General features: G+C 33.3%; 53 protein-coding genes, 1 tRNA gene and 1 pseudogene (1 of these 55 running past the window's edge). 24 read left to right on the top strand and 31 right to left on the bottom strand.

The annotated features are described in order from the left end of the window. Positions 1–1,773: the 3' portion of an AMP-dependent synthetase/ligase gene (locus H510_RS0106880; protein WP_026903652.1), read on the top strand. Its footprint begins 141 nt before the window's first position; 1,773 of the gene's 1,914 nt are visible here — the last part of the coding sequence; its start codon lies beyond the left edge, outside the window; it ends in the stop codon at positions 1,771–1,773. Positions 1,774–1,796: 23 nt separating this feature from the next. Here H510_RS0106880 and gldC read toward each other — a convergent pair whose 3' ends face one another. The 3 genes from gldC to H510_RS0106865 are packed head-to-tail and all read right to left on the bottom strand — an operon-like array spanning position 1,797 to position 3,723. Further along, entirely contained in the window at positions 1,797–2,129 is a 333-nt protein-coding gene (gldC, locus tag H510_RS0106875) for a gliding motility protein GldC (protein ID WP_026903651.1), read from the bottom strand. After that, positions 2,126–2,395 carry a hypothetical protein gene (locus H510_RS0106870; RefSeq protein WP_036692184.1) on the bottom strand — a complete coding sequence of 90 codons (270 nt, stop codon included), beginning with the start codon at positions 2,393–2,395 and terminating at the stop codon, positions 2,126–2,128. The genes gldC and H510_RS0106870 overlap by 4 nt, the downstream gene beginning before the upstream one ends. Further along, on the bottom strand, positions 2,392–3,723 hold the full coding sequence (locus H510_RS0106865; RefSeq protein ID WP_026903649.1) for a DEAD/DEAH box helicase: 1,332 nt from the start codon (positions 3,721–3,723) through the stop codon (positions 2,392–2,394). Before H510_RS0106865 ends, H510_RS0106870 begins: the two co-directional genes overlap by 4 nt. Positions 3,724–3,798: 75 nt before the next feature. Here H510_RS0106865 and H510_RS0106860 point away from each other — a divergent pair, with 75 nt between their 5' ends. Both H510_RS0106860 and hscA read left to right on the top strand, forming a co-directional pair. Beyond that, positions 3,799–5,136 carry a dihydroorotase gene (locus H510_RS0106860; RefSeq protein ID WP_026903648.1) on the top strand — a complete coding sequence of 446 codons (1,338 nt, stop codon included), beginning with the start codon at positions 3,799–3,801 and terminating at the stop codon, positions 5,134–5,136. Positions 5,137–5,263: 127 nt separating this feature from the next. Then, entirely contained in the window at positions 5,264–7,102 is a 1,839-nt protein-coding gene (gene hscA / locus H510_RS0106855; RefSeq protein WP_026903647.1) for a Fe-S protein assembly chaperone HscA, read from the top strand. A 177-nt stretch (positions 7,103–7,279) separates the two neighbouring features. Here the strand turns inward: hscA and H510_RS0106850 are convergent, their stop codons facing one another. The 4 genes from H510_RS0106850 to H510_RS0106835 form a co-directional block, all read right to left on the bottom strand. Beyond that, positions 7,280–7,546 carry a hypothetical protein gene (locus H510_RS0106850; RefSeq protein ID WP_342662620.1) on the bottom strand — a complete coding sequence of 89 codons (267 nt, stop codon included), beginning with the start codon at positions 7,544–7,546 and terminating at the stop codon, positions 7,280–7,282. 92 nt (positions 7,547–7,638) lie between these two features. Further along, positions 7,639–8,103 (bottom strand): DUF4268 domain-containing protein, encoded by a 465-nt coding sequence (locus tag H510_RS0106845; RefSeq protein ID WP_026903645.1) that lies wholly within the window; start codon positions 8,101–8,103, stop codon positions 7,639–7,641. A 17-nt stretch (positions 8,104–8,120) separates the two neighbouring features. Further along, positions 8,121–9,200: a lipase family protein gene (locus tag H510_RS0106840; RefSeq protein ID WP_026903644.1), complete on the bottom strand. Its 1,080-nt coding sequence runs from the start codon at positions 9,198–9,200 to the stop codon at positions 8,121–8,123. 49 nt (positions 9,201–9,249) lie between these two features. Then, positions 9,250–10,197, bottom strand: coding sequence for a Smr/MutS family protein (locus tag H510_RS0106835; protein ID WP_026903643.1), 948 nt, complete (start codon positions 10,195–10,197; stop codon positions 9,250–9,252). A gap of 91 nt (positions 10,198–10,288) precedes the next feature. Between H510_RS0106835 and H510_RS0106830 the strand changes: the two genes are divergently transcribed. From H510_RS0106830 to H510_RS0106805, 6 genes are all read left to right on the top strand, one after another. Next, positions 10,289–11,143, top strand: coding sequence for an SDR family oxidoreductase (locus tag H510_RS0106830; RefSeq protein ID WP_026903642.1), 855 nt, complete (start codon positions 10,289–10,291; stop codon positions 11,141–11,143). A gap of 1 nt (position 11,144) precedes the next feature. Beyond that, positions 11,145–11,756, top strand: a complete 612-nt coding sequence (locus tag H510_RS0106825) for a hypothetical protein (RefSeq protein ID WP_155977876.1) — start codon at positions 11,145–11,147, stop codon at positions 11,754–11,756. A gap of 138 nt (positions 11,757–11,894) precedes the next feature. Further along, positions 11,895–13,187, top strand: coding sequence for a DEAD/DEAH box helicase (locus H510_RS0106820; RefSeq protein ID WP_026903640.1), 1,293 nt, complete (start codon positions 11,895–11,897; stop codon positions 13,185–13,187). Positions 13,188–13,242: 55 nt separating this feature from the next. Next, on the top strand, positions 13,243–13,437 hold the full coding sequence (locus H510_RS0106815) for a DUF4287 domain-containing protein (RefSeq protein WP_026903639.1): 195 nt from the start codon (positions 13,243–13,245) through the stop codon (positions 13,435–13,437). Positions 13,438–13,542: 105 nt separating this feature from the next. Then, entirely contained in the window at positions 13,543–15,261 is a 1,719-nt protein-coding gene (gene lysS / locus H510_RS0106810) for a lysine--tRNA ligase (protein WP_026903638.1), read from the top strand. Positions 15,262–15,346: 85 nt separating this feature from the next. Continuing rightward, positions 15,347–15,553 carry a hypothetical protein gene (locus tag H510_RS0106805; protein WP_026903637.1) on the top strand — a complete coding sequence of 69 codons (207 nt, stop codon included), beginning with the start codon at positions 15,347–15,349 and terminating at the stop codon, positions 15,551–15,553. A 1-nt stretch (position 15,554) separates the two neighbouring features. Here the strand turns inward: H510_RS0106805 and H510_RS0106800 are convergent, their stop codons facing one another. Further along, complete coding sequence (locus H510_RS0106800; protein ID WP_026903636.1) at positions 15,555–15,767, bottom strand: DUF3820 family protein; 213 nt, start codon at positions 15,765–15,767, stop codon at positions 15,555–15,557. Between the two features lie 57 nt (positions 15,768–15,824). On the opposite strand from H510_RS0106800, the gene H510_RS0106795 reads away from it, so the two are divergent. Further along, entirely contained in the window at positions 15,825–16,517 is a 693-nt protein-coding gene (locus H510_RS0106795; protein ID WP_026903635.1) for a class I SAM-dependent methyltransferase, read from the top strand. Positions 16,518–16,613: 96 nt separating this feature from the next. Further along, entirely contained in the window at positions 16,614–17,084 is a 471-nt protein-coding gene (locus H510_RS0106790; RefSeq protein WP_026903634.1) for a hypothetical protein, read from the top strand. Positions 17,085–17,234: 150 nt separating this feature from the next. Here H510_RS0106790 and H510_RS0106785 read toward each other — a convergent pair whose 3' ends face one another. The 4 genes and pseudogenes from H510_RS0106785 to H510_RS0106770 form a co-directional block, all read right to left on the bottom strand. After that, a complete protein-coding gene (locus H510_RS0106785) occupies positions 17,235–18,623 on the bottom strand; it encodes an MORN repeat-containing protein (RefSeq protein ID WP_026903633.1) in 1,389 nt (462 codons plus the stop codon). 835 nt (positions 18,624–19,458) lie between these two features. Next, a pseudogene (locus tag H510_RS18405) lies at positions 19,459–19,728 on the bottom strand (type II toxin-antitoxin system PemK/MazF family toxin); the annotation flags it as partial. Between the two features lie 54 nt (positions 19,729–19,782). Continuing rightward, the gene (locus tag H510_RS0106775; protein WP_026903632.1) at positions 19,783–20,013 is read right to left on the bottom strand and encodes a hypothetical protein; all 231 of its coding nucleotides are present in this window, start codon (positions 20,011–20,013) and stop codon (positions 19,783–19,785) included. A gap of 147 nt (positions 20,014–20,160) precedes the next feature. Continuing rightward, positions 20,161–21,360, bottom strand: coding sequence for a BaiN/RdsA family NAD(P)/FAD-dependent oxidoreductase (locus tag H510_RS0106770; RefSeq protein WP_026903631.1), 1,200 nt, complete (start codon positions 21,358–21,360; stop codon positions 20,161–20,163). A 94-nt stretch (positions 21,361–21,454) separates the two neighbouring features. Here H510_RS0106770 and H510_RS0106765 point away from each other — a divergent pair, with 94 nt between their 5' ends. The 4 genes from H510_RS0106765 to purE are packed head-to-tail and all read left to right on the top strand — an operon-like array spanning position 21,455 to position 24,203. Next, positions 21,455–22,039 (top strand): NADH-quinone oxidoreductase subunit A, encoded by a 585-nt coding sequence (locus H510_RS0106765; protein ID WP_026903630.1) that lies wholly within the window; start codon positions 21,455–21,457, stop codon positions 22,037–22,039. Further along, the gene (locus H510_RS0106760) at positions 22,036–22,518 is read left to right on the top strand and encodes an NADH-quinone oxidoreductase subunit B (protein WP_026903629.1); all 483 of its coding nucleotides are present in this window, start codon (positions 22,036–22,038) and stop codon (positions 22,516–22,518) included. The genes H510_RS0106765 and H510_RS0106760 overlap by 4 nt, the downstream gene beginning before the upstream one ends. A 33-nt stretch (positions 22,519–22,551) precedes the next feature. After that, complete coding sequence (locus H510_RS0106755) at positions 22,552–23,691, top strand: 5-(carboxyamino)imidazole ribonucleotide synthase (RefSeq protein WP_026903628.1); 1,140 nt, start codon at positions 22,552–22,554, stop codon at positions 23,689–23,691. Further along, complete coding sequence (gene purE / locus H510_RS0106750) at positions 23,691–24,203, top strand: 5-(carboxyamino)imidazole ribonucleotide mutase (RefSeq protein ID WP_026903627.1); 513 nt, start codon at positions 23,691–23,693, stop codon at positions 24,201–24,203. Before H510_RS0106755 ends, purE begins: the two co-directional genes overlap by 1 nt. Here purE and H510_RS0106745 read toward each other — a convergent pair. Beyond that, positions 24,200–24,763, bottom strand: coding sequence for a YqgE/AlgH family protein (locus H510_RS0106745; protein ID WP_026903626.1), 564 nt, complete (start codon positions 24,761–24,763; stop codon positions 24,200–24,202). The two genes, purE and H510_RS0106745, sit on opposite strands and share 4 nt — an antisense overlap. Before the next feature lie 116 nt (positions 24,764–24,879). Here H510_RS0106745 and pdxH point away from each other — a divergent pair, with 116 nt between their 5' ends. The 3 genes from pdxH to H510_RS0106730 all read left to right on the top strand — a co-directional run bounded on the left by pdxH (position 24,880) and on the right by H510_RS0106730 (position 27,222). Then, positions 24,880–25,536, top strand: coding sequence for a pyridoxamine 5'-phosphate oxidase (pdxH, locus tag H510_RS0106740; protein ID WP_026903625.1), 657 nt, complete (start codon positions 24,880–24,882; stop codon positions 25,534–25,536). After that, complete coding sequence (locus H510_RS0106735; protein WP_026903624.1) at positions 25,533–26,033, top strand: NADH-quinone oxidoreductase subunit C; 501 nt, start codon at positions 25,533–25,535, stop codon at positions 26,031–26,033. Before pdxH ends, H510_RS0106735 begins: the two co-directional genes overlap by 4 nt. Positions 26,034–26,097: 64 nt before the next feature. Next, entirely contained in the window at positions 26,098–27,222 is a 1,125-nt protein-coding gene (locus H510_RS0106730; RefSeq protein WP_245584801.1) for an NADH-quinone oxidoreductase subunit D, read from the top strand. A gap of 71 nt (positions 27,223–27,293) precedes the next feature. Here the strand turns inward: H510_RS0106730 and H510_RS0106725 are convergent, their stop codons facing one another. Together H510_RS0106725 and H510_RS0106720 are read right to left on the bottom strand one after the other, a co-directional pair. Then, the gene (locus H510_RS0106725; RefSeq protein WP_026903622.1) at positions 27,294–28,391 is read right to left on the bottom strand and encodes a S1C family serine protease; all 1,098 of its coding nucleotides are present in this window, start codon (positions 28,389–28,391) and stop codon (positions 27,294–27,296) included. Continuing rightward, on the bottom strand, positions 28,388–28,966 hold the full coding sequence (locus H510_RS0106720; RefSeq protein ID WP_026903621.1) for an RNA polymerase sigma factor: 579 nt from the start codon (positions 28,964–28,966) through the stop codon (positions 28,388–28,390). Before H510_RS0106720 ends, H510_RS0106725 begins: the two co-directional genes overlap by 4 nt. 340 nt (positions 28,967–29,306) lie before the next feature. Between H510_RS0106720 and H510_RS0106715 the strand changes: the two genes are divergently transcribed. Further along, positions 29,307–29,495 (top strand): hypothetical protein, encoded by a 189-nt coding sequence (locus H510_RS0106715; protein WP_026903620.1) that lies wholly within the window; start codon positions 29,307–29,309, stop codon positions 29,493–29,495. 132 nt (positions 29,496–29,627) lie between these two features. Here the strand turns inward: H510_RS0106715 and H510_RS0106710 are convergent. Continuing rightward, positions 29,628–29,701 (bottom strand) — tRNA-His (locus H510_RS0106710). A gap of 145 nt (positions 29,702–29,846) precedes the next feature. On the opposite strand from H510_RS0106710, the gene rnhA reads away from it, so the two are divergent. Continuing rightward, a complete protein-coding gene (gene rnhA / locus H510_RS0106700; RefSeq protein WP_026903619.1) occupies positions 29,847–30,320 on the top strand; it encodes a ribonuclease HI in 474 nt (157 codons plus the stop codon). 22 nt (positions 30,321–30,342) lie between these two features. Here rnhA and fbp read toward each other — a convergent pair whose 3' ends face one another. The 4 genes from fbp to purL all read right to left on the bottom strand — a co-directional run bounded on the left by fbp (position 30,343) and on the right by purL (position 34,934). Then, positions 30,343–31,362 (bottom strand): class 1 fructose-bisphosphatase, encoded by a 1,020-nt coding sequence (fbp, locus tag H510_RS0106695; RefSeq protein ID WP_026903618.1) that lies wholly within the window; start codon positions 31,360–31,362, stop codon positions 30,343–30,345. Positions 31,363–31,386: 24 nt separating this feature from the next. Further along, positions 31,387–31,881 (bottom strand): metallophosphoesterase family protein, encoded by a 495-nt coding sequence (locus H510_RS0106690; RefSeq protein WP_026903617.1) that lies wholly within the window; start codon positions 31,879–31,881, stop codon positions 31,387–31,389. Between the two features lie 8 nt (positions 31,882–31,889). Continuing rightward, a complete protein-coding gene (locus tag H510_RS0106685) occupies positions 31,890–32,603 on the bottom strand; it encodes a tRNA1(Val) (adenine(37)-N6)-methyltransferase (protein WP_026903616.1) in 714 nt (237 codons plus the stop codon). A gap of 108 nt (positions 32,604–32,711) precedes the next feature. Next, complete coding sequence (gene purL, locus H510_RS0106680) at positions 32,712–34,934, bottom strand: phosphoribosylformylglycinamidine synthase subunit PurL (RefSeq protein ID WP_026903615.1); 2,223 nt, start codon at positions 34,932–34,934, stop codon at positions 32,712–32,714. An 88-nt stretch (positions 34,935–35,022) separates the two neighbouring features. Between purL and porU2 the strand changes: the two genes are divergently transcribed. Beyond that, positions 35,023–39,906 carry a putative type IX secretion system sortase PorU2 gene (gene porU2, locus H510_RS0106675; protein WP_081659217.1) on the top strand — a complete coding sequence of 1,628 codons (4,884 nt, stop codon included), beginning with the start codon at positions 35,023–35,025 and terminating at the stop codon, positions 39,904–39,906. A gap of 3 nt (positions 39,907–39,909) precedes the next feature. Beyond that, complete coding sequence (locus H510_RS0106670; RefSeq protein ID WP_026903613.1) at positions 39,910–40,602, top strand: class I SAM-dependent methyltransferase; 693 nt, start codon at positions 39,910–39,912, stop codon at positions 40,600–40,602. Here the strand turns inward: H510_RS0106670 and H510_RS0106665 are convergent. The 7 genes from H510_RS0106665 to H510_RS0106635 all read right to left on the bottom strand — a co-directional run bounded on the left by H510_RS0106665 (position 40,549) and on the right by H510_RS0106635 (position 48,176). Continuing rightward, positions 40,549–41,997 carry an MATE family efflux transporter gene (locus tag H510_RS0106665; RefSeq protein ID WP_026903612.1) on the bottom strand — a complete coding sequence of 483 codons (1,449 nt, stop codon included), beginning with the start codon at positions 41,995–41,997 and terminating at the stop codon, positions 40,549–40,551. The two genes, H510_RS0106670 and H510_RS0106665, sit on opposite strands and share 54 nt — an antisense overlap. Continuing rightward, positions 41,981–42,841 carry a hypothetical protein gene (locus H510_RS0106660; protein ID WP_155977874.1) on the bottom strand — a complete coding sequence of 287 codons (861 nt, stop codon included), beginning with the start codon at positions 42,839–42,841 and terminating at the stop codon, positions 41,981–41,983. Before H510_RS0106660 ends, H510_RS0106665 begins: the two co-directional genes overlap by 17 nt. A gap of 92 nt (positions 42,842–42,933) precedes the next feature. After that, entirely contained in the window at positions 42,934–43,689 is a 756-nt protein-coding gene (locus tag H510_RS0106655) for a class I SAM-dependent methyltransferase (protein WP_245584799.1), read from the bottom strand. Positions 43,690–43,694: 5 nt separating this feature from the next. Beyond that, positions 43,695–44,696, bottom strand: a complete 1,002-nt coding sequence (locus H510_RS0106650; RefSeq protein WP_026903609.1) for a polysaccharide deacetylase family protein — start codon at positions 44,694–44,696, stop codon at positions 43,695–43,697. A 61-nt stretch (positions 44,697–44,757) separates the two neighbouring features. After that, a complete protein-coding gene (locus tag H510_RS0106645) occupies positions 44,758–45,603 on the bottom strand; it encodes an energy transducer TonB (protein WP_026903608.1) in 846 nt (281 codons plus the stop codon). Between the two features lie 117 nt (positions 45,604–45,720). After that, positions 45,721–46,767, bottom strand: a complete 1,047-nt coding sequence (locus tag H510_RS0106640) for an outer membrane beta-barrel protein (protein ID WP_026903607.1) — start codon at positions 46,765–46,767, stop codon at positions 45,721–45,723. 95 nt (positions 46,768–46,862) lie between these two features. Then, a complete protein-coding gene (locus tag H510_RS0106635) occupies positions 46,863–48,176 on the bottom strand; it encodes an ammonium transporter (protein ID WP_051291093.1) in 1,314 nt (437 codons plus the stop codon). 503 nt (positions 48,177–48,679) lie between these two features. Between H510_RS0106635 and H510_RS0106630 the strand changes: the two genes are divergently transcribed. Next, complete coding sequence (locus H510_RS0106630) at positions 48,680–50,854, top strand: glutamine synthetase III family protein (protein ID WP_026903605.1); 2,175 nt, start codon at positions 48,680–48,682, stop codon at positions 50,852–50,854. Between the two features lie 250 nt (positions 50,855–51,104). Beyond that, on the top strand, positions 51,105–52,283 hold the full coding sequence (locus tag H510_RS0106625) for an AIR synthase related protein (RefSeq protein WP_026903604.1): 1,179 nt from the start codon (positions 51,105–51,107) through the stop codon (positions 52,281–52,283). A 100-nt stretch (positions 52,284–52,383) separates the two neighbouring features. On the opposite strand, the gene H510_RS0106620 is transcribed toward H510_RS0106625, so the two are convergent. The 4 genes from H510_RS0106620 to H510_RS19860 all read right to left on the bottom strand — a co-directional run. Further along, a complete protein-coding gene (locus H510_RS0106620) occupies positions 52,384–53,091 on the bottom strand; it encodes a hypothetical protein (protein ID WP_026903603.1) in 708 nt (235 codons plus the stop codon). A 429-nt stretch (positions 53,092–53,520) separates the two neighbouring features. After that, positions 53,521–55,689, bottom strand: coding sequence for a S46 family peptidase (locus H510_RS0106615; protein ID WP_036692177.1), 2,169 nt, complete (start codon positions 55,687–55,689; stop codon positions 53,521–53,523). A gap of 127 nt (positions 55,690–55,816) precedes the next feature. Then, positions 55,817–57,337 (bottom strand): DUF4394 domain-containing protein, encoded by a 1,521-nt coding sequence (locus H510_RS0106610; RefSeq protein ID WP_026903601.1) that lies wholly within the window; start codon positions 57,335–57,337, stop codon positions 55,817–55,819. 223 nt (positions 57,338–57,560) lie between these two features. Continuing rightward, on the bottom strand, positions 57,561–57,671 hold a 111-nt coding region (locus tag H510_RS19860), incomplete at its 5' end, for a transposase (RefSeq protein ID WP_155977872.1).

The following is a 57,671-nucleotide window of genomic DNA, read 5'->3' as shown; positions in this document are numbered from 1 at the left end:
AATGCTGATGCAGTATCTTCTTACCTCTTAGAAATGGGAATTAAGAAGGGAGACAGGCTTGGCTTTATTCTAGAAAACTGCCCTGAATATGTATTTTTCGACCAAGGCTTACAACAACTAGGTGCTATAAATACCTCCATTTATCCTACGCTTACAGAACATGAAATAGAATATATTATTAATGATTCGGGTATAAAAACTCTCTTGGTAGGAACTCACTTCTTATTAAAGAAAATCATAAAAATTGCGAATAATTGCCCTTCCTTAATTAGAATCGTAGCCAACTTTGACGATTATCATAAAATTATTGAAAAAGCCGATTTACAAGCTGGTGTAATTAGTTTCGATGAACTTATACAGGAAGGACGCTTATCTGTAAATAAAAATCAAGCCGAAATAACTTTAGCCAGAGCAGCTGTTTTACCTAATGATTTATCTGCATTAATTTATACATCAGGTACAACTGGTACCCCTAAAGGCGTTATGCTTAGCCACGCTAACTTTGTTGAAAATGTTAAAGTTTGTTTAGAGCAAATTCCAGTTATAGATAAGAACGATTTATTTTTATCCTTCTTACCCCTATCTCATGTTTTTGAAAGAACAGCAACTTATCATGTTTGCTGTACGGTAGGTTGCCAAATAGCTTTTGCGCAAAGTCTAGAGCTTCTAGCCAGCAATATGGGAGAAGTAAAACCAACGGTAATGTCTTGCGTACCCAGACTACTGGAAAAAATACATGATAAAGCCATTAAAAGCGGAACAGCAGCCGGTGGCACAAAAGCTAAAATATTCTTATGGGCTTTGGAAGTTGGACAAGCACATCGTATGGTTTTAGAATCTGGTAAAACTCCAGGTTTCCTATTATCATTAAAACAAAATATTGCAGAAAAACTGGTTTTTAGTAAAATAAAAGAAAAAACTGGCGGACGATTAAAATTTATGATATCAGGCGGAGCTGCCTTACCTAAAAACGTAGGTGAGTTTTTCGGAAACCTAGGTATCAAAATTTTGGAAGGTTTTGGTTTAACAGAAACCTCGCCAGTAATGTCTGTTACAGAATACCAACGTCAGGTTTATGGCACCGTTGGTAGGGTAATTCCGGGGATAGAAGTTGGTATACAAGATGTAGAAACTAAAGAGTTTATAACTATTCAAACACATGACACCTTTAAAGAAGATTATACCAGCAAAGAAGGAGAAATTTGTGTAAGAGGACATTGTGTGATGCAGGGTTATTGGAACAAGCCTTTAGAAACTGCTTCTGTTATTGATATTGAAGGCTGGTTCCACACCGGAGATATAGGGAGATTTTACAAAGGCAACCTGCAAATTACAGATAGGTTAAAGAATATGCTGGTAAATGCTTTCGGTAAAAACATTTATCCAACACCAGTTGAAAATACCTATTTAAAAAGTCCTAAAATTGAAAGTGTTTTCCTCATTGGCGACAAAAAAGAATACGTTACAGCTATCATCACCCCTGCCAGAGAAACGATGCAAGAAACTTTCAATTTAAATAACAGTTTTTTTGAGCAAGCTGATCTATTTATTGAAGATGAAACTATTCATAAATGGATTGAAGATGATATTAAACGCTTCTCTAACGAATTAGCCAAGTTTGAGCGTATCAAAAACTTTAAAATTAAAAGAAACCCTTTTAGTATTGAAGAAGGTGAGATGACACCAACCATGAAAGCAAAGCGTAAAGTGATTGAGAAAAAATACGCTGAAGCTATTGAGGATATGTATTTAGAAAAAGCAGACATGGATTAATCCAGTCTGCTTTTTATTTTTGATTATTTCTCCATGATTTCCATTTTTTCTGCAAAATGGGCACAGTAATCTCTTAAATCTTCAACAATATTTTTTTCTCCTGTAGCTCTTAAAAAACTATCGGCCATGGTTTGTAAAGTCTCATAAAAGAATCTCTTCATTTCATCTACAGGCATATCTTTCGTCCACAAATCAATTCTTAAACTATTTTTAAAATTATGATCCCATAAGGCTAACATCATTGATTTTACTGCCAAAGCTTCTTTGTTTTCTGCATCACTAGATTCCCAAGTAATATTTTCAGGAACATTATTATCATCAAGCTCTATCGTTAGTTTTATTTCTGCTTTCTTCATATCGTTTGAAAAATTAAAATCATTAATATTATAAGTATGATAAAAGAGCCTTGTATCAACCAAAGCCATCTTTTATCAAGAACAAATCTTCTAAAAAGTAAATCGGTAAGCCAAAGAATAACGGCTAGTAATAGTGTAAAAAAAACTTTTGAATTTACTCCTATTCCTGCATTTTTAGAGGCATCAAAACCTAAAAGCATATAGCATGAGTAGGTGATACAGCAAGCAATGACTAAGGTTAAGGGTGTAAACTTCAAATTCTTCATCTTTTCCTTTTTTTGCTTGATGAAACAGGTCTTTTACCTGTAGCCTTAGCTCGTTGCGCTTTAAATTTAGCTTTTTGGTTTTGCGTTTTCTTCTCATGAAAAGCCCCTTTAAAATCTGGATTTTCACGTTTCTTTTGATCATCTATTTCCCTAGCTATGCTTTGGCGCTCCTCGTAAGGTGTTTCTTCAATATAAACCTTCTCTGGAATATCATAAACAGGTATGGTTTGCCGGATGAGGTTCTCCACCTTACGGATATAAAGCTCTTCTGCCGGATTGCAAAAGGTAACAGCTTTACCAACCTTTAACGCTCTGCCGGTTCTGCCTATACGGTGTACATAATCTTCTATAACCACGGGTACATCAAAGTTTATGACATGCGTAACATTACTAACATCGATACCTCGGGCAGCAACATCCGTAGCTACTAAAATTCTAACTTCTTCGTTTTTAAACGCATTAATAGAATTTATACGCGTATTTTGCCCTTTATTGGCATGTAGAACCTTTACATGGCTATCATTAAATCTTCTTAAAAGAAATTTATAAACATTTTCTGCATTAGCCCTGCTCTTACAAAAGATAATAAGCTTCTCTACACTAGGGTCGTCCTCTACAAAAACCTTTAATAAGTTAATTTTAGTTTTAAAATTAGGCACAAAGTAAAGTTCCTGTGTAACAGTTTCTGCTGGTGTTGCTTGTAAGCTTACTTCTACTTTTGTAGGCCATAGCAAAAAGTTTTCTGACAGTTTCTCAACTTTAGCACTCATGGTAGCAGAAAAAAGCAAATTTTGTCTTTTTTGAGGTACCACTTCTAAGATTTTATTGATTTGTGGCATAAAGCCCATATCCATCATCTTATCAGCTTCATCCAAAACTAATATTTGTAGCTTCTTTGTTGCAATATGCCCCTCTAGGTATAAATCTGTAAATCTTCCAGGTGTAGCAATTAAAATATCTAAACCTTTTGCCAGTTGCTCTATTTGTGTTTTAGGTCCTAAACCGCCATAAAGTGAAACAATTCTTAAATCGGTGTATTTAGCATAAAGTTTAACATTCTCTTCTATCTGTATTGCTAATTCTCTGGTTGGCGCAACAATTAAAGCTCTAACATCATTTCCTTGTGCATATTTTAATTTCATAATCATAGGCAAAACGTAAGCTGCGGTTTTCCCTGTCCCGGTTTGCGCTATTCCTAAAACATCTTGCCCATTTAAAATAGGCGGAATCGCTTTTATTTGAATGGGGGTTGGCGTTTCATAACCTGCATCAGCAATAGCGTTAAGAACCTGTTTATTGAAATTAAAATCCTCGAATGTTTTGGACATAGCGGCAAAGATACAAAATACAAATCTAGCTACGATTTTTAGAACACGATTTTAGATTTTATTTATATTCGCAACATGGCAAATTCAATCCTTATCAAAGCAGCAACGCTTGTAAACGAAGGCAAACAAACCGTTGCAGATGTTCTCATTAAAGATGGTAAAATAGCAAAAATTGGGAGTCAGCTGAGCGCTCCAGAAGCTAAAGAAATTAATGCCGAAGGTAAATATTTATTACCAGGCTGTATTGATGACCAAGTCCATTTTAGAGAACCTGGTTTAACCCATAAAGGAGAAATTTATACCGAAGCAAAAGCGGCTGTTGCTGGAGGTATTACTACTTACATGGAAATGCCAAACACTGTACCTAATGCTTTAACGCAAGAATTGTTAGCAGATAAATATCAAATTGCCCAGCAAAAATCATTAGCCAATTATTCTTTTTACATGGGTGCTGGCAATACCAATTTAGATGAAGTCTTAAAGACTGATCCTAAAAATGTATGCGGAATTAAAGTTTTCATGGGTTCTTCTACAGGAAACATGTTGGTAGACGATGAAAAAACTTTAGAAGGTATATTTAAAAACGCCCCTACGTTAGTAGCAACACATTGCGAGGACGAAGCTACCATAAGACATAACCTACAATTATTTAAAGAAAAATATGGTGATGCTATTACCCCAGAAATGCATCCCATTATTAGAAATGAAGAAGCTTGTTATTTGTCTTCTTCTTTTGCGGTTGATTTAGCTAAAAAACACCAAACCAGATTACATATTTTACATATTTCTACCGGGAAAGAAACCTTCTTGTTTGATAATAAAACGGCTTTAGCCGATAAAAAAATAACTTCAGAAGCTTGTATACACCATTTATGGTTTCATGATGGAGACTATAAAACCAAAGGAAATTGGATCAAGTGGAACCCTGCTGTTAAGACTATTGAAGATAGAGATGAAATTTTAAAAGCTTTGTTAGATGACAGAATAGATGTAATTGCAACCGACCACGCTCCGCATACCAAAGAGGAAAAACAACAAACTTATTTAAACGCTCCTTCTGGCGGTCCATTAGTACAGCATGCATTAAATGCGATGTTAGAAATGCACAAACAAGGCAAAATAAGCCTTGAAAAAATAGTTGAGAAAATGGCCCACAACGTAGCTATTTGTTTCCAATTGGCTGATAGAGGTTTTATCACAGAAGGCTACTGGGCAGATTTAGTTTTGGTAGATTTAAACGCTTCATACACCGTTAAAGAGGATAATATTTTAGCAAAATGTAAATGGTCTCCTTTTGAAGGTACAACTTTCCACTCAGAAATTACCCACACTTTTGTAAGCGGGCATTTAGCTTATGAACATGGTAAATTTGATGAATCTGTAAAAGGAAAGAGATTAACTTTTAGTAGGTAATAACTACAAGCATTTTTTCCTGTCTAAGCTTTTTTAGACAGGAAAATTCATTAACATCCCTTTGAATGACATTTTAATAACATACCCTAATTTAAAACTCATTACCTTTGCAGCCTGTTAATTAATTATGGCTAAAGTTTCAATTAACCTGGCAACAGGCTCTTTACAAAAAGAGGATATTATTGTAGGAATAGATTTAGGTACCACGAACTCTTTGGTGGCTTTTATCAATCCTGATGGAAATGCACAAGTTATTAATGATATGGGCAGGGGCGTTTTGGTTCCTTCTATTGTACACTTCCAAAATAACCAAACCATTGTAGGTAATGAAGCTAAAGAATACTTAATTAGCGACCCGCAAAACACCATATTTTCTGTTAAAAGACTTTTAGGCCGTTCTTATAAAGACATCCAAAAACACGAGGATTATTTCTCTTATAAAGTTATTGATGATGATAACGATGAATCTTTAGTTAAAATTAAAGTTGGCGAACAATTTTATACCCCTATAGAACTTTCGTCACTCATCTTAAAAGAACTGAAAGAAAGAGCAGAACACAGCCTGAAAACAAAAGTTACCAGAGCAGTTATTACCGTTCCGGCTTACTTTAACGATTCGCAAAGACAAGCGACTAGAGATGCCGGTAAACTAGCAGGCTTAGACGTTTTACGTATTGTGAACGAGCCAACAGCCGCTTCTTTAGCTTATGGTATCGGGTTAAATCCTGATGAATCTAAAACCATTGCCGTTTACGACCTTGGTGGAGGAACTTTTGACGTATCAATACTTAAAATACAAAATGGCATTTTTGAGGTTTTAGCAACTAATGGAGATACATTTTTAGGTGGCGATGATTTTGACCGAGCCATTATAGATTATTGGGTAACACAAAATAATCTTGCTGGAGATGCTATTCCTATGCAAGCCTTGCGATTAAAAGCAGAGGAAGCTAAAAAAGCTTTAAGTCATCAAAACTTATTTAACGAAAAAATTGGGGATATAGCTTGTGCTATAGATAAACATACTTTTGAAAACTTAATTGCTGATAAAGTTGATTTAACTATTAAAGCTTGCCAAAATGCTTTGCAAGATGCGGGCTTAAGTATTACCGATATTGATGAAGTAGTAATGGTTGGCGGTTCTACCAGAACAGCTTTGGTTAAACAAAAAGTTGCTGCTTTCTTTAATAAAACTGTTAACGATAGCATAAACCCCGATGAAGTTGTGGCCTTAGGTGCTGCCATACAAGCTGATGTTTTAGCTGGTAATAGAAAAGATATTTTATTATTGGATGTAACACCACTTTCCTTAGGAATAGAAACCATGGGCGGTTTAATGGATGTCATTATTCCGCGTAACTCTAAAGTACCTACCAAAGCTGGCAGACAATATACTACTTCTATAGATGGGCAGGTAAACATGAAAATATCAGTTTACCAAGGCGAAAGAGATTTGGTAAAAGAGAACAGAAAACTTGCAGAGTTTGATTTAAAAGGTATCCCTGCTATGCCCGCTGGTTTCCCTAAAGTAGATATTAACTTTTTGCTTAACGCAGATGGTATCCTAAAAATACAAGCTGTGGAATTAAGATCTGGTATAAAGCAAGAAATTGATGTAGTGCCAACGTACGGTTTAAAAGATGAAGAAGTAGAAAAAATGCTTTTAGATTCTGTAACCCATGCAAAAGATGATGTTGCCCAGCGTATGATAATAGAAGCCAGAACAGAAGGCGAACAAATGGTTTATACCGCAGAAAGATTTATTGCTAAAAACAGCGCTTACCTAAACGAAGCAGAAATTGCCGAAACCCAAAAACTTATTGAAGCTTTAAAAGAAAGTTTAGGTAAAGCAGATAAAGACGCCATCTTAAATAACATTGATATTTTAAATGAATATACCAGACCATTTGCAGAAAGACTAATGGACCAAGCCATTGCCCAAGCTATGAAAGGTAAAAACATATAAAACCCATAAAATAAAAAGAGCCGTTCATGAAACGGCTCTTTTTGTTTTGGCTCAATATAATACTTCTTAAACCCTTCGTTCTTCAGGAATTTCTATTTAATGTTTAAGATTATCTCCTAGATATCCGGCTTCTAGGGTCTATATACTCTGTACTTCATAATTTAAACCCTGTACTTTCTATTTTACACTATTAACTAATTCTTGCTCTTTTAAAGCGTCAATATTGTTTTTACTCTCGTAAGAAGATTTAATACTTTCAAAATCGCCTAATATTTCCTGAATACTATCAACCATATCGGCTGCACTTTGATGCATATCGGGCAATTTATCTTCAAGCTTTTTATTGTTAAGCTCCATATTATCAATCTCAATCTTTGCCATCTTATTTAAAACAGCTATTTGGCTATTTTTAAGATCTTCTAGCTCATGTGAGATCTTCTCCATCAATGCAAATTTTTTCAACTTATCCATAATGATCTTAATTTTAGTTCATCATGAATAAACCATAAATGATGCCAGAAACAAGACAAAAAAATTTATCTACTTAGCTCAACAAAATTATCTTTAACATCATACCAAAAATCATCAAGCGCTATGATACGTGGTTTAAAAAAAGAAATGATAGCCGGCCAATCTTGTTTATTAAAAACATTTACTTGATTGAGCTCTAAGCCAATGCGAGATATGGTTCTGCCATAATCATCTTGAGTATGTAATTGCCAATTCCATTCTTCTTTACAGGCTTGCTCTAAAAGTAACTTAAATTCTTGGAACTGTTCAAAAAATAGCTCTTGAAGACCTAAATCTGCATGAGTGATGGCTATATAAATTGATGCGGTTCTTTTATCAGCTTGCATCCTGAAATAAATATCCTTTACCCCGGTTTTATAATTAACCCAATTTACTTTAGTGCCAAAGATTGATTGATGAGGCGCTAGATACTTGCCAAAGCTAGTCCAAAATTCTTCCTTTATTCTTGAGGCTTCTTCTCTTGTATACATGAAGGCACAAAAATAGCTTATTTTAGATTTAAAGCCAGTTGATAATAGGCCCAATAGGTGTGATGAGAAAAAACTTTACCGTCTTTTAAAGGGCGTTCTTTTAAATATTTTTCATCTGGCGTTAAAATAATAGGCGTACCTACTCGGGTATAAGCATTAGAAGACTCGTATTGTGGTTCTTCCATCTCAGGGAAAGTTTTCTTTAGAATTTTAAAGACCTGAGTACCCATATATTGCTCAAATCTTTGCTGTGCTTTGCTAGTACTTTTATCAATCCTATTAAATAATCTTTTAGCATATAAGCGAACCAATAAAGGCTGTTTTTTTAACGCTTTATCTAGATTAACAAAAGGATTGGTTGGATTAAAATCTCTTAACGTTTGTATAGAAAATGGAGTTTCAGGCACCCAATCGGCCGAATTGATAACAGAAAAAGCCCAGCCACCATAGTTAATAGCTTCAAAATCATAAGCATAATATAAATTACCCGGTTTGGGTGGCGCACTGCAAAAAGTCTTGAATTGGAAAGCTTTATTAAGTTTACCCTGCTGTTGTAAATAATGTAAATGAGAACGCAATAAATAAGACAAAGCAGCACCTTGGCTATGCCCCATAATCAAAATTTGATGTTTCCCTACTTTATCTAAAGAATCTAGTTTTGGTAAAATATCTCTTTGTAAATAAGCCAAACCTAGCAACCAACCTACATGAACTTTCGCTTCTTCGCTTTTAGCTAATTGATAATTAAAAGTAAAGCTATTTTCTAATTTTATACTTCCTGTAGCGGGTACCATAGCGGCGTAGAAATTTTCCATCCAGCTAGGTAAATCAGCAGTTGTACCTCTTATACTAATCACCGCAGTTGTGGCATCTTCCCATAACTCCCATCTATTTAAAAGCCCCACTTCTTTAGAGCGATACGATTTTTTAAACCGTGTTGATGCTGGGGTTTTATCCCCCGGAATAATAGTATCTATATGTCCTCTGGAAACGCTTAACATTTCCAAATATTCATCAACCATGAAACCTGGTTTTAACTGCGCAAAAGAAGAAAATCCGAAAAAGATAAAAAAAACAAGCGTAAATATATTTTTCATCTTTAAATGTTTAACTCAAAATACGTATAACCCTATTATTTGGTTTATTTTATTTAAAAACAACTTGAGTAGCACCATAGCCAAACTTTTCCCTTTGAGCATCCATAAAGGTTTTTACTTGCGGATGCTTACTTACCGTTTTGTGAATAAAATCTCTTAAAACACCGTTGCCTACCCCATGGATAAAAATCATTTGAGGATATTTATGTGCTATTGCAGCATCTAAACTCTTTGTAAAGATGTCTTGTTGAATGGTTAAAATCTCGTTTTTATTTAAAAACTGATAATCTTCTCTCAACTTTTCTATATGCAAGTCAAGTTCTTTGGCTGGCCTTTCTAAGGCTATTTTTTCTGTGCTAGGTTTAAAAAAGCTTTCTTTTAATTTGTTAACATCTATTTTAAGCTCGTCTTCATCAATCCTTAACAACCAACCATTTTGCTTTATTTGTGGCACATTTACTTTAGCACCAGAAAAATCCTTAGCCTTAAATTTAAAACTCGTGTTTAAAGGCTCTAAAGATTTAACATCCTGCGTAGCATAAGTTAAAACTTGAATATGTAAAGTAGGCCAAATATCTAATTCTGGCAAAGCTGCCGAATAAATTTTTCTGTTTTGATGAGGCTCTATCAAACCCGCAAACTCGCCTTTTATTTTATTATTTTTATCTGCTTGCACAGCTGTTAAAAGCTGAAAAGAAGTTTCATTGATAATATAAAAATGTACAATAGACCCCTTGTTGGCATCAGGGATAACCGCTAAATGAATACCTCTTTTAACAAAATTATCCGCCACAGTTTGCTGGGGCGCAATGCTAGTTAAATCTTCAACATCCTGATACTGACGTCCATGAACACGGGTAATATGTGTAACTAAAACAGGAATCTCAAAATCATCTTCACCTGTTACACCTACCAACTGCTCATCAATAATTTTGGTGATATAACCTTCTCTATTTTCATCAACAAATCTTACAAATTCGCCCAGCTTAAAATTCATCTTTTCTAATTTTTGTACAATATAAGTTTAATATCTGCCTAAAGAACAGGTTTGGTACAAAAATAGCATGATTACCGAAAAACATCACGCTATGAAAAACGAACAAACATTACCAGCACAAGAGCAAAACCAGCAACCAGGTATTGAATCGGAAATGAATCCGAAACCAGAATTTGAAAGTGTTATACAAACCGGGAAACGTTTAAATGGAAAAGTTGCTATTATAACCGGTGGAGATAGCGGTATAGGAAGAGCTGTTGCCGTTGCCTACGCTAAAGAAGGTGCTCATGTAGTTATTTCCTTCTTAAATGAATTTGAAGATGCAGAACTCACCAAAAAAGAAGTTGAAGAATATGGTACAGCCTGTTTATTAATTGCAGGTGATATTTCTGAAGAAAAACACTGCCAATTGATTATTGATAAAACCATAGAGAAATTTGGTAAAATTGATATTTTGGTGAATAATGCTGCTGTACAATTCCCGCAAGAAAGTATCGAGGATATAAGCTCATCGCAACTAGAACAAACTTTCAGAACCAATATTTTTTCTCAGTTTTATATTGTAAAAGCTGCACTAGCCCATCTTAAAGAAGGTTCATCAATTATTAACACAGCATCTGTTACAGCTTACAAAGGCAATCCTCAATTATTAGATTATTCATCAACAAAAGGCGCTATTGTAGCTTTTACACGGTCTTTGTCTATGTCTTTAGTAGAAAAAGGTATCCGTGTAAACGGTGTAGCCCCTGGTCCTATTTGGACACCTTTAATCCCAGCAACTTTTGATGCAGAAAAGGTTTCTAAATTTGGTTCTAACGTTCCTATGAAACGCCCTGGGCAACCCAATGAAGTAGCTTATTGCTATGTTTTCTTAGCTTCTGATGAGTCTTCTTATATCTCCGGACAAATGATGCATCCTAATGGTGGCGAAGTAGTAAATGGATAATATGGAAAATCAAAACGAAATTATACCTAAACAACAAAAAGGTATAGCTACAGACATCAAAGAAAGCATTACTTTATCTGGTTTAGAAGAAGCTATTCAGTTTTATGAAGTAGCTGTAAACCGCTTAAAAGATGTAAATCACTGGCATTTAGTTACTCAACATCTAGAAACTAAATTTACTTTACGTGATAAAAACGGCATTGAAGTAAAGCGTCAAGTTACTTTAGGCGATTATTTTCAAATTAACATCCCTTTCCCTGGTTTAGACAGTGGAAAGGGGTATGATTGGGTACAGGTACAAGAACTAAAAGAAGAAAATAACCAGCAGCAAGATGAACAAATATTTTCTATGCTGGTAAAGCCTGCTAGCCCTCCTTTTGATACAGAAACCGCTCATTTTTTTGATGACAAGGCAAGTTCTACCTTTTCTGTACTACGTAAAGGCACTAAAATTACCGCTTTGGTGCATGGTAGAAATGAAACACCCAATACCTTTGTACATAGTTTAGCAGGAAAAATCAGAAACATATTGGTTGCTTTAGGCTCTTTTTTGGGTTTTTCTTATTTCCAATGGAAATCTTTAGTTAAAGGCTTATTAGCTGATAATGAGTAAGTAAGTATACCTCAAAAGTAACAACATCATCATCAAAAGCAACAATCCCAGAAATTATAAGCACCTTTGTAAAAATTTAAAAAGAAGGTTTGCCTATTTTGATATCAATAATGGGATTTTGCCTTAACCCCATTTATGATTTCATTTGATGAATTGGATTTAATAAATCCGATAAAAAAAGCCTTACAAACAGAAGGCTATACCAAACCCACTCCTATTCAGGCACAAGCAATTCCATTAGTTTTAGACGGAAATGATTTATTAGGTTGCGCACAAACAGGTACAGGTAAAACTGCTGCATTTGCCATACCAATTATCCAATTGTTGCATAACTCATCGCACCAACAAGCTAAAGGTACAAGAGCTATTAGAGCTTTAATTGTAACTCCAACCAGAGAATTGGCTATACAAATTGCAGATAGCTTTGCTGCTTATGGTAAAAATACGCCTTTAAAATACGCTGTTATTTTTGGCGGTGTTGGGCAAAAAGCACAAACAGATGCTTTAGCTAAAGGTGTAGATATCTTAATTGCTACCCCAGGTAGGTTGTTAGATTTGATGAATCAGCGCTACATTAGCCTAAAAAGTATTAGTTTATTTGTTTTAGACGAGGCAGACCGTATGCTAGATATGGGCTTTATTCATGATGTTAAAAAGCTGATAGCAGCTTTACCTGCAAAAAGACAATCTTTATTTTTCTCTGCTACCATGCCTCCTGTTATTCAGAAACTAGCATCAGAAATATTAAAAGACCCAGTAAAAGTTGAAGTAACACCAGAATCTTCTACGGCAGATACCATTAATCAATTTGTTTATATGGTAGATAGGGATAATAAGAATAAATTGTTAATCCATATCTTAGAAGATAAAAACATTAAAACCGCTTTGGTATTTACGAAAACCAAACATGGGGCAGATAAAGTGGTAAAAATGCTGCTTAACCACGGTGTTAAAGCTGCAGCCATACATGGTAATAAATCTCAAAATGCCAGACAAAGGGCTTTAGAAGAATTTAAGTCTCATAAAATAAGAGTTCTGGTAGCTACAGATATTGCTGCAAGAGGTATAGACGTGGATGATTTAGCTTATGTAGTAAATTATGAAATCCCTAACATCCCCGAAACTTATGTACACCGTATTGGTAGAACAGGTAGAGCTGGTGCTAACGGAACAGCCTTTTCTTTTTGTGATATAGATGAAAAAGAGTTTTTACAAGATATCCAAAAAATTATAGGGAAAACTATCCCTAAAGCAGAAGAAAACCCATTTCCGATGACTAAGTTTACTGCTACACCAAGTGCTAAAAAAACTGGTAAATCTGGAAGAAGTAATGCTTCTATCTCGCATAAGTCTGCACAAGGAAATGTTAAAAATCATGCTGCTCCAACTGCTAAAAAGAAGTTCTTTAGAAAAAGAAAAGAAACCAATTAGTTGAGTCTGCATTTTTTGGCAAAATTATAGCTGTAAGTTTTTATAAACACTGGCTATGAACCCAACAACAGAAACTTTGATGACCGCTATTGAAGAAAATACCGGTCATCCTTTAGAGTATTGGATAGAAACTATTAGAAAAAGTGGTAAACCAGATTGCGAGGAAATCATTAACTTCTTAATCACAAAACATCAGTTAAACCCTCTATTGGCCGAATTGATAGCTCAAAAAGCAAAAGGTAACTCATAATTTATCCCCTATTTCTTACTCATTAAAACAATAGGCTTTTCGGTGTTGTATTTAGACTATAAATAAACAAAGAAAAGCTTATTTTTGTCCGAAATTTTCAAATTAATGAGTATACTTTCAGAACAGGAAATACAAAGACGCCAGTCTTTACAAGAACTAAGAAATTTAGGTATCAATCCCTATCCTGCAGAGGCATTTGAGATTAATGCAAATGCTTTAGATATTACTTCAAATTACGAAAGAGATAAAACTTCTTATAAAAATATCAGCTTAGCTGGCAGAATCATGACCCGTAGAATTATGGGAAACGCTTCTTTTGTGGAATTACAAGATGCTACAGGCCGAATCCAAGCTTATATCAGAAGAGATGATGTTTGCCCCGGAGAAGATAAAACTTTATACAATACCGTATTTAAAAAGCTTTTAGATATTGGTGATTATATTGGTGTTAATGGTTTTGTTTTTACTACACAAACCGGAGAAATTTCTATACATGTAACAGAATTTAAGGTCTTAAGTAAATCTTTAAAACCATTGCCTATTGTAAAACGCGACGATGATGGTAATGTTTATGATGGCTTTACCGACCCAGAGATGCGTTACCGTATGCGTTATGTAGATTTAACGGTTAATCCGGAGTTTAAAGAAATATTTAAAACACGTTCTAAAGTCATCAGTACTATGCGTAATTATTTTGATTCGCAAGGTTGGATGGAAGTAGAAACACCTATTTTACAGGCCATACATGGTGGTGCAGCAGCAAGGCCATTTAACACTTACCACAATACCTTAGACATGCCTCTTTTCTTGCGTATTGCTAACGAGCTTTACCTAAAAAGACTTATTGTTGCAGGTTTTGATGGCGTTTACGAGTTTGGTAAAATGTTCAGAAACGAAGGTATGGACCGTACCCATAACCCAGAGTTTACATCCATGGAAATTTATGTAGCTTATAAAGACTACATCTGGATGATGGGCATGGTAGAAGAGTGTTTAGAAAAAGTTACTACAGCTATTCATGGCACAACAACTATCAAAGTTGGGAACGATGAAATTGATTTTGCTGGCCCTTACGAGAAATTATCCATGTATGATTCTATTAAGAAATATACAGGTATAGACGTTTCACAGATGAACGAGCAGCAATTGATAGATACTTGCAAAAGCTTAAATATTGAGGTTGATGCTAGTATGGGTAAAGGTAAATTGGTTGATGCTATTTTTGGCGAGAAAGTAGAACACAACTTAATTCAACCTACTTTTATTACCGATTACCCTATAGAAATGACACCTTTAGCTAAAAAACACCGTACTACAGAAGGTTTGGTAGAGCGTTTTGAGCTATTTGTACAGGGTAAAGAAATTGCTAATGCTTATTCTGAGTTAAATGATGCCATTGACCAAAAAGAGCGTTTTGAAGATCAATTAACTTTAGCCGCTCGTGGTGATGATGAAGCTATGGCTATGGATGATGACTTCATTAGAGCTTTAGAATATGGCATGCCTCCAACTGCAGGTTTAGGTATTGGTATAGACCGTTTGGTGATGTTGATGACCAACCAATCATCCATACAGGAAGTATTATTCTTCCCGCAAATGCGCCCAGAGAAAAAAGCCAAAGTAACTACTGATGAAGATTTTGTAGCAGCAGGCGTTCCTGAAGCATGGGTACAAGTTATTCGTAAAATGGGTATCAATACCATAGAAGATTTAAAAGCTGCAAACCCTAACAAAGTATTTAATGATTTAGGTGGAATGCGCAAAAAGTTAAAATTAGATTTAACCATGCCTCAAAAAGAGGAAGTTATGGAGTGGTTTAAATAAGCTAAAACTTAACAAAAGCTTAAAGGCTGATTAACGATAAGTTATTCGGCCTTTTTTATTTTAGGAAAAATTAAGATAAAATATTATGCAAAACTCAGTTTTAGAAATCACAGAACAGGAATACCTGATAAAACTCAATAAACAAGAGTTCGATTTATCTTTTATCCATGCGCTTTTGAAGAGGATACAATCAGAAAAAGCTTTTTTCTCTAAAATTTGGGATGATGATGACATCATCGCAAAAGGCAGATTTTTAGAAGACCGAGATATAGATCATCTAAGTGAAAAATAAATCATCTATTTCTTAAAGGCTTTAATAAATACTCTAAGCCATTAATTTTAATCTCGTAAATGGTTGCTAGCTGTTGCCCCAATTTACCAGCTGGCCAACCTTTGGTATACATCCACTCTAAGTAACTTACTGGTAAATCGCACAAAATACGGTCCTTATATTTACCAAAAGGCATACGCACTTTAACTAAATCTAACAGTATCTCGGGGTTCATAGCTCAAATTAAGTAATTTAATACCGAACATGAGGAATAGATTTTACCTTTGTGCTTATGAATGATGTTTATGGCGATTTTTTGAAAGATTACCTCGCTAAAGGAAAAACTTCTACCATTTGGCTGCACAACAATTACGCTGAGGCAGAAGAAATGCCTGCCGAAGTTTTCTTCCGTAAAGCCTATGAAATTACCGATTTGGAAGCTTTCGCCCTTAGGCAATGTAAAGGCAAAGTACTTGATATTGGCGCAGGTGCTGGCGCTATAACTCTTATTTTGCAAAAAAGAGGTTTTGATGTTACAGCTTTAGAAATATCACCCGGCGCAGCAGAGGTAATGCAAAAAAGAGGCGTTCAAAAAATCATCAATACCAATATTTTTGATTATCAGGATGAGCAATATGATACTTTATTGTTAATGATGAATGGTATTGGTTTTTGCCAATATCTGGATGAGATTGAACGCTTTTTACATCATGCTAAAAAACTATTAAAACCAGAGGGACAAATTTTATTCGATTCCTCGGATGTTTTGTATCTGTACGAAAATAAAAAGTATGAAGATGATGGTTATTATGGTGAGATAGATTATCAATACGAGTATAAAGGCAAAAAAGGAGATTGGTTCACTTGGATTTACGTTGCCCGAGATATCATGGAAGAAATTGCTACCAAATGCGGCTACCAAATGGAAGTTTTATTTGATGATGGTAGCGACCAGTATTTAGCAAGGTTGAGTTTAAAATCGTGATAATTTGTATTTTTAAAGAACAAAAAAGCAAGTCTAAATGTTAAAGACTTTATATTAAACATTTAGTTTAGAAGAAAAATACTCAAAACATAAAAAATGGCAAAGGCATCAATTTCTGTAATTCAAGCGCTGCTTAAAACGGTTGAAAACCTAGAAAAAGGCGCTGCATACCAGTGGGGACACATGGGGAGCTGCAACTGTGGTAATTTGGCTCAAGTAATTACCAATAGAGATAAAGCTGAAATTCATAAATCTGCAATGCGTAGCAGACATGGCGATTGGAATGAACAACTGATAGACTATTGCCCTACTAGCGGCTTACCCATAGATCATATTATTGATGAAATGGTTGCCTTCGGTTTCACCAGAGCAGATTTAGCCCATTTAGAAAAATTATCAGACCCAAAAATCTTACGTCAGTTACCAGCAGATAGAAAATATTTGAAGCATAACCAAAAAGTAGATGTCATTTTATATCTAAAAACTTGGATAAAAGTTTTAGAAAACGAACTTATTGATACGATCAGCTTAGAGGATGTAAAGGAGAAAGAATTGGTTAAGGTTTAAAAACTAACATCATAAAGTTTATTGATAAGTCATTTATAGCAAACATGAAACTTAAATTTATGCATGGGACGTTCGTGTTCCGTTGAATTTTAATGAATATTTAAAGTCTCTACCTTATTTGAGGTGAAAATTTCTGGTAATTTAGAATATTTACAATCCACAGCTTTTATCTAAGGCATCAAAAACACCTTTCTTCCAACAACCATTATTTAAAATTTCACCAGATTTATCATACATAATTCCCTTTCCGTTTGGTAATCCATAACCCACTTCACCTACGTATTTTTTCCCTGAAGATTTATAATACAGCGTACCTTTAAACTCTCCAAAAAGACTATGTTCTCCTTCAAAAAAATCTCCATTAGGGTAAAAAGTTATGCCATTTAACGGTACAGGAACTCCTCCTACAACTAACGAGACAAGTTTTCCTTCAAACCTATTTCCATTTTTATAAGAAATAGTGCCTTTACCTATACACTTCCCATTTTGGAATTCACTTTTATAAACATCAAGAGATGTAGTAATGGTACCAAATCCATTTTCCAATCCATTTTTGAATTGGCCTACATAAATCATACTATTTCTATATTTCATTTTACCATTGCCATGCATGGTATTATTGTCAAAATCGCCCTCATAAACTTCACCATTTTTAAAGGTATAAATTCCTTTTCCTTGTTTAACATTCATGACAAAATCGCCCTCGTAATAATCTCCGTTCTGATACCAAAGTTTTCCTTTCCCGTTCGGCTTTCCATCTAAATAATCTCCTTCATAAATTAATTTACCAGAAGAATCTATCATTTTTCCATTTCCATTTGGTGAATTATTTTGAAAAACCCCTTCTAATATCCTACCATCATTATAAACCATTTTTCCCTTTCCGTTAGCTTTACCATTTTGTAATTCACCTTCATATATACCAACATTAAGAACAAGCTTTCCAACCGATTTACTTGCAACTACATTTGGAGAAGTTTTATTTTGATTGTTTAATGGCACTGATGCAACTTTAGAATGGCTTCCTATAAATTTATTCTTATCAAATAGACCTTCCTCAACTTTTCCATTAGCATACGTAAATTTACCATATCCCGTCCGATAACTATTTTGCCACTCCCCTTCATATTTATTTCCGCTAATAAAGAAATAAGTTCCCTTTCCCATTTTTTGACCATTTACCCACTCACCTTCATATTTATCCCCTATTTGGTAAAAATAAGTTCCTTTTCCGTGGAATTTTCCATACGCCCATTCTCCTACGTATTTATCCCCCTTTGGTGCATTGATATGTCCATAGTCAAAAGTTCCTTGCCCATGAAAATAATTATCTTTCCAGTATCCTTTATAAGAGCCCCCAGGTTTACCCAAATATCTCACAATTCCTTCACCATATCCATTTGCCTTACCATTTTTTACTGCTCCAAAATACGCTATGGTTTGATTAGAGTTTGAAGGACATATAAAACTAAGTTTCTCTTGAGCATAAGAGCAAAAGCAGAAAAATGTTAACAGGAATAATAAAAATAACTTTTTCATATTGGTTAAGTGAATATTGATTCATAAATATAATGTTTTTGGGCTTGGTGAAAGTGAAGATTTATCCCAAATATGATACTTGATAACCCAATATGTAACTAACCCTAAATGTATTTTAGGAATTTATTCTAGTTTTTAAATAAAACAATAGCTTTAAAATTTATCCTTACTTATTTTTTTACTGTCAGTTGTGAATGCGATTTTATTCGTCCGAAACATGTATCTATAACACAAATTCAAAAAGCAGATTTAACTTTAGAAATAAAGATGTTGATTTCTTTATAATAAAAGCAGAATAGCAATTAAAATATCACTTTAACATTAAAAAAAGGATAGTTCCTATCATAATAATTTTTAAACCTTAAAGTGTTTATTAACTGATTTTAAAGAAGAATTTATTGTATGTATGGAGTAAATACAAATTTAAGGTATAGTATCCATTACGCTTGACCCTTTAACGGCAGTTTATCTAAAACCTATTTAACTTTTAGAAGTTTTCCATCAATGAAAGATAGTTGTTGTACGATTGGTGCAGTACAGAATGTTTTGAAAATTAATTTGTCTACCAGCAAAAATTGTCGAAGATTTGAATTCAGCCTTTCTTCCACTTCAATTTCTAAAAATTGGTGGTCTTCTACAACATTTAAAAACTCTAAAAGATAAGGATCTTACAAGATGTCGTTTGCCTTTTTAACTTCTTGTCTTTGTTCCGATATACCTTTCTTCTTCAGTACCCCAACAAATTCTTCGCTATTTGTTCGCACCTTGTTCGTAACACCTTCGCAAAACACCCCATTTTTGCGAACAAGTAGCGAAGATGGTACGATGATGCTAGCTAAATATCAAGCACAATTCTTAGGTTAGCTTTTAGCTTTTCTTTTTGGTTTTGAGTTAATTCCCCTAGTCTGTTTATGAGCCTTTTGTTGTCAATCGCCCGGATTTGGTCTACCAAGATATCACTTAATTCATCCAATTGATTTTCCTTTAGATGAACCCTCAATATTTGTATATCTTGCTGTACATAGGTAGTGATAGGACAAATAATGGCAGATGGATGAATATCATTCAATAAATTAGTTTGAATAACCACTACTGGTCTTATTTTGCCGGCTTTGTGCCACTACTCGGATTAAGGTCTGCTAGCCAAATATCGTATTGCTTAATTTTCATCTAACAAGCGTTCAAATTCATGAAGAACATCCATAGATTCTTTACTTGTTAATGCAGATTCTTTAGCAAGTTGCTTCTTCAATAACCTCTTTTTTTGAACAAGATTATAAATTCTAACTGCCTCGTTGATATAACGATTTCTAGCTATACGTAGCTCATGAGTAATCTCCTCAGCCTCATTGAAGATTTCATCATCCAATTTTAATGATAGCACTTTCATACTACAAAAGCATATATTTTTAGTATATACTAGAGCTTATTTAGTTAATAATTTTGATAATTTAACTTATTAGGTATTTGACAATTACAGAAACTAACAAACTAACACCTAATAAACTAATAACCTAACCAACTAACACCTAACCAACTAAACACTATTCGCAATAACAAAACCACTAGCCCAAGCCCATTGGAAATTATATCCGCCTAACCATCCGGTAACATCCACACACTCTCCACCAAAATATAAACCGGGTACTTTTTTAGCTTCTAGTGTTTTAGATGATAATTCGTTTGTGTCTACGCCTCCACGCATTACCTCAGCTTTATCGTAACCTTTATCTCCTGCTGGTTTTACTTTAAAATGATGGATAAACTCGTTAATAACAGCAAAATCATCTTTTGTTAAAGAGGCTAGATTCTTATGAGTAGGTAAAATATCGCCTAAAGCATCAACAAATTTGCGAGTATAAAATAAAGTTAAATAATTAGCCAACAACTTTTTACCATTAGCATTTCGCTCCTGCTCTATCAGTTCTTGTATATTTTGATGTGGCAATAAATCAATAACAATACTTTGGCCCGGTCGCCAGTAAGAAGAAATTTGCAAAATAGCTGGGCCACTTAAACCCCAATGTGTAAACAAAATATTCTCCTCAAAGCTTATCTCATCATTACTCACAACAGCAGGCATACTATTGCCAGATAAATGGGCAAACCAATCTGCATCTTTACCTGTAATGGTTAAAGGAACCAAAGCTGGCGCTGTTTGCACTACCTGTAGTCCAAATTGTTTAGCAATTTTCAAAGAAAAATCTGTAGCACCCATTTTAGCAATAGGCAAACCACCGCTAGCCATCACCACTTTGGGACTGTACAAAGTTTCTGTTTTTCCGTTTCTTTCAAAAGTAATTTTAAAAAGCTTGTTTAGCTTTTCAACGGCTAAAACATTACTATTTAAGTAAACATCTTGTCCAAAATCATGACAAATTTGTTTAAAAACCTCAACAATATCTTTCGCTTTATTACTGGTAGGAAAAAGTTGTCCTAAGGTTTTTTCTTGCCCTATGATGCCATAAGTTTCAAAAAAACTAATGGTATCATCCACCGTCCATTGTGATAAAGCCGATTTACAGAAGTGCTCATTCTCTGAAATAAAATTCTGCGCCGATGTATAATAATTGGTATAATTACACCTACCGCCACCAGAAATCAATATTTTGGCACCTACTTGAGCATTTTTTTCTAATATTAATGTTTTCTTACCTAAATATCCTGCTTGTGCTGCACACATGAGACCACAAGCCCCACCTCCAATAATAATGGCATCGTATTTAGTTTCTAACATGCAGCAAAAATGAGATTTTTATGAAGCATCACCAAAGAATATCCGGCTTAAGTTTGCAGCATTTGGCTTAATAATCTTATTTTTGTAACAAATCATGGAAGAATACTCCCAAATTTCGGCATTCGGTAAAGTTCTCATTTTCCTTATTATGGGAATTGTATTTGTGATGCTGGCTTTTATCACCAATAAAATTATTGCTCCAAATAAGCCAAATCCAGAAAAAAATAGCTCTTACGAATGTGGCGAGGAAGTTATCGGTAGTTCATGGATTCAATTTAACAGCCGCTTTTACGTTATAGCGCTCATTTTCTTGTTGTTTGATGTAGAAATGGTATTTATTTTCCCTTGGGCAACCGTTTTTAGCGATGCTAATCTAATTGCACAAGACCAACGTTGGGGATGGCTAAGTTTCACTGAAATGTTGATTTTCATAAGTATCTTATTATTAGGCTTGGTTTATGTTTGGAGAAAAAAAGATTTAGATTGGATAAAACCTGTTTTAAAACTACCAACCGTTGATACCAAAATTCCATTGAGCGCCTATCAAGCTATTAATGAGGAAAAATATCAGCCCGGCTTAAAAAATAAACAGCTAGAAAACAGCCCGATTGTACAGGAAAACAACATCGAAACAGAAAATATAAAACCAAAATTTGTCCCAAGATTTAAAAAATCATGAGCTTAGAACAGCAATTAGAAAATGGTGGTGTTGTAGTTACCAAATTAGATGATTTGCTAAACTGGGCAAGATTATCATCTTTATGGCCATTAAGTTTTGGTATTGCCTGTTGCGCCATAGAAATGATGGGCTCTATGGCTTCTAATTATGATTTAGATAGGTTTGGAGTTTTCCCTAGACCTAGTCCACGCCAGGCAGACGTGATTATTATTGCTGGTACGGTAACATTTAAAATGGCCGAAAGAATAAAACGACTTTACGAGCAAATGCCAGAACCTAAATATGTAATTTCTATGGGTTCTTGCTCTAATTGTGGAGGCCCTTACTGGGAACATGGCTACCATGTAGTAAAAGGTGTTGATAGAATTATTCCGGTGGATATTTATGTGCAAGGCTGCCCACCAAGGCCAGAAGCTTTAATAGGTGGTATTTTAGAATTACAAAAGAAAATCAGCACTCAATCTTTAAGTACAATTTAAGTTTTGTTTAACACAGAGCTTTTGAATATATAAATGAAATCAAATATTACACAAACCCGTTTGGGTATTTTAGGTGGTGGTCAATTAGGCCGAATGCTCATTCAGGAAGCTATTAATTTTAATCTTTCTATCAGCATTCTTGATCCTGATGCAAATGCACCTTGTAAAAACATCTGCGACTATTTTGAAGTTGGATCTATTAGCGACTATGAAACCGTATATAACTTCGGAAAAAACCTTGATTTACTCACCATAGAGATAGAAAAAGTAAATATCGAGGCTTTAGAAGATTTAGAAAAAGAAGGTGTAACAGTTTTCCCTCAACCTAGAATCATCAGGTTGATACAAGATAAAGGCCTTCAAAAACAATTCTTTAAAGAAAATGATATCCCAACATCAGAGTTTCAGCTTATTGCTAACAAAGAGCAGTTACTAACTGATAAAATACCTTTTCCTTATATCCAAAAACTAAGAAAAGATGGTTATGATGGTAAAGGCGTAGTTAAAATTGTTGATGAATCTGATTTAAACAAAGCTTTTGAGCAGCCTTCCATAGTTGAGAAATGGATTGATTTTGAAAAGGAAATAGCCGTTATTATTGCCAGAAATGAAAATGGCCAAACAGAAACTTTTCCTTTGGTAGAAATGGATTTTAATAAAGAAGCTAATTTAGTTGAGTTTCTGATCAGTCCATCAACCTACAATTTTGAAATACAACAAAAAGCAGATAAAATCGCTAGAGATATTGCAGATTGCCTAAACATTGTAGGTTTGTTAGCAGTAGAAATGTTTGTTACTAAAAATGGCGAAATTTTAGTTAACGAGTTAGCTCCTCGTCCGCATAATAGCGGTCATCATACCATAGAAGGAAACGTTACCTCGCAATTTCAGCAGCATTTAAGAGCCATTTTAAATTTACCTTTGGGTAGTACTGCAAGTATCGCAAATGCTGTGATGATTAATCTTTTAGGTGAAGCTGGCTATGAAGGCCCGGCAGAATATGAAGGTTTAAAAGAGGTACTACAAAAAGAAGGTGTTTATGTGCATTTATATGGTAAAGTTTTCACTAAACCTTTCCGTAAAATGGGTCATGTTACCATTGTAGATCAAGATAGAAACGCTGCTATAGAAAAAGCACAATTTGTTAAAGAAAAATTAAAAGTTAAATCATAATGTATAAGCCAAAAGTTGGTATCATCATGGGTAGCCGGTCTGATCTTCCTATCATGGAAGAGGCCGCAAATGTTTTAAAAGAATTAGGTGTAGCTTACGAGTTAACCGTGGTATCGGCACACCGTACCCCAGAAAGAATGTTTGAATATGCTAGTAAAGCAGCAGAGAGAGGCTTAAAAGTTATCATTGCTGGTGCTGGTGGTGCAGCTCATTTACCAGGCATGGTGGCTTCTATCACTACACTTCCGGTTATTGGTGTACCGGTAAAATCAAGCAATTCTATTGATGGCTGGGATTCTGTTTTATCTATCTTACAAATGCCAAATGGTATTCCTGTAGCTACAGTAGCGCTTAATGCTGCTAAAAATGCTGGGATATTAGCTGCACAAATTTTAGCTACCGCTGATGATCATTTAGCACAACAGGTATCTAAATTTAAAAACGATTTAAAAGCAAAAATTGAAGAATCGGCAGAGAGCTTAAAATCAGAAGGATACCCTTCTGCCTTTTAATTCCATTCCGGATTTTCAGGAAAATTAGCTACATGGGCATATTTAACGCCTAGATTTAAAATAGCTTCTTTCCAGATATTTTTATCAGAATATTCAAAAACCATAGCTGGGTGGTATTGATCAGATACTATCCAGCTATTTTCATTTATCTCAGTCACCAATTGCCCTTTATCCCAACCAGAATAACCCATAAAGAACTTAATCTCAGCCTCTGTAATATTATAACTATTAATCTGGAGCTTTAGCGTTTCAAAATCACCACCCCAAAATAAATCCTTTCCTATAGGTATCCCTCCTGGGATTTTATCCGGAGAACAATGTATAAAATTTAAGGTATCAGTAGCTACAGGCCCACCAATATGAACCAAAAAATTAGCATCCCAGCAATCTGCAACAATATCCTTCAGCAGTAAATTACTTTTATGATTTAGTACGTAGCCAACATCACCTTCATCACCTCGCTCGGTTAATAAAACAACCGAACGCTTGAAATTTTCATCAAGCATAAAAGGCTCTGATATTAATAAATCTCCAACTTTAGGTAAAACTTTACTCAGCATATGTATATAAACGAAGATGTATCGATTTAGATTTTAAAAATCGTAATAAATACTGATTCATGTCATTTATTTTAAATTATTTTTATCCCAATTTGCAATTCGTAAGTTTGTATAAAATGAGTGAGCAAAAATTAAATTTAAAAGATTTAAGACAAGATTATCGCTCTTCCTTTCTTCTGGAGGAAGATATCGAAAAAACACCTTTAAAACAGTTTGAAAAATGGTTTAAAGATGCACTAAAAGCAGAAATTTTAGAGCCTAATGCCATGACCTTGGCTACTGCATCTAAAGAAGGTATACCATCAGCAAGAATTGTTCTTTTGAAAGATTATGATGAGGATGGCTTCACTTTTTTTACCAATTATAGCAGCAATAAAGGGCAGCAATTAGCAGAAAACCCTTTCGCAGCACTGGTATTTTTTTGGGGAGATTTAGAAAGACAAATCCGCATTGAAGGTGTGATAGAAAAGATAAGCATCCACGAATCAACATCTTACTATCACTCTAGACCAAAAGGAAGCCAGCTCGGCGCTTGGGCATCTCCACAAAGTAGCGTAATCCCTAATAGAGCGTTTTTAGAATTGAACTTAAAAAAACTAGAAGAACAGTATAAAAACGACGAAATTATTCCAAAGCCAGACTTTTGGGGAGGTTACCGACTAATCCCTAATTTGATAGAATTTTGGCAAGGAAGATCTAACCGTTTACACGACAGGATTATCTATAAAAGACAAAAAGACGAATCTTGGACTATAGAAAGGCTTGCTCCATGACATTTACTGAAATAAAAGAACTCTTAATACAAAAATTTGGTCCTGATAGTATTGAAGCAGAGGAAACACAAGGCTTACAACCTGCTTTAGTTATCAAAAAAGACCATATTGTTGAGGTTTGTTTAATGCTGAGAGATAACGAAAACACCTGGTTTGATTTCTTGTCTAACCTAAGCGGTGTTGATTATGGTGTAGAAGCTCAGAAATTTGGCGTAGTTTATCACCTATCATCTATCCTTAAAAAGCATCAACTGGTTTTAAAAGTCTATCAACAAAATGATAGAGACGAGCAAAATTTACCTGTATTTAAATCTGTTACAAGCGTTTGGAAAACAGCAGATTGGCATGAAAGAGAAGCTTTTGATCTTTTAGGGATTTATTTTGAAGGTCATCCAGATTTAAGAAGAATTTTATTACCAGATGATTGGGAAGGCTATCCTTTAAGGAAAGATTATAAAACAGCAGAGCAATATCATAACATTAAAATAGACTTGTAAGTTGAAATATACAGAAGCATTAGAAAGGTATCAGCATAAAATTAATAGCGTTTCTTCAGAAGAAATGGTACTTAATTTAGGACCACAGCATCCTAGTACGCATGGTGTTTTACGTCTAGAATTAATTACTGATGGAGAAATCGTAAAAGAAGTAATCCCGCATTTAGGCTATCTACACAGATGTTTTGAAAAACATGCTGAGGCGCTTAATTACAGCCAGATTATTCCTTTTACAGATAGGATGGATTATATGGCATCTATGAACAATAACCATGCTTTTGTTATGGGTGTGGAAAAGATGCTGGGTATTGAAGATAAGATCCCGAAAAGAGTTGAATACATCAGGGTGCTAGTTTGCGAGCTTAACCGCATTGCATCGCACCTGATTGCTATAGGTACTTATGGTATTGATATTGGTGCTTTCACTCCATTTTTATGGTGTTTTAGAGACCGTGAGCATATCATGAATATGTTAGAGTGGACTTCTGGTGCCAGAATGCTATATAATTATATTTGGGTTGGCGGTTTGTTTTACGATGTTCCTGTAGGCTTTGAAGAACGTTGTGTAGAATTTGTAAAATACTTCAAACCTAAGATGAAGGAGCTGAATGAGCTGCTTACAGAAAATCAAATCTTTATTTCCAGAACCGCAAACGTAGGTGTTTTACCTTTGGATGTGGCCATAAATTATGGATGTTCTGGTCCTATGCTACGTGGATCTGGCTTAAAATACGATTTAAGACGTGAGGATGAGTACTCGGTTTACCCAGAATTAGATTTTGAAATTCCTTACGCTAAAGGTGAAATTGGAACTGTAGGTGATTGCTGGAATCGCTATAAAGTAAGGATAGATGAAATTGCAGAGTCTTTAAAAATTATTGAGCAATGTGCCATAAAATTACAGCATGAACATAAACGTACACCAGATTTTGACCCTAGAGCTTTAGTACCTAAAAAAGTAGTACCAAAGCAACAAGATTTTTATTGCAGAGCAGAAAATCCTAAGGGAGAAATTGGTTTCTATTTTATAGCCGATGGCAAATCTGACAAACCTTTCAGAGTAAAATCAAGAGGTCCAAGTTTTAATAACCTATCAGTTATATCAGAAATTTCTAAAGGTGTTTTAATAGCAGATTTAGTTGCTATTATTGGTTCTATAGATATTGTGCTTGGAGAAGTTGATAGGTAGCTTGAGGAATTTGATAATAAAAAAAGCTTCGACAAAATTCGAAGCTTTTTTTATTTGTGATTAGGTTAATCTTAATTATATACCTTAACCATAAAAATATAATCTTGCATCTTTTTAATTTGCTGTGTTCTATTAAATGATGCTAAGCTATTTTTAGAGTTTATTTTAAGCTTTTTCTTCAAAGAATCCTGAGGGATATTTTCTATCGCTTTCAACAAATAATCTGATTTTATGGCGAATGCAGCACCATCAACCTGAGTTTGTTTACCACTAATAACACCAATTACGTTTCCTCTATTATCCATTAAAGGACCTCCAGAGTTACCCGGATTAACCGGTATAGAAACTTGATAAGCAATAGAATCTCCACCAAAACCAGTTTGCGCACTTAAATAACCTTTTCCATAAACTACCTCATCTCTAGGATATCCAATAGTATAAACATCTTCACCTAAATCTGAAGATGACTTTTTAAAGGTATAAGGCAAAGGTGATAATGACTCAAACAGCGGATCTACAATTTGTAAAATGGCAATATCATAAGAAGGGTCTATATAAATAGTTTGCACTTTAAAAGACTCACCTTTATTGTTTTGGATATAAACAGAATCTGCCCCCTGTACAACATGATAGTTGGTAACCAAATAACCATTTGATGATAGTGCGAAACCTGTACCACCAAACTGGCTAGGTGCTATTTCTTTATTAGGAGATTTAGAGTTGATATTTCTAATCAGAGCATTTTGAGATTTTTTGATAGACTCCATATCTCTCTTTAATGCATTATAGGTAGAGGAGTTACCAGATTTTCTAAACTGTCCGGTAGATATAAGAGTTATCAAAGTAGCTAAAATAGCTACCGATGCAGCCACAGCAAAGTTTCTTTGATATTTCCTGAAGTATAACACAAATGCTGATTCCTTTTCCTGCAATTCTTCTTTTAAAGAAACAATATCCAGCTCGTTATGGAAACTATCCATGGATGATTTTAGTTCCTGAACCTCGCCATAACCTTTTAATGATTTTAAGAAATCCAAATGGGCGATTACTTTGCTATCCAAATCTGGCTGCTCTGCTCTCTCCTGCTCAAATTGCATCATCTCCTCATCAGACATTTCCTGATACAGGTAGGCTTCAATTCTTTTAATCAATGCTAACTCACTGTTCATTTTTCATTTTTTTGATTAAAAAATAATTTTTTCAATCGTTGTAAACACTTATACTTTTGCGTTTTAGCATTATCTGCATTGGTATAACCAAATTTTTCGCAGATTTCTTGCATAGAACGGTTATGTATATAAAAATCTTCAATAATAGTTTTACACGGCTCTCCTAAATCTTTAAGCGCAGTATGCATCATCGCAAATTGTCTATCCTTTTCTTGATGATGTTCTATCTCCTGCTCTACCGGAATATAATCCTCATAATCTTTAATATCGCCGCTAAATCTACTTTTCTGACTTAACTTCTTTAACCATAATCTTCTGCAAACAGAGTATATAAAAGTTTTTAGTTTACTACTTAATTCAAAATCTCCACTTTTAATTTTACCATGCAACACAATAATTGCCTCCTGATAAATATCTTTAGCATCGTCCTCATCACCATTGTTATTGATAACAAGTTGTAGTATCATGGGAAAATATGCCAGATACAAATGCTTTAAAATGGAAGATGAATTATTCAGAATACCTAAAATAATTTCACTATCTGTTGGCTTCGAATGATTTATCTTTTTATTCAATGTTAATACGATTTAAACGAAATTGTAACCCAAAGTTGGTAAAAAAAAACTTTTAGCCAATTAAAATATAAAGAACATCTGAAACAATAATGCACTATAAGTTTTAGATGAGGATAATGCTGAAAAACTACAAGCTATTCTTAAAAATATAAATACAAAATAAGACCTAATCATTTAGTTAAAGTATTTCTAAAAATTATTTTCGCAATAAAAACCCTGATTTATTAGCACTTAGCGTGATTTTTCTTTTTTTATTAAAAAAATATTTAAAAATCGGGTTACCTTTTTACCTTTGCAGTATTAACGATTAAATTATCAAAAATTAAAAAAAGAAATTAACATGAAAAATTTATTAAAATTCGGATTTTTTGCTTTAGCTATCTCTTTATCAGTAGTTGCTTGTAACTCTAACAAACCAGCTGAAGAAGCAACTGATTCAGTTGTTACTGATTCTGTTGTAGTTGACACTGCTGCTGTTGATACAGTTGCTGCTGATTCAGTTGCTGTTGATACTGCTGCTGCTATGTAAGCAAAAATCTTTTAAAGATTTTAAGAAAAGGCTCTTGCAATTTGTAAGAGCTTTTTTTTTGTTTATATGATTTCTCTTGAGCACTGTAAACAAAAAAAGATTGTCTTTTTTCAAGACAATCTTTTTAAGAAGGGCGGTCGATGGGGCTCGAACCCACGACCCTCGGCACCACAAACCGATGCTCTAACCAACTGAGCTACAACCGCCGTTTAGTGTTGCAAAAGTAGAATCTTTTATGATATATGCCAAATTTTGTTCAAACATTTTTTTAATAATAAAACTAAATTATTGATAGTTAGCCGTATTATTTTATTTGCTTGAGGTATTTAGTCTTTTCTTTATCTTCGTTAAATGATTGAAATTTTTACAGATGGTGCTTCTAGCGGTAACCCCGGACCAGGTGGGTACGGTGTAATTTTACGGTCTGGTCATCATTATAAAGAACTTGCAGAAGGATTTAGGTTAACCACCAATAATAGAATGGAGCTGTTAGCTGCTTGCGTTGGCCTAGAAGCTTTAAAAAGCTTAAATCAACAAGTAACTATTTTTTCTGATTCTAAGTATGTCATAGATGCTGTAGAAAAAAAGTGGGTATTTGGTTGGGTTAAAAAGGGTTTTGAAGGAAAAAAAAATAAAGATTTGTGGTTAAGATTCTTAAACGCATATAAACTGCATCAAGTAAAGTTTGTTTGGGTAAAAGGGCATGCTGGGCATCCAGAAAATGAAAGATGCGACCAACTAGCTGTGTTAGCAGCTAAAGGGAAAGATTTGAAAATAGACACTGTTTTTGAAATAGAAAACAAAAACAATAAGACCATTTTATAACAGTCTTATTGATATTTATATTTTAAGACATCACTAAAGGCGAATATTCACGCATCATTTCTTCAGCCTCTAAAACCATTTTGGTAGAGCCAATAAAAATAGCTGCTCTTTGGTGAATCTCCGTTACTTCCATATCTAAAATTCTTTCGTAACCATTGGTAGCTCGCCCTCCTGCTTGTTCAATAATAAAAGCTAAAGGATTACACTCATAAACCAATCTCAATTTACCATGAGGTGCACTTGCCGTAGAAGGATAAATATAAATTCCTCCTTTAATAAGATTACGATGTAAATCAGCCACCATAGAACCAATATATCTTGATGTGTATGGTCTTAAAGTAGCTTCATCTTCTACTTGGCAATACTTAATGTATTTTTTTACACCCTCAGGAAAATGTACATAATTACCCTCGTTAATACTATAAATAGAACCAGTTTCCGGAATTCTCATTTCTGGATGCGATAAACAAAACTCACCAATTGAAGGATCTAAGGTAAAACCGTTTACTCCTTTACCTGTGGTATAAACCAACATGGTTGATGAACCATAAATGATATAACCTGCTGCAACTTGCTCCGTTCCTTTTTGCAATATATCCTCCAAAACACCAGGGCCTTCGTTACTTTTTCTTCGGTAAATAGAAAACGTAGTACCTACAGCAACATTAACATCTATATTAGATGAACCATCTAAAGGATCTATGGCAACTACATATTTAGCATTTTTAGAAACTTCTTTATTTAATAATACAATCTCTTCATTTTCTTCTGAAGCTACCAAACAACACTCTCCCCCACTGCTTAAAGCAGAAATAAATTGTTCATTAGCATAAACATCTAATTTTTTTTGTGTTTCGCCTTGTACATTTACAATGCCTGATTCGCCTAAAATGTCTGCTAACCCAGCTTTATTAATCTCTCTGTTAACAATTTTGGCTGCAATACCAATGTCTCTTAAAAGACGGGAAAGTTCTCCTTTCGCGTAAGGAAAATCTGCTTGTTTTTCTATAATAAACTGACCTAGTGTTGTAACTCCATTCATAAATACCTTAGTGTATAATTTACATTATCTTACGCCTAATTCGACGACTTCTAAAGTATGAATTTTTTCTTCGGAAATACAAAATCTGATTAAAGTTCTCTGCTTATGCCATCCTATTTTACCCGCAGCACCTGGGTTAATATGCAAGCATTGTATTTTCTTATCAAACATCACTTTTAAAATATGCGAATGACCAGAAATAAATAACTGTGGCGGCTTAGTGTAAATTTCTTTTTTCACAGCTGGGCTATACCTATCTGGATAACCACCTATATGCGTCATCCAGACATTAACTTTTTCGCAAGTAAATTTCAAATGCTCTGGATAAACTGTTCTTACTGCTTGATCATCTATATTTCCGTAAACGCCTCTTAGAGGTTTAAAAGCAGCTAATTCATCAGCCAGAGCTAAAGTACCAAAATCTCCAGCATGCCATATCTCATCACAGGTATCAAAATATTTAAAAACAGCATCGTCTAAATAACTGTGCGTATCTGATAATAAGCCAATTTTAACCATAATAAATACTAAAAAATAGTAAAGAAATTTTTAAGCGCACTTCTATATTGCAAAGAATGCTCGCCTTCTTTTTCATAAATTGTAAAAACCTCTGTTTGCACTTCTAATGAAGGATTTTTTTGAAGCTTTAAAATATGCCTAAAAGCTTCTTTACCCTGAAAAGATTTAACAACTATTTTTCTTTCGAGATGTAAATAGTAATCGTTTGCTAAGTGCTGCAAAAGTAAAGAGATTTCTACAGGTACAATAATTTCTAAACTACCCTTATCATGAAGGTGGGTTGATGCTACTCTTAGTAAATTTATAAAAAAAGTCTCGTCTGTATGCTTAGCTAAATTAGTTTGATGATGAGGAGATTTTAATGCATGAAGAAAGAAAGGCGGATTTGAGATAATTAAATCATATCTATTAGATGGATGCATCTCAAAAAACTCAATAAAACTATGATGATGAGCCGCTAAACGCTCATGAAATAAAGAATTCTGAAAATTAATACTAGCAGTATCAACAGCTCTATAATCTATATCTAATGCATCTATTTTAGCTTGATGATTTCTTTGCGCCAACATTAACGCTATCACGCCGGTCCCTGTTCCAATATCACAAATACTTATAGCATCTTCAACGTCACATAATGCCCCTAATAACACCCCGTCGGTATTAATTTTCATAGGACAATTTTCCTGATTAACTACAAACTCTTTAAAATGAAATACCGACATATAACAAATTTAGCTTTTTAAAAGACCATAAAAGCAACTGATGTAAACAAAAAAATGCTCTTTCAACTTTAACGTTAAAAGAGCATTTATGCTGATAAGAGAATAAATTTATTCTCCTAAGATATTGTGCAATACATTATCATAAGTTGATTTAGCGTCCTGTACAGAACCAAAACTTTCATCATCTACCAATAATGAGCCTCCGGTTACATGACCTAATAAGCTAAATTCTGTTTCAGTAGTTGCCATAAACTCTACAAAAGCTTCCTGCTCTTCTGGTTTAACACTTACCACAATACGTCCTTGAGCTTCACCAAATAAGAAAGCATCTTTTCTAATTTCTGAATCAGAGTTGATATTGAAACCTAATTGATTTGGCATAGAAGCTTCCAACAGGGCAATATATAAACCGCCATCAGCAACATCATGAGCAGATTGAATTAGCTTATTGCTGATTAATTGTTTGATTACTTGGTGAGTTTCATATTCTTTATCCAAATCAAAATACGGAGCAGGGGACGCCGCTATTTTATGATAAGATGCTAAATACTGTGATGATGCAATATCATTCACAGACTCACCCACTAAGTAAATTAAATCTCCCTCTTGTTTGAAGTCTAAAGTCATCATGTTGTTGATGTCATCCATCACACCTAACATACCAATTGTTGGTGTTGGAAAAACAGGTCCTTCATCTGATGATTGATTATAGAAAGAAACGTTTCCTCCGGTTACAGGAGTTTCAAATTTTGTACAAGCCTCACCCATACCTTTGATAGCTCCAACAAATTGCCAGTAAACTTCTGGCACATAAGGATTACCAAAATTAAGACAGTTGGTGATAGCTACAGGCTCACCACCAGCACATGTAATATTTCTTGCCGCCTCTGCTACAGCTATAGCACAGCCTTTTTGAGGGTCTGCGTTTACATATCTAGAGTTACAATCTACTGTTAACACGATAGCTTTATTGGTATCTTTTACAGAAACTACCGCAGCATCGCTTGGTTTATTGGTTACCATATTAGCTGTACCAACCATAGAATCATACTGATTGGTAACCCATCTTTTTGATGCAATATTTGGATGATTGGTTAAATGTTGAGCTACAGCTTTTAAATCTTCCGGCTCTTTAACATCATGGATATTAAACTTCTGGAATTCTTGATAATAAGCAGGCTCTTTATATTCTCGTTGGTAAACTGGAGCACCCCCACCTAGAACTAAATCATCAGCAGGAACGTCAGCAACTAACTCACCATTCATAAAATATTGTAGTCTTTTGGTATCTGTTACTTCACCTATAATGGCGCAGTTTAAATCCCATTTCTCAAAAACAGCCTCAACTAAAGCTTCTTTTCCTTTTTCTACCACAATAAGCATACGCTCTTGAGATTCTGATAATAAAATCTCAAAAGGAAGCATATTTTGTTGACGTGTAGGTACTTTATCTAAATCTATACGCATACCATGCTCGCCTTTTGCAGACATTTCTGAGTTTGAACAGATAATACCTGCTGCACCCATATCTTGCATACCCACTACAGCACCTGTTTTTATCACTTCTAATGAAGCTTCTAATAATAATTTCTCTTGAAAAGGATCTCCCACTTGCACTGCTGGTAAATCATTTACAGAATCTTCAGTAATATCTTTTGAAGCAAAAGCAGCTCCGTTTATACCGTCTTTCCCCGTTGCAGAACCTACAATATAGACCGGATTACCTACTCCGTGTGATGTTGCTGAAACTGTTTCCCCTACTTTTACAATACCAGCAGACATGGCATTCACCAATGGATTAACATGGTAACACTCATCAAAAAACACTTCACCACCTACGGTAGGAATACCAAAGGCATTTCCGTAATCACCAATTCCCTTTACAACGCCTTTAATTAACCATTGTGTTTTGGGATGATTTGGATCTCCAAATCTTAATGAATTTAATTGAGCGATAGGTCTTGCTCCCATCGTAAAAATATCACGGTTAATACCGCCTACCCCTGTTGCTGCACCTTGATAAGGCTCTAAAGCTGAAGGGTGGTTATGAGATTCTATTTTAAAAACACAAGCTATACCATCGCCAAGATCTACCATTCCTGCATTTTCTTCACCTGCTTTGGCTAGCATTCTAGGACCATCTTTAGGTAGCGTTTTTAACCAAGTGATAGAGTTTTTGTAGGAACAGTGCTCGCTCCACATCACAGAGAATATAGATAATTCTGTAAAATTTGGTGTTCTGCCTAAAATTTCTTTTATTTTTTCGAACTCTTCAGGACGTAAACCTAAATCTTTTGCGGTTTCTAAGGTGGTAAGGTTATTATTTTCCAATTTGATACGTATATTTGAATTAGGCCTCAAAGGTATGAATTCAAATCAGTTACTAAAAGAGATTTTAATATCTTCTTTATAAAATTATATGCTAAAACTTAAGTTTATTAGAGTATTTCTATTATTGAGTTGTTTGTTTTTTTGTAACCACTTGTACGCACAACCATTTGGTAATGAGTGGATTGTTCCATCTCAAAAATACGTAAAAATAAAAATATCCGAGGAAGGTTTATATGGGATAGATGTAAACCAAGTTATTCAGGCTGGTTTAGTTACACAAAACATCAATCCAAAAAAATTTCAACTTTTTAATAAGGGAAAAGAAGTTGCCATTTTGGTAACAGGAGATACTGATAATAACTTTGACAGCAATGATAAAATAGTTTTTTACGGCAAAGCTAATGATGCTTCTCTTGATAAAGTTTTATACAATAATCCAGCTGATTTACCTAATGATGAAGTTAGTCTTTTTGAAAATGATAATTACTATTTCTTAACCTATAATGAAAGCAGAGATGGCTTGCGTATAAAAGAATTCGCAGAAACTAATAACGGTCTTACAGAAGAAAGTTTTATCCTATCCAAAAGTAGGGTTAATTTTTCTGATAGCTACTATCCGGGCGAGTTCATTCTTTCAGCCATGAGCCTTTCTGAATATATTGAAGGAGAAGGCTTTATGAGTAATACTTTTGCAAAAGGACAAAGCACCAACTTAAATATAAATGTAGCAGATATTGTGAGTAGTAGCTTTCAACCACAATTATCTTTTTATGTCGCAGGCAGGTCAAATGCGTCTTCTACAAATGCTAGTGGCTTTAATCACCATCTAAGAATTCTTTTAAATAACAACATCGTATTTGACACTTTATTTAGAGGATATAAAACAGTTAGAAAAACACTCCCAATAAATCTTACGACAACAAATAATCAGATAACATTTTCTGCTATTGATGATTTAGGAGCGCTTACAGATTTTCAGGCTATCTCTTATGCCGAAATTACTTATGCCCGCGGAACCAATATTACCAACACTCAAAATTTAAGGTTTTCATTAAACAATAATAAACCCTTGAGTTATTTAAAATTTAGGAACTCGGCCCTTTTAAGTCCTGTTTTATGGGATTTAACAAGCGATTTTATGGTTAAAGGAATAAAAAGTTCAACAAATGCTGATTTTATAATTAACACCACCAATCAGCAAAAAAATTATTTTTTAGCTGATTTGGATAATTTAAAACCAACGAGCCTTGTAAATGTAACTTTTAGAAATTTCTTACCAACTGAAGTAAAGCCTTTTTTAATGGTTTCGAATAAGTTACTTACCGCAGGAGCTAACAATTATAAAGCTTATAACGATACCAGAAATATTGAAACCACTATTGCTTATACAGATGACTTATATAATGAGTTTTATTATGGTTTTCATCATCCATTAGCATTAAAAAACTTTTGCGCTTGGGCATTAGCCAGAGGGAATACCAAACCCGAATATCTATTGTTACTAGGAAAAGGAATGGAAATTTCTAAAGGCAATTTTAGTAATGATTTGGTACCAACAATGGGCTATCCTGCATCAGACAACATGCTTACTTCTGGCTTAAACGGCAGTAATCTTGAACCCGGTTTAGCTACCGGAAGAGTACCTGCTAAAACTAATGAAGAGGTTGAAAATTATTTAGGCAAATTGAAAATTTATAACAATCTTCCTGATTCTATTTGGAGAAAAAAACTTGTTCATATATCTGGCGGGAGAAGCTCATCAGAGAATTTGAGTTTCATCAATTACCAAAACATATTATACGAAAAAGCAAAAAAGGATTTTTTTGGAGCAAGTATTGTAAATATTCGTAAAAATGTAACAGAACCTGTGACAGAAAATTTAACAGATAGGATAGTTAAAGAAACCCGAGATGGGGCTGCATTAATTTCTTTCTTAGGTCATGGTAGTACTACTACTACTGAGATTTTATTAGGAGATATTGCTAATTTAAACAATAAAAACAAGCCAACATTTTACTTAGTTAATGGCTGTAGTACAGGAAATGTTTTTACCTCGGCTAATTCTCTAGGTGAGCAATTCGTATTACAAAAAGATTTTGGGGCAGTTGCTTGGATAGGCACTACTAGTGAAGGAGTAGCTTCTTATTTAAATGGTATATCTAGCAACTTTTACAATAATTGGTTTAAAAACATGTATGGGGAGTCTGCAGGAAAAAGCATAATAGAAGGTTTAAAAAATTACCAGCTAACCACTGATAAATTGAACATAGCTCATGTTAGGCAATTTATTTATCTGGGAGATCCATCATTAAAATTCTATTCTCCAGATAAAGTTGATTATGCTATCAATAATTCTTCGGTTTATTTAACGAATCCAAGTCAAAATGCAAATAGTCAAATTATAGATTATAATGTAATAATTAAGAATTCAGGAAAAGCTATTATTGACAGTATTCCAATTCAAGTAAGCAGAACATTGCCAGATAGAAGCATTTTAAATTATCCCATTTACAAAATCCCACCTATTTATAACCTTGACACTATTAAATTAAAATTAGACAATACAGGACTACAATCTGCAGGAAATAATAAACTTTCCATCTTAATAGACCCTAACAACAAATTAGATGAATCAAGTAAAATTAATAATCAATCTATAGTAGATTTCTTTTTAGCAGGAAATGGGTTAAATCTGATATATCCATATAATAATGGAATTGTAGATACAGATACACTTACTTTAAAAGCCCAACCAGACAATTTATTCACAAAAACAACTAGCTATATCTTTGAAATAGATACAGTAGAAAACTTTTCTAGTAATTTTAAAATCTCTTCAGGAGAGATTCAGGCCGGAATATTCCCATCTTGGAAACCTAACATAAAACTCGAAAATAATAAAGTTTATTATTGGCGAGCAAAAATAAATAGTGGTCCTAGTGAACAATGGAGAAATGCTAGCTTTACTTACGTTAATAAAGAAGAAGGATTTATGCAATCACATAAAGGCCAGCTTAGTCAAATAGCTTTAATTAACATTATAAGAGAAAATAATGGATCTTTAAATTTTGTGCCTGATATTTTTTCTACATCTATACAAACCCGAGGAGATGACGCATCTATGGCTGATGAGAGAAGATTTAGATATCAAGGTTTAGGTTTAGGATATAATAACCCGGAATCACCGGGAATTACTATTGTCAGTTATAACCCTATAATTTATGGAAACAGATTTAGCTATCCAAGCCCGTTTAACTTCATTAATGATTCTGGACCTATAATCGGTTATACAGGCCAATATTATTGGGATACCAATAACGTCATCCAAACAGATTCACTTTTAAGATACTTACAACAAATTCCTACAGGTTATCATGTAATAGGGTATAATGGTTTTAATGCTGCATTTAATGAATTACCCAACTCCGTTAAACAAGAATTAACAAACCTAGGTTTAAATAAGTTTAATCAAATTAATAGAGGTGAACCTTACATGTTCTGGGGGAGAAAAGGCGCTTCTCCGGGAAGTGCAATTGAGGTTACAGCAGATTATTCAGCAACAATACCTCCAAGATCGCAATTAATTAGAAACTTTGTTGATTTAAACTATAGATTTGATAACGGCTCTATAACAACTGAAAAGATAGGGCCTTCTAAAAAATGGATAAAAGCTGATATTAGTTTTTTAGAGAGACCACAAGATGAAATTAAATATACTATTATTGGCATTAATAGTACTAATAATAGTGAAGATATAATATTTAATAATCTTACAAACAACTCAATCGACTTATCATCCATTAATCCACTAACTTATCCATATATTAAAATTAAAGCCTTTATAAAAAATTCTCAATTAAGAACAGTTCCAAAGATTAATTTTTTTAAATTCAACTACGAGCCTTTGGCAGAAATCAGCTTTAATCCAGAAATAAAAAACATATTTTATAAAGAAAACATACAAGAAGGAGATTCTATACAATGGGATATAGGCATAACTAATTTATCTAAATATAATTCTGGCAACTTAAATCTTTCATATACCATAAGAAAAAGTGATAATACATTAGTAACAAAAACACTAACACCTATAGCAGGTTTAGAGGCTTATAAAGCTACATCAATCAAAATAAAAGAAGGAACTCTAAATTTCAAGGGCCTTAATAATATCCGATTGAATATTAAACAAGAACAAACTGGCGATTTATTGGAATTTAATAATTCTATTGGGCTAAATTATAATATACAAGAAGATATAAAAGACCCAATTATTAATGTTGTTTTTGACGGTAAAACTATTGTTAATGGAGAGATTATTTCTCCAGAACCAACAATTAATATTACCCTACGTGATGAGAATAAATTCCTTATGATAAATGATAGTTCTTATTTAAATATATTCATAAGAAAAGATGAAGAAACTAATTTTCAAAGAGTTAATTATTCTTCAGGACAAATCAATTTAATACCTACAAGTAATGAAGAAGAGAATAAACTAACCCTTGAATATAAACCAACTCGCCTAAGAGATGGAAAATATACAATGAAGGTAAATAGTAAAGATGCTTCCAACAACTCCAACCCTAATGATTATGAAATATCATTCGAGGTTATTAATGAATCAAGTATATCAAATTTCTATCCTTATCCAAATCCTGTAACTACAGCTATGAAGTTCGTGTTTACTTTAACAGGAGAAAAAGTACCAGACAAAATGAAAATCCAAATTTTAACAATTTCAGGAAAAGTAATCAGAGAGATTAAAAAAGAAGAGTTGGGTACAATAAAAATTGGTAATAATATTTCTGATTTTACTTGGGATGGTACAGATATGTTTGGTGACCGACTTGCTAATGGAGTGTACTTCTATAAAGTAATAATTGAAGATAATGATGGCGATTTAAAACACCGAAATACAAAAGGGGATAAGTTTTTCAAAAATAAAATTGGCAAAATTTATCTTTTAAAATAACTTATGATAAAAAAAATCATCCTCAAAGTAATTGAGTTTTTAGGTTACAAAATCATTAGACTACAACCTATAATAAACGATGCAGTTGAATATAACTCTAAAGATAGTGCCAATAAATTTTATCAATCATCAAATAGTGTTATAAATTATTACAGTAAACAAAGAATTAAATCATATGAAGAAATATTATCCTTTCTTGATAATTTAGAAATAACAAAGGACAATAAAATTTTAGACGCTGGCTGTGGACCAGGACGTTTCACCAATTTTATTTATGAAAAAACTAAAGCTAAAAAAATTGTAGGCTCTGATTTCTCACCTATTGCTATATCAATAGCAAAAAAAAATTATCCTCATATTGTATTTGTAGAAGCTAATCTAGAAGATGATTCTACAGAAAAGTATGATTTAATTTTTTGCCTATCCGTTTTAGAGCATTTAGAATATCCAGAAAAAACGCTAAATCAACTTTTAAAACAATTAAAAACCAATGGAAAGTTAATAATTACTATACCTAATGGTAGAATAGATAGTTTTGAAGGTCATATTAATTTCTGGAGTAAAGAAAGTTGGAATATATTCTTATTAAAAAATGCTAAAAATTTAAATTGGGAAATTCATAATTTACAAAATAAGCAAGACTTACTGACTATTTTGACCTTTAAGAATACGAAACTCAACGAAAGCAATAATTAAAAGCCAAATAATTAATGGTATCATCCAGAAGATATTGGTAAAAATGTTTTCAAAAACATACTTTACTATAATTGCAGAAATAGATAAAGTTACCATCCTCTTTATCAAAAAAGCAAAAGGTAATATATCTTTAAATTTCACTTTTAATATTTTACTACTTTTGAGATTAACAAAAAACATATAACCATAATTTGTTATTACTGATGCTATAATTAAACCTAATAAATCAAAAAAGTAATATAATGAGATTGATAAAATTACCTGAAATACTAACTCAATAATCTGATAAAATAATATGTAAGACGTGTTATTAGTTGCTAAAAAAATATCGTGATGACTACAAAATCTTAAAAGACTAATCGTAGAAAAAATAGCAAAAAGTCCCCCATATTCTTTATAAGTAGCTCCAAATATTAAGACCATGTAATCATTACTCCAAACTATAAAACTTACAACAACTGGTAGGATTATTTTAGCCACTTTAAATATATAATCAAATCTTTCTGATAAAACTTGTTCAAAATCGCCTTTATCAAATGCTTTAATCATATAAGGTAGTGAGATTGTAAAGAATGATAAATAAATGGTAGATATAATGGGTGCTTCAAAAGAAATATTACTTAAAATTGCTAATTTATCTTTTGTTATACTTGAAAAACTAACTATAATTTTATCTGTGTTGAGTACTAAAAAACCAATAATAGCACTAAATGTAATTGGGTATGCATAAATAATTTGTTTTTTCAGTAATGAAAAATCAGAACCTAAAATAAAAATCCCAAAATATCTTTCCTTCAACAAATAAATAGAATAAAAAACTGACAGCCATTGTGTTACTGCCAAAATCAATAAAAAGTTAATAATACTAAATTCATATTTAGTAAAATATGAAAGCAAAATCAGCTTTAGCGTAATAACAACTATATTGGCAAGAAAAAATTGTTTTTCTCTCTTATGATAGTAATTTAGATTTAAATCTATAGAACTTAAAATAAGTGGAACTAAATAAATTGCTAAAAGTATTAACTCGTATAAAGTTAAAGAAGTTGAAAAATTAAAAAGGTATACAGCCGTTATAGAAAAAACAAACAATGAGAATATGAAAGTTAAAAATCTTAAAGTTCCTGTAATCCTTAAGACTTCTAATATGTTATCAGTTTTATTTAAAAAATAATAAAGTGTCTGTGAAAATCCTGCCGAGCAAAAAAGAAAGATAAAACTAGCATAGAGCATAATTTCTCTAATTTGTCCATAGATATTTATATTAAGCTCGTTAGATAAAACGACAACCGTAAGAAAATTTAATGAAGTTAAAGCTAGATTTCCAAAAATCAATGCCGTAGATTTCTCTGGAAAAAAATCATAAAACTTTATAGCTTTAAACACTAAAGACATAATTTAAAGAGTTTTTTGAAATATTTTTAAACCATAAAAGAATTTTTTTTGCCCTTGAAATACTAATAGTCACTATAAAATAACTCTTCAACTGTGGATTAAACCTACTTTTAAAATCAGCTATACTTTTTGTATTTGCTCCTAAATAATCTATAGATTCAAATTTATTATCACTTAACCAATTATTAATTTGAACATGTAAAAAGGCATTAGTTAAAGAAACATATTCAGTTTTAGGAACATGACTCAATAAAAATCCTGCATTTTTCCAACGTTTATCCAATAAAACAATTCCACTACCTTGATAACCTTTAGATTTAATACCTATTCTAAAAGTAGTTATCAAATTAACCATTTCTAATTCAATAAGCCACCTTCTTAATGAGATTAAATTAGAGTTTTTAAAGCCAATAGAACTCAATTGTTTTACATGGCCCTCCCATAACTCATCATTTAAACCAGATTTAATAAATTCAAAATCATATTCATTATTAGCTTTTCTATAATTTTTTAAAACATTCCTTTTATAGTTTTCAGCAGATATATTTTTTAGATATGTATAGCGTAATTCAACATCAAACCCGTTCCAAATAAATGCTCTCAAATCTTGAATATCAGGTGGTACACTGATTTTAATACATTTATAGATCTTCTTTAATTCTGAAATACTTTTAATAAAATCATCTCTTAAACTCAACTTTTCTAAGCTTCCATTCAGCCAAATACCAGAATATAGTGGATAAAAATTAGGGAGAATAATTTTATTATTTTTCTCAAACAATGCAAAAGCAACTTGAGGTAAATCATTTCTAAAAAACACAAAATAAACAGCATCAGCTTCCATCACCTTTGCTGTTATTTCCATATATTGTATATTGGTGTAAATAGAACCAGATATAATCTTATCAAATTCTAATGCAGTTATCTTTTCTAACATTACCCAATCCTCTCAATCTCAAAAATCAGTTCTCTTTCCTTATTACCTAAACTATACCTTTTTTTATCATCATCGCTAAATGATTGTGCATAATCTATTTCTCGAACAATACCATTTGTTCGCTTTAATCGGTTAATAAAGTCTCTTCCATGCAACCTTAATAAATCTTTCTCTCCGTAAAATTTCAATCTATTACTATCAGTAATAATATTTTTGTCTTCATATGTATCAAGTCTATTCAAATCAATAACCGTTAAAATAAATGCCTTACCTCCAATTTTTAACACTCTATATATTTCGTCAATTGCTTTAGTTTCATCAGACACATGACCTAAAACACATGAGCAAATGACATAATCAAAAGTCATATCTTTAAAACTCAAATTTTGAATATCTTCAACCCTATCAGCTAAATCCTTTTCAATATCAACAGAAATATACTTTTTAGATGATTCTTTAAGTCTCCTTGATAGCATATATTCTGGAGCGAAGTGAAGTATTGCTCTATCTTCAAAATAAATATCTGTTTCATTTTTCAAATAAAACTGAAGTAACCTTGTTCTTTCTAATGATTCACATTTCGGACATTTGGCATTAGCTCTTTTTATATTACCAAAGGGAAGAAATTCACGAAATGAACGATTACAACAAATACAATAAAATTTACTTCCTAGATAGTAAAAGCCACGAAAGTTATTTAAAATACGCCTTATAACTAAGCGGTACTTTTTTTTTACAAAGTACCTAAGAATCATTTTTATCATCGTACAACAAAATTACTATTGTTTAACTTTCTTATTAAGAATTTCAAGTGGCAAATCTTAATAATTGATTCTGCATTTAAGTAATAATGCTCAAACGGTATTCTGTGGAAATTAGAAAAAATTTTATCTTCTTTAAATCCACTTGTTCCAAAACTATAATTTTGTATTAAATCTTTATGGTTAAAATAATCTAAAGTAACATTATTGTCTGAAAAAGGAAATGCAAATAATCTATTCTCAATATCAAATTGATTGATTAAATATTCCAAGCTACAATTTGTTTGTCGAATTTGCTCTTCCAAAGCTATATCCGAATACTTAGGATGATCTAAACTATGAGCTCCTATGGTAAAACCCTTACTAATAAGCCAGTGTACATCATCAATAGAAAGAAATGGCGACTCTTTTTCCAAATACTCCTCAAAAGAAACATTTAATAATCCACCAATTTCATCCAATACATCTGTATCATTGTAGTTAAGATTTAATAATTGTCTCTGAACAGAACTACCGTCGATAGGAGACAAACAAGATTTTATTTTATTTAAAATAGAATCAGAAAAATCAAATCGCTTCAAGGCATCTATAATTAATGAAACCTTGAAACGATAAAACAAAGATTTGTTATCAAGAAAACTTGGGTTTATAAAAAAAGTAGCATGAATTCCTTGCTCCAAAAGAATTGGAGCTATTATCGTTCTTACCTCCCTAAGCCCATCATCAAAACTTAAGTGAAATACTGGTCTACTAAATTTATGACCATCTTTAGTTGAATTGATAATTTCTTTAATATCTACAGATTGATAGTTTCTCAGAAAAAAATCTAAATCTCTTCTGAATTCTGCTATAGTTTTAACTTTATATAAATTCTCTATGTGAGGAAGTCTCCTATCACTTACAGTATGGTAAAGGGGTAGTATAATTTTATGACTTGATAAGCTCTTTAAAACCTCAAAGCTTATCAAGTTTAAAAAGAATCTGATGAAATAATTTGACATTTAAAGATTCTTAATTAGTAATTCAAGAATCTTTAAAAGTAATAAATAAATTAAAATATCATCAATCCAACCTAAAAACAATAGGAATCACATAAGAAACCCTCACCGCTTTACCATTTTGCTTACCAGGCTTCCATAATGGAGATTTTTTTATCACTCGTATTGCTTCTTCATCACAGCCGGCGCCTATACCTCTTAAAACTTTAATATTGGTAATTTCTCCGTTTCTTTCTACCACAAAAGATACAGTAACACGCCCTTGTATTTCATTTTCTCTAGCTACAGCAGGATATTGTAAGTTTCTATTTAAATACTTAGCCCAAGCTGTCATTCCTCCAGGAAACTCTGGCATTTCTTCTGCAGAAACTAAATATTCATTTCCTGAGTCTGTAGTTGTACCTGCATCTAAAGTACCATTTGTACCCTCTGTATGAGTAGCATTTAATCCTCCAGCTTCACCAGCTTTATCTACAGAACTTATAATGCCTGTTTCTAATTCCTCTAAAGTAGGTGCTTCTTTCGCAACTAAATCATCGGGGGTTGGTTTAAAAGAAGTATACTTAATTTCTTTTTGTGCAGCTTCTTTTGGGGTAGTTACTTGCGTACCTGCTTTAGCAGAATTTAAAGTTTTTGGAGGAAGTTCTATTTTATGAACGCGATAAAGCTTCTCATCATCTTTCTTAGGAATATCATTTGGTGAAACATCTACCGTTGTTTGCTTATAAAAATAATACGCAGATGGACCAATAATGAGCGCAGCAAAGCCGAATGAAGCTATAAATAATGCCTTAGCTAGGTAGTTACCAGAATTCTTTCTGAGCTCATAAGCTCCGTAAACTTGGTTTCTGCCATCAAAAATAAGATTAAGCCACTCAATCTTATTTAAATTAAATTTTGAGTATAACATAAAGAGTAGAATTGTTTTACTAAAAATATAAAATATTAATCAGAAAATCCAAATAAAATGCAAAAAAAATCGCCCCTGTTTTCACAGAGACGACTTTCAGAATTAATTATGAAGTGATTAAAATGCGTACACTACAGCTAAAGAAAATTGTGATGCAGATTTAGTACCTGTTAAACCATCACTTTTTAAGAATTGCTCATTACTTGCATTGTCTAATCTAAACTCTGGGATGAAAGTTAAACCACCATGTTTAAGATTAGCAGTTAAAGTTAATGCTGTTGTAGACTCGTCAGCAGATGCTCCAAATAAAGCTGTTGCATTTTCTTTGGCTTTGAAATATTCGCCTCTTAAACCTAAAGCAAAACCATCAGTAATAGCTACAGAAGGGTATAAAGCTACACCTGTGTAACCTTCATCGTCATTAATACCAGACCAATCAGCTGCATTTAAACCCAATTTAAATTTATCAGTGATTTGGTAAGCAGTTGTCAAATCTAAAATGGTTCCGCTTTGTGAACCTGATAACACATTTAAGTAAGCGCTCCATCCTTCAACAGGAGATAATGATAGTTGAGCACCAAAAGTGTTTACACCAAAAGATGGATTAGCTTGAAAGGTATTCCAAGAATCATTGAATAATCCTACCATTACCCCAACTTTATCTGATATAGCATAATTAGCTTTGATACCCGCATTTTGGAAAGGACCGTTAGTGAATAAATAAGAAGTAGAATAATTAAAATTTCCTACTGGAGATATTACTTCATAACCCACAAAAGTACCCATGAAACCTGCTGTCATGCTAAATTTATCTGTAAAAGCGTAGGTAGCATATAAATTTTGAATGTGGAATGTATTAGACCCATCATTTGCATCTCCCGTTAAAATTGATTGATACTGACCTCTAGGACCAAAAGAAACCTCACCTACAAATGATGCTTTACCAGTGGTTTTCTTTAAAGCAATATCAATCATACCTAAAGAAACAGAGTTTTGATCTGAGGCAAAGCTAGTACCAATATTTGCTTGCTTTGCGAAATCATATTTGTAATAAGCATCAACAGAACCAGAAATTTCTAAAGCGCTTGTTGCTGTGCTATCTTGTGCATGTGCAGTATATAAACCCGCTGCTAATAATAGTGATAATAAGGATAATTTTTTCATGTTTGTTTGTTGTTTAGTTTAAGTTGTTTTTATTGTTGTTTAAAATGAAGCCGGGTTAATAAAGAGAGAATAATAACCCGACTTCAATATTTTAATTATTTTGAAGTGGTGTAAGCATCTATACCGTGTTCGTATTTATCTAAACCTTCAATTTCTTCTTGCTCAGAAACTCTGATACCCATAGTGTATTTTAAGGCTGTAAAAATTATAAAAGACCCTCCGAATGCTGCTGCACCATAAACGGCTATTCCTTTGATTTGAGCAACTACATCCATACCTTCTCCAAAAATACCTGTAGCTAGAGTGGCCCATATACCACATACCAAGTGTACTGGTACTGCACCCACCACATCATCAAGTTTTAGTGCATCTAATGCTTTAACAGCTAGTACAACTAATAATCCTGCTATTAAACCGATAATGATGGCCTCCATAGGAGTTACAACATCAGCTCCTGCGGTAATACCAACCAATCCAGCAAGAATACCGTTAAGCACCATTCCATAATCATAAGTTTTATTTAAAATCAGTGCTAGGATGAATGCTCCCATAGCACCAGCACACGCACCTAAAGTTGTGTTTACCAATACTAATGAAGTCATTCCAGGATCTGATGATAAAACAGAACCACCATTAAAACCAAACCATCCTAACCAAAGGATAAATACACCTATAGTACCTAAGGCCATGTTAGAAGCAGGGAAAGTATGAACCTTACCGTCTACAAATTTCCCTTTTCTGGCACCTAATAAAATAATACCTGCTAAGGCTCCCCAACCACCTACTGAGTGTACTAAAGTAGAACCAGCAAAATCATGGAAACCCCAAGATGCAACTACACCAGCACCCCAGTGCCAGCTACCCATAATTGGGTAAATAACACCAACAAATACAACAGTAAAGATTAAATAAGCACTAAACTTGATACGCTCAGCAACAGCTCCTGAAACGATAGTTGCAGTGGTAGCGGCAAACATTGCCTGGAAAAGGAAATCAGTATAATAAGTATAACCTCCACTAGCCGCATAAGCTGAAGTATTTCCGTTCTCTGGTAATACTAAACTCCAACCTGCAAAACCAAACCAACCCGGTGTATCACCAAAACCAGGGTACATTAAGTTGAATCCCATTAAGGCATACATTAAAATACCCAAAACAGGAGTAATAGCATTTTTAAACAGAATGTTAACTGTATTTTTAGTTTGAGAGAAACCCGCTTCTACACTCGCAAAGCCTAAGTTCATGATAAATACCAATGCTGTACATACCATCATCCAGATGTTACTCGCATTTAAAAAAGCTTCTTTAGCAGCATCCACCGTTTCGGCAGCCTGCATCATGAGTAAGTTAGGTGTTAAACTCACCAACTCGGTCAAACTACTACTGATTTGAATAAAAGTGTTGTTCATGTTTGATTAATTTAGTTTAGGATTTGTATTTAATAATTAATTATATAATTGAATTTTAATTTTTGAATTATCAATTATCTAAAAGTTTATTTAAAAATTCATCACTTTTGACACTGCTAAATTGTATATTTTATAATTTAATACAAAATTTTTGAAAATATTTCTATTTTTTTAGTATAATTTTAAATAAAGACATATAATTTAAGGTGATATTGAGTTTTTTTTAAATAAAAAACCGAAATTTTATATTTTCTCTAAAGTAAATCAATTACCAACATCATATTTTTAAGAAGCTTTTGAGAAAAAAACTCTTAAAAACGTCAGATAAGACTCAAAAAAATGAAGGCAAAACAAAAAATATCAATGGAAAAATGGTATTTTCAATAAAAAGCACAAATTCTTGACATATTTTTTTAATTTTTTATTGCGAATTGGGAAAAACACCGTACTTTTAGCCAAAATTTAATCAAAAACATAATTTATTCATTAAAATAACCTAAGCAATGTCAACAATCAGGTTTCAAGCTTTACAAACTGTTTTAACCAGAACTATTCCTGAGGTAAAACAACCATCATCTAAAATCTCTGATTTTTATGGTTCAAAAGTTTTCGATAAGAAGAAAATGCAGGATTATCTCCCTAAAGAAACTTTTAAGGCAGTACTTGCTTCTATTGAGAGCGGTTCTCCTATAAGTAGAGAAATTGCAGATCAAATTTCTTCAGCTATGAAAGCTTGGGCCATGAGTAAAGGTGTTACACACTATACTCACTGGTTTCAACCTTTAACCGGAACTACTGCAGAAAAACATGATTCTTTCTTTGAACCGGCATCAGACGGTCAAGCTATTGAAAGATTTGCTGGTGATGCTTTAGTACAACAAGAACCAGATGCTTCCAGTTTCCCTAATGGTGGTATTCGTAGTACTTTTGAAGCTCGTGGTTATACTGCTTGGGATCCATCTTCTCCAGCATTCATTTTTGGTAAAACTTTATGTATACCAACAGTATTTGTTTCTTATACTGGCGAAGCTTTAGATTATAAAGCTCCTTTATTAAAAGCATTATCTGTAATGGATAAAGCTGCTACAGAAGTTTGCCACTATTTTGATAAAAGCATCGAAAAAGTAAATGCTTCTTTAGGTATAGAACAAGAATACTTCTTAGTTGATTTAGCATTATTTAATGCAAGACCAGATTTATTCTTAACCGGAAGAGCTTTATTTGGACACGCATCAGCTAAAGGACAACAATTAGAGGATCATTACTTTGGTTCTATCCCTGAAAGAGTGTTAGCTTACATGCAAGATTTTGAAACTGAAGCGTTACAATTAGGTATTCCTTTGAAAACTCGTCATAACGAGGTTGCTCCATCTCAATTTGAGTGCGCTCCTATTTATGAAGAGATAAACTTAGCTATTGACCATAACCAATTATTAATGGATTTAATGGAAAAAGTAGCTAAGAGACATCATTTCAAAGTTTTATTACACGAGAAACCTTATGCTGGTATTAATGGTTCTGGTAAACATAATAACTGGTCTTTAATTACTAACACTGGTAAAAACTTACTTGCTCCTGGTAAAACTCCTAAAAATAACTTGATGTTCTTAACATTCTTTGTGAATACCATCAAAGCTGTTTATGAGCATGCAGATTTATTAAGAGCATCAATCGCATCGGTAAGTAACGACCACCGTTTAGGTGCTAACGAAGCTCCACCAGCAATTATCTCTATTTTCTTAGGCGAGCAGTTAAATGATGTTCTTGATGAAATCGAAACTTCAAGAATTTCTAAAAAAGCAAAAGAAGATTCTGCTATGTGGCACAGTATTCCAAAAATCCCTCAGATTCTTTTGGATAATACAGACCGTAACCGTACTTCTCCTTTCGCCTTCACAGGAAATAAATTTGAGCTTAGAGCTGTAGGTTCTTCTGCAAACTCTTCTAGCCCAATGACTGTGTTAAATATGATTGTTGCTGATCAATTAATCAAGTTTAAAGCAGATGTTGATAAATTAATCAAAAAAGGAGACAAAAAAGATGTTGCTATCTTAACTATCCTTAAAAAATACATCAAAGAATCTAAAAATATTCGTTTTGAAGGTAATGGATATAGTGATGAGTGGGCTGCTGAAGCAGAAAAACGTGGCTTAAATAACATCAAAACTACGCCTAAAGCTTTAGACGCATTAGTTTCTGAAAAAACAGAGAAAATTTTTGAGGAAACTGGCGTATTTACAAAAAGAGAAGCTCATGCAAGACACGAAATCTTATTGGAAGCTTATTACAAAAAACTTCAAATCGAAGCTCGCGTAATTGGTGAACTGGTAACTAACGTAATTCTTCCTGCTGCTGTTAAATATCAAACAGAATTGATTACTAACGTAAAAGGACTGAAAGATCTAGGATTAGCTAAAGATACTTATGCTTCTCAATTAGAAATTATTGAGCGTTTATCAAAACATATCAACTTCATTAAATCTAACGTGGAGCAAATGGTTGAAGAGCGTAAAAAAGCTAACGTTCTTGAAGATAGCCGTGAAAAAGCTATTGCCTACGACGAGAAAGTTAAATCTTACTTTGAGCCAATCAGATATCACATTGATAAATTAGAACTATTAGTTGATGATACTTTATGGCCTCTACCGAAATTCAGAGAGCTATTGTTTATCAAATAAGCAGAAAGCCTAAAGCACAAAGCTAAAGGCTTAAAGCAAAAATAAAAGCGTATCTATATTTCTGGATACGCTTTTATTTTTTTTTCAAAAATCGATCTCTTCTTATAATGAAATTTCAGCTTTTGGCCTTTTGCTTTAAGCTCAGATACATCCCTTAGAGATAATCCTTAAGGTAAATTATTTACATAAGTCATTCTTTTTACTTCCTACTTTCTACTTTCTACTTTCTACTTTATTATCTTTGCAAACCATGAGTGATAATAGATACAATCAAAGAGGCGTTTCTGCCGGTAAAGAGGACGTACATAACGCAATAAAAAATATAGATAAAGGAATTTTCCCACAAGCTTTTTGCAAAATCATTCCTGATATTTTAGGTGATGATGATGCTTATTGCAATATTATGCATGCCGATGGTGCCGGAACAAAATCTTCTCTAGCTTATATCTATTGGAAAGAAACCGGAGACTTATCTGTATGGAAAGGTATAGCACAAGACGCTATCATCATGAACTTGGATGATTTACTTTGCGTTGGCGCAACTGATAAAATTCTATTATCATCAACCATAGGAAGAAATAAAAACTTAATCCCAGGTGAAGTTATTGCCGAAATTATCAATGGTACCGAGGAAATCTTAGCTGATTTACGCTCTATGGGTGTAAATATCTACTCAACTGGCGGAGAAACAGCTGATGTTGGGGATATTGTTAGAACCATCATTGTAGACTCTACCGTTACATGCAGAATGAAACGTTCTGATGTTATTTCTAACCATACCATAAAAGCTGGTGATGTAATTGTTGGTTTAGCTTCAGATGGACAAGCCAATTACGAAAGCTTTTATAATGGAGGCATGGGATCTAATGGTCTTACTTCTGCCAGACATGATGTTTTTCATAAGTATATAGCAGAAAAATATCCAGAAAGTTATGACCCAGCAGTTCCTTATGATTTATTATTCTCGGGCAGTAAAAAATTAACCGATGAAATTAAAGTTGATGATACTACCACTTTAACCGCCGGAAAATTAGTTTTATCTCCAACAAGAACTTATGCCCCTATCATCAAGCAAATATTAGACAAATACAGAAGTCAAATAAACGGCATGGTACATTGTAGTGGAGGCGCACAAACAAAGGTGCTCCATTTTATAGAAAACCTACATGTGATAAAAGATAATTTATTCCCTACCCCTACTTTATTTAAATTGATACAAGAACAATCTGGTACAGACTGGAAAGAAATGTATAAAGTTTTCAATATGGGACATCGTATGGAATTGTATGTAGATGAAAATATCGCTCAAGATATTATAGCAATATCAACATCTTTTGGTGTTAAAGCACAAATTATAGGAAGAGTAGAGGTATCGGATAAGAAGCAAGTAACTGTTAAGAGTGAATACGGTACATTTATTTATCATTAACCTGCTAGCTAAATAACAGTATATAAATTAATTCTAAAAACTTTATTTAGCCTATAATGAATTGAACAGGTAGATGATCTAATCCTCATATACCATTATATTAAGATTTATGACCTGCTAGAGCAATCTCTATAAATTTAGTTTTATCTTCATTAATGATAAACTGCTTATGCATCCCTTCTACTTTTAAGCACAGTAAATAATTTGCGGAATGTAATAGTGGTTGTGTAAAATTCCATCCATTAAACTCTTCATCAAGATTAAATGTATTGGAAGTTTCTGCCACAACCTCATAAGTGTCCTTATCGCTGATAAACTGAATAAGTAATACAGTATATTTTAAACTATCCAAATACTTATTTAGCTTAAATAAATCTTCTTTTTGAGGCAAATAAGGAAACTTTAAAATAAAAGAATCGTCCACTATTCTTACATGATAAACAATTTGTAATCTTTTAGTTTGGCTTTTAATAGGCTCATCCATCAATTTAAAATGATTTAACCATTTTAAATTTACCATAGAATCATGCTTTAAACTTTTCATTAATGCACTATTTATACGGTAATGCAAGGTTCTTCTAAGTTTCTTTTCTATAATAGCATACAAAGCCAATCTTATTTTTCGGCTTTCTGCACTGGCAATTTCTAATTTTTGCTGATTTAGTTTGCAAACGGTATTAAGAACAGAACCCTTTTTTCTCTTCCTACGGTATAAAATGCCTTTCTCAGTATTTACTGCTACATAGTCATCAGGATTTGCACCGTGGGGAATGGGCCTAATAACAGGTATTTGTTTAATTATTGCCATAAATAGATTATTTTAGTAGATTTATACTGTTAAAACAGCTTAAGCAATTTAACATTTTAATATACCTTTTCAAAACCCAAACCTAGTTATAGCAACCTTATAGAAAGGTTATAGCAACATTACAGCAACCTTATAGCAAGTATTAGTTATAGGTAGACTATGGCTTAGAGCCAACTGAATACAGTAAAATAGTAGCTTAAGTTTAATATCCTCAGAGTTTAATGCTACAACACTTCATATCATCAAAAATTAATACTATCCAATTTTGTGTATACTAAATGATTTACATTTAATCTATTTAAATTGACCCTTTGTATTAAAAATACTAAAATTATTAAACCATTCATTTGAAGCGCTATTCAAAAAAAATGTCTTCTACGTTTGTAAAACAAACATAGAAGACAGTAGGATAAAAGGATATAAGGAATACTATTTAGTCCTAATATCTAATTCATCAATGATATTTTTTGCACCGCCAAGTACATCAATACACCATAAAACAAATCTTACATCCACATTTATGGTACGTTTATAGTTTTTGTCAAAAGCGATATCGCCACTCATAGCTTCCCAATTACCATCAAATGCTAATCCAATAAGCTCTCCCTTACCATTAATTACCGGAGAACCCGAGTTACCACCAGTTATGTCATTATTACTAATAAAACCAACTGTTAAAGATCCGTTTTTACCATATCTTCCAAAGTTCTTAGCATTGTAAGCATCTATTAAATTCTGTGGTAAATCAAACTCATCATCGCCAGGAACGTACTTTTGCATCATCCCATCAATAGAAGTTGTGGTTTGATATAAGATACCATCCTTAGGAGAATAATTTTGGACATTACCATAAGAAATCCTCATGGTTGAGTTTGCATCAGGGAACATGAGTTTACCTTCATTTTTCTTTAATAGGGCTTGAATATACAAATGATCTAGTTTCGCTTTACTTTCTTCAAACTCAGTAATGATACTTCCGAAATTAGTTTTAATATATTCTGATGGAATTAAATTTTTCGCATATTGATATCCTGGATCTTTCTCTAAAGCTTTTAAATCTGGATTATTTAAAAAAGCTCTTAAAGATTCTGGTTTAACAATCAAAGATTTTTCCCAAACCTCGTTAGCAAACTTCTTAAACGTAGCTTCTGGTGAGCCATCCCAATATTTCTCTACAATTAATGTGATAAATTGTGGATGCTGATTTTTTGGAACATCGGTATAAAAAGCGTTCAATATTTGTGCAAATATCTTCTTATCAGCAGATTCGTTATAAACTGCTTCATAAGCGGTCACAGTCTCCTCTACCCTATCTTTGATACTCTTTAAAGCTTCTGGATTATTTTTTGCTCTTTCTAAAGCATTAACAATTGGAGCTAATTGCATACCTATTTTCACCCATTCTGAAGCCATAAAACCTTCATTAATAAAAGTTCTATGTACAGCATAGGCTTCATACGCTTTATAAATGTCGCTATACTTTTGCATTAAAGAAGCGTATTCTGGTGTATTTGCTGCCCAAGTAGTAAAATTAGCTTCTTCTTGTTGTTTCTTATCGTAAATTTTTAACCTTTTTAACTGCTCTGTTTGGCCAATAAAATATTTCCAATAATTGGCAATACGAGCATATTGAGAAGAAATTTTTAGTCTAAAAGCTACATCCTTGTCCATTTCTTCTTTCCATGCTTTTAAGCGTATATCTCTTAATTTTACTATTTCAGGAGAAACATATTCGGTAGCGAGTTTTACGCCATGAGATGTTAAAAATCTGTCTGTTCTTCCAGGGAAACCATAAACCATAGCAAAATCACCATTTTCTATACCTTTAATGGAGATAGGTAGATATTTTTTAGGTGTATATGGTTTGTTATCGACAGCATAAGCTGCTGGTTTATTATCCTTATCTGCATAAACTCTAAAAACTGAAAAATCTCCTGTATGACGTGGCCATTCCCAGTTATCTGTATCGCCGCCAAATTTGCCAATAGATTGCGGTGGAGTACCCACCAATCTGATATCATTAAATTTCTCAAAAATGTAAAGAAAATACTGGTTGCCTTTATAAAAATCTCTGACAAATGCTTCATAATTGGTTCCTTTAGTAGCTTCTGCCGCTAAACTTTTACCCACTTCCATAATTTTTGCAGCTTTTTCTTTATCAGACAAGCCCTTAGTCGCATCCATTACCTTTTGGGTAACGTCTTCCATTTTCACTAAAAAGTTCACAAAAAGACCTGGGATTGGTTTCTCTTCACCATAGTTTTTAGCATAAAAACCATTATCCAGAATATTATCTTGTGGTGTAGATTTTGAAGTGATGGCATCGTAACCGCAATGGTGATTGGTAAATATCAACCCGTTTTTAGAAACAATTTCTCCGGTACAAAAACCTCCAAAGGAAACAATCGCATCTTTTAAACTGGCTTTATTTATACTATATAGGTCCTCAGGTGTTAATTTAAAACCCTGTTTTTTCATCTGATCATAATTTTTACCAATCAGCATCGGAATCCACATCCCTTCATCAGCTTTAGCTAGATTACCCAGAAGTAATAAAAAAGCAAGCGATAAAACTGCAAATAATTTGATTTTCTTCATTTTAATAGTGTTATGATTCAAAATTAACGTTAAAAACAAGATTGTGTTTTTTTTCATGCAATTGTTACAAAACAAAAAAGCCATCAGAATAATATCCTGATGGCCAACCATTAAATTAAAATAAAAGCTAGAATCCTAAACCTAAAGCAAAACCACGTACTTGTTTAGGAAAATCAGCAATCGCAGTTGCGGTTCCGCTGTTTAAGTTTATCAAATAAAGCTTAGTTACATTACTTGATGTTAGTATAGCGTATCCTACACCAGATGTTCCACCAATATCAAACCCGTTAGCGGCGTCAACATTTACACCCAAGCCAGTACCAACACCCACCAAAGTACCATCATTTGGCGGAATTTGTGTGAATAACCTGTCACTATTAACATCAATATCAAATAACACTGTACTGGTAGCCCCAGCAAAATTATTGGTATAGGCCGCAGCACTTACTGTTGGAGTTCCTGGATTAAGCGCACCATCTGTTGCAGCTAAAGCTCCATCATTAGGATTAAGGCGTAAGTTTTGTCCGGTATTACTTACTACTCTTATTCTATCTACCGTTGGATTAAAATCAAAACCAAAAGATGTTCCTGATAAGTAAGGTAATAAAGGTGGCAAACCAACTGCAGCAGCAGCTCCACTTGCCAGATTGATGGTATATAACCTACTTCCACTACTTAAAGCATATAACTGTCCATTAACCGGACGAAAATCTATTCCTACAATATTTTCTCCATTGCCCAAGCCTGTTATAGCCTTGGTGATTACGTTTGGATTAGCTGGATTAAAAATCAGAAGGTTATTTGTATCATCAACCGCATAAGCAACAGGCTCTGTAGGTATAGCAATGCCTACAGCATTATTGGCTAAATTTCCAAGATTAATTGTTGTACCTGTATTTACATCAACCTGATAAAGGGTAGTACTAGAACCATTGGCTATGCTTGCCAAAGCAATTCCTTCTGGCGAAATATCGAAACCAGAATTTCCTGAAGAAGCTGGAATACCTAAAGACCCTACTTCAACTAAAGTACCATCATTAGGAGGATCTTGCTTATATAATTTCTGAGTCACTACATCTATATTAAATAAAGTGGTTGAAGTAGCCCCAGCTTTATTATTCGTGTAGGCAGATGATGAAATAGCTACACCATTTATACCATTGATATTACCATCTACCGCTGCAACTACTCCAGTTTCTGGATGTAAACGTAAATTCTGCCCGGTGGAAGTTACCAACCTAATTCTATCTACAGTTGGGTTAAAATCAAAACCTATTACATTACCTGCTATTGCGGGAGAGAAAGCACCAGCTCCAATAGCTGTTGCGGTACCTGTATTTAAATTAATAGCATAAATTCTGCTAGAACTACCCAAACCATAAAGCTGACCAGTTGCAGGTCTAAAATCTATAGCTAAAATAGTTTCTGAAGCTTGTAAACCAGAAATTGTTAGGGTATTGCCAACAGGCATTTGGGTATTATTGGCATTATATTGTACCAATTGGTTATTGCTGCTTAAAGCGTAAAAAAATACATCTGGCTTTCTGATACCATCATCATCTTTTTTACAGGCAGCAAATAGCGTAGCTATAATTAAAAAGCAAAGTAGTTTAAGCTTAGCTGTTGGATAGTTAACTGTTGTTGTCATAATAGTTCTTTTAAGGTTATTTACTAATTTTTAGAACTATTTACGAGGTTATAATGAATATGGATTTTTTTAAAATAAAAAAGAGGCTGTCTCAGAAATAAACTGAGGCAGCTTTTTTATTTTCCATCAAATTTGTCAAGTATTTTTTGTTTAGGCTTATTACTTAGATATGTAATGGCTCAATAGAGAAGCTAAAGCCTTAAAATGGGAGAAAACAGCTTTTCTAAGCTGCTTTTTTTCTTAAGTTATGAGCAATAGCGATTAAACCCCATTCTATTTCCACTTTTTTCTTACCTCTGAGCATAAATCTCTTAAAGCCATGATTATGCTTGAT

The sequence above is a fragment of the Pedobacter glucosidilyticus DSM 23534 genome (genome assembly GCF_000425145.1).
GTDB lineage: Bacteria > Bacteroidota > Bacteroidia > Sphingobacteriales > Sphingobacteriaceae > Pseudopedobacter > Pseudopedobacter glucosidilyticus.
This window is presented reverse-complemented; position numbering and strand designations above follow the sequence as displayed.

What these genes read in the sequence shown, in the direction of transcription:
- gldC (WP_026903651.1), bottom strand. Translation starts at nt 2,129, where the DNA reads ATGAAGAAAGCAGAAATAAAACTAACGATAGAGCTTGATGATAATAAT.
- H510_RS0106870 (WP_036692184.1), bottom strand. Translation starts at nt 2,395, where the DNA reads ATGAAGAATTTGAAGTTTACACCCTTAACCTTAGTCATTGCTTGCTGT.
- H510_RS0106865 (WP_026903649.1), bottom strand. Translation starts at nt 3,723, where the DNA reads ATGTCCAAAACATTCGAGGATTTTAATTTCAATAAACAGGTTCTTAAC.
- H510_RS0106860 (WP_026903648.1), top strand. Translation starts at nt 3,799, where the DNA reads ATGGCAAATTCAATCCTTATCAAAGCAGCAACGCTTGTAAACGAAGGC.
- hscA (WP_026903647.1), top strand. Translation starts at nt 5,264, where the DNA reads ATGGCTAAAGTTTCAATTAACCTGGCAACAGGCTCTTTACAAAAAGAG.
- H510_RS0106850 (WP_342662620.1), bottom strand. Translation starts at nt 7,546, where the DNA reads ATGGAGAAGATCTCACATGAGCTAGAAGATCTTAAAAATAGCCAAATA.
- H510_RS0106845 (WP_026903645.1), bottom strand. Translation starts at nt 8,103, where the DNA reads ATGTATACAAGAGAAGAAGCCTCAAGAATAAAGGAAGAATTTTGGACT.
- H510_RS0106840 (WP_026903644.1), bottom strand. Translation starts at nt 9,200, where the DNA reads ATGAAAAATATATTTACGCTTGTTTTTTTTATCTTTTTCGGATTTTCT.
- H510_RS0106835 (WP_026903643.1), bottom strand. Translation starts at nt 10,197, where the DNA reads ATGAATTTTAAGCTGGGCGAATTTGTAAGATTTGTTGATGAAAATAGA.
- H510_RS0106830 (WP_026903642.1), top strand. Translation starts at nt 10,289, where the DNA reads ATGAAAAACGAACAAACATTACCAGCACAAGAGCAAAACCAGCAACCA.
- H510_RS0106825 (WP_155977876.1), top strand. Translation starts at nt 11,145, where the DNA reads ATGGAAAATCAAAACGAAATTATACCTAAACAACAAAAAGGTATAGCT.
- H510_RS0106815 (WP_026903639.1), top strand. Translation starts at nt 13,243, where the DNA reads ATGAACCCAACAACAGAAACTTTGATGACCGCTATTGAAGAAAATACC.
- lysS (WP_026903638.1), top strand. Translation starts at nt 13,543, where the DNA reads ATGAGTATACTTTCAGAACAGGAAATACAAAGACGCCAGTCTTTACAA.
- H510_RS0106805 (WP_026903637.1), top strand. Translation starts at nt 15,347, where the DNA reads ATGCAAAACTCAGTTTTAGAAATCACAGAACAGGAATACCTGATAAAA.
- H510_RS0106800 (WP_026903636.1), bottom strand. Translation starts at nt 15,767, where the DNA reads ATGAACCCCGAGATACTGTTAGATTTAGTTAAAGTGCGTATGCCTTTT.
- H510_RS0106795 (WP_026903635.1), top strand. Translation starts at nt 15,825, where the DNA reads ATGAATGATGTTTATGGCGATTTTTTGAAAGATTACCTCGCTAAAGGA.
- H510_RS0106790 (WP_026903634.1), top strand. Translation starts at nt 16,614, where the DNA reads ATGGCAAAGGCATCAATTTCTGTAATTCAAGCGCTGCTTAAAACGGTT.
- H510_RS0106785 (WP_026903633.1), bottom strand. Translation starts at nt 18,623, where the DNA reads ATGAAAAAGTTATTTTTATTATTCCTGTTAACATTTTTCTGCTTTTGC.
- H510_RS0106775 (WP_026903632.1), bottom strand. Translation starts at nt 20,013, where the DNA reads ATGAAAGTGCTATCATTAAAATTGGATGATGAAATCTTCAATGAGGCT.
- H510_RS0106770 (WP_026903631.1), bottom strand. Translation starts at nt 21,360, where the DNA reads ATGTTAGAAACTAAATACGATGCCATTATTATTGGAGGTGGGGCTTGT.
- H510_RS0106765 (WP_026903630.1), top strand. Translation starts at nt 21,455, where the DNA reads ATGGAAGAATACTCCCAAATTTCGGCATTCGGTAAAGTTCTCATTTTC.
- H510_RS0106760 (WP_026903629.1), top strand. Translation starts at nt 22,036, where the DNA reads ATGAGCTTAGAACAGCAATTAGAAAATGGTGGTGTTGTAGTTACCAAA.
- H510_RS0106755 (WP_026903628.1), top strand. Translation starts at nt 22,552, where the DNA reads ATGAAATCAAATATTACACAAACCCGTTTGGGTATTTTAGGTGGTGGT.
- purE (WP_026903627.1), top strand. Translation starts at nt 23,691, where the DNA reads ATGTATAAGCCAAAAGTTGGTATCATCATGGGTAGCCGGTCTGATCTT.
- H510_RS0106745 (WP_026903626.1), bottom strand. Translation starts at nt 24,763, where the DNA reads ATGCTGAGTAAAGTTTTACCTAAAGTTGGAGATTTATTAATATCAGAG.
- pdxH (WP_026903625.1), top strand. Translation starts at nt 24,880, where the DNA reads ATGAGTGAGCAAAAATTAAATTTAAAAGATTTAAGACAAGATTATCGC.
- H510_RS0106735 (WP_026903624.1), top strand. Translation starts at nt 25,533, where the DNA reads ATGACATTTACTGAAATAAAAGAACTCTTAATACAAAAATTTGGTCCT.
- H510_RS0106730 (WP_245584801.1), top strand. Translation starts at nt 26,098, where the DNA reads ATGGTACTTAATTTAGGACCACAGCATCCTAGTACGCATGGTGTTTTA.
- H510_RS0106725 (WP_026903622.1), bottom strand. Translation starts at nt 28,391, where the DNA reads ATGAACAGTGAGTTAGCATTGATTAAAAGAATTGAAGCCTACCTGTAT.
- H510_RS0106715 (WP_026903620.1), top strand. Translation starts at nt 29,307, where the DNA reads ATGAAAAATTTATTAAAATTCGGATTTTTTGCTTTAGCTATCTCTTTA.
- rnhA (WP_026903619.1), top strand. Translation starts at nt 29,847, where the DNA reads ATGATTGAAATTTTTACAGATGGTGCTTCTAGCGGTAACCCCGGACCA.
- fbp (WP_026903618.1), bottom strand. Translation starts at nt 31,362, where the DNA reads ATGAATGGAGTTACAACACTAGGTCAGTTTATTATAGAAAAACAAGCA.
- H510_RS0106690 (WP_026903617.1), bottom strand. Translation starts at nt 31,881, where the DNA reads ATGGTTAAAATTGGCTTATTATCAGATACGCACAGTTATTTAGACGAT.
- H510_RS0106685 (WP_026903616.1), bottom strand. Translation starts at nt 32,603, where the DNA reads ATGTCGGTATTTCATTTTAAAGAGTTTGTAGTTAATCAGGAAAATTGT.
- porU2 (WP_081659217.1), top strand. Translation starts at nt 35,023, where the DNA reads ATGCTAAAACTTAAGTTTATTAGAGTATTTCTATTATTGAGTTGTTTG.
- H510_RS0106670 (WP_026903613.1), top strand. Translation starts at nt 39,910, where the DNA reads ATGATAAAAAAAATCATCCTCAAAGTAATTGAGTTTTTAGGTTACAAA.
- H510_RS0106665 (WP_026903612.1), bottom strand. Translation starts at nt 41,997, where the DNA reads ATGTCTTTAGTGTTTAAAGCTATAAAGTTTTATGATTTTTTTCCAGAG.
- H510_RS0106660 (WP_155977874.1), bottom strand. Translation starts at nt 42,841, where the DNA reads ATGGAAGCTGATGCTGTTTATTTTGTGTTTTTTAGAAATGATTTACCT.
- H510_RS0106655 (WP_245584799.1), bottom strand. Translation starts at nt 43,689, where the DNA reads ATGATTCTTAGGTACTTTGTAAAAAAAAAGTACCGCTTAGTTATAAGG.
- H510_RS0106650 (WP_026903609.1), bottom strand. Translation starts at nt 44,696, where the DNA reads ATGTCAAATTATTTCATCAGATTCTTTTTAAACTTGATAAGCTTTGAG.
- H510_RS0106645 (WP_026903608.1), bottom strand. Translation starts at nt 45,603, where the DNA reads ATGTTATACTCAAAATTTAATTTAAATAAGATTGAGTGGCTTAATCTT.
- H510_RS0106640 (WP_026903607.1), bottom strand. Translation starts at nt 46,767, where the DNA reads ATGAAAAAATTATCCTTATTATCACTATTATTAGCAGCGGGTTTATAT.
- H510_RS0106635 (WP_051291093.1), bottom strand. Translation starts at nt 48,176, where the DNA reads ATGAACAACACTTTTATTCAAATCAGTAGTAGTTTGACCGAGTTGGTG.
- H510_RS0106630 (WP_026903605.1), top strand. Translation starts at nt 48,680, where the DNA reads ATGTCAACAATCAGGTTTCAAGCTTTACAAACTGTTTTAACCAGAACT.
- H510_RS0106625 (WP_026903604.1), top strand. Translation starts at nt 51,105, where the DNA reads ATGAGTGATAATAGATACAATCAAAGAGGCGTTTCTGCCGGTAAAGAG.
- H510_RS0106620 (WP_026903603.1), bottom strand. Translation starts at nt 53,091, where the DNA reads ATGGCAATAATTAAACAAATACCTGTTATTAGGCCCATTCCCCACGGT.
- H510_RS0106615 (WP_036692177.1), bottom strand. Translation starts at nt 55,689, where the DNA reads ATGAAGAAAATCAAATTATTTGCAGTTTTATCGCTTGCTTTTTTATTA.
- H510_RS0106610 (WP_026903601.1), bottom strand. Translation starts at nt 57,337, where the DNA reads ATGACAACAACAGTTAACTATCCAACAGCTAAGCTTAAACTACTTTGC.